The following is a 57671-nucleotide window of genomic DNA, read 5'->3' as shown; positions in this document are numbered from 1 at the left end:
TAGGACGCCGGTGCCGGTGGTTCGGCGACGGCGGACAGATACGCCCAGGCGCACAATCGCTCGGGGCTTACTGATCCGGCGGAGGCGCTCATGCGGTGGTCCTGTCACGGAACCGCAGCGCGGCGGCCACGTGATCCACCTCGGGGCGTTCCGCCCCGTCCAGATCACTCAGCGTCCAGGCGACACGCAGACACCGGTCGGCTCCCCTCGCCGTCAACGCACCCGTGTCGAGTCCTTTGTCCAACAGTCTCGTGGCACTGTCCGGCAACGGGAACTCACGTCGTAGTACGGGGCCGGGAACTTCGGAGTTCGAACGCCAGCCGTGCTTCTCCCACCGCAGGAGAGCGGTTCGGTGTGCCCGGGAGACCCGCTCGCGCACCGTGGCGGAGGATTCCGGGGGTTCGTCGTCGGGCAGTTCCATCGTGGACATCGGACGCATCCGCACCCACAGGTCGATACGGTCCAGCAACGGCCCGGAAAGCCTGCTGAAGTACTTTCGCCGAGCGTGCGGTGTGCACTGGCAGTCGATGTCCCTGGCGGGTGCGCAGGGACACGGATTGGTGGCCATGACCAGCTGGAACCGGGCCGGATAGCGCAGGGTGCCCTCACTCCTGGCCAACCGGATCTCCCCCTCCTCGAGGGCGGTCCGCATGGATTCCAGCCGTTTCGTCCCCCATTCGCAGGCTTCGTCCAGGAACAGCACCCCGTGGTGGGCGCGACTGACGGCACCCGGTCTGGCGAGTCCGGTTCCGCCGCCTATCAGGCCGGGAAGGGATATCGAGTGGTGCGGAGCCACGAACGGCGGGGTACGCAGCAGCGTGGCGTTCTCGGACAGTTCACCCGCGACGGAGTGCACCGCGGTGGTCTCCAGGGCCCGCGGTACCGACAGTTCCGGAAGCAAGCCGGGCAGTCGTCCCGCCAGCATCGTCTTGCCCGTCCCGGGCGGGCCGACCATCAGGAGATGATGGCCACCCGCCGCCGCTATCTCCAGTGCCCGCCGCGCCTCCGGTTGCCCGAGGACGTCGACCAGATCCGGTGCCGGAGACGACCGAGGCACACCCTCGTCCGCCGGGTCGGGACCGGACCACAGCTCTCCGGTGCCCCGTGTCCAGTCGATCACCTCCCGCAGGGTCTCGGCGCCGAGGATCTCGATCCGCTCGACGAGACCGGCTTCCCGCAGCCCTTCCAGCGGCACGACCGCGCGTCGCATGCCACCCGCGACGGCTGCCAACAGTCCGGGCACGAGTCCGCTCACCGGACGAATACGACCGTCCAGTGCCAGCTCCCCGAAAAAGACCGTTCCGTCGAGCCTGCCCGCGGGCACGCGTTCGGCCCCGGCGAGCACCGCCACGGCCAGGGCGGTGTCGAACGAGGTTCCGGTCTTCGGCATGGCGGCCGGTGACAACGCCAGGGTGACGCAGGACTGCGGCCAGTGCTCCCCGGAGTTCCTGATCGCGGCACGGACCCGATTCTTCGATTCCTGCAGTGCCGCGTCCGGCAGCCCCAGCAGCTGAACACTGGGGATACCACCACTGCGGACGTCGGACTCGATCTCGACCAGCACACCGTCCACACCGAACAAGGCCACCGCCCAGGTGGTGTGCAGCGCCAACTCAGCACACCTCCTCGTGGTGCTCGATGCGCACCGGCGAGTCGGGTGGCCACAGCACGGACAGCACGTCGAACCGAACCGGACAGTTGCGGACGTCGTGGGCCCGGAGCCAGGCGGCGGCGACCTCTCGCAGTTTGCGTACCTTGTGCGGGCTCACCGCCTCGACCGGGGAACCGTAATCGATCCCGGATCGCGTCTTGACCTCGCAGACGATCACGCGGCGCCCGTCGGTGCAGACGATGTCGAGCTCCCCCTGCGGGCAGCTCCAGTTACGGGAGAGCACCACCAGGCCCCGCTGCCGGAGATACTCCGCCGCCAGCCGCTCGCCCGCTCTCCCCAGGGCGTGTCTTCTGCCGTGCGTGTCGTCGTCCGAGACTGCTCCGATGATGGGTTTCGGTGTCATGGGCGCCTCCGGGATCGGTTGGATCGGACACTTCCAACCTGCCCGGAGCGCTACGCGCCCACCAAACTCGAATCATTCGGTTGTGTAGCACCGCGGAAGATGTGGACAACCACGTGCCCGTGGCTCACCGCCCCGTGACGGAGCTCGCCGACGTGGCCGGTGACGGCACGTGGGCCGGTGACCGGCCACGTCCGGGAAGTGACGAGGGCACGGGAGACGACGAGCGGGCACCCACGAGACTCCCCGGCACTTCCCGTGGCATTCGACTCGCGCACCGGACTCCTCGGGCCTCGGAGCGAGGCACGCGAACCATCAGCCGAACGGCGTCCCGCTCTCCGGCAGCCGGAGTTCCGGCTTGTCGAGTTCCTCGACGTTGACGTCCTTGAACGTGATCACTCGAACGTTCTTGACGAACCGGGCGGGGCGGTACATGTCCCAGACCCAGGCATCCGACATGACCACCTCGAAATACACCTCGGTATCCGAGTTGCGCACCTGAACGTCCACCCCGTTGGCCAGGTAGAAACGCCGTTCGGTCTCCACCACGTAGGTGAACTGACCGACGATGTCGCGGTACTCCTTGTAGAGTTGCAGCTCCATCTCGGTCTCGTACTTCTCGAGATCCTCGGCGCTCATGGCTGTGCGAGCCCTTTCCTGTCACTGATCGGTCCACGGATGCCCAATGGCGGCACTCCCATTGTCCATCACAGCTTGATCAAAAGCATCGAACAATCCGGATTCACTACTGTTGCCTCGTGGCGAACGCATACCGTGAGTGACCGCGGCCTCCACCACGTTCGAGTAACTCCAGCGATGCTCCGTGGTGGGACCGTGTAACCGGAGAGCGGAGGTGTGTCGCGCTGTCGAATACCCTTTGTGCACGTCGAAACCGTACTCCGGGCACGAGACGTGCAGCTCGTTCATCTTCCGGTCCCGGCTGACCTTCGCGAGCACGGAAGCCGCCGCCACGCAACCGGCCGCCCGGTCCCCCTTGCGCACTGCCACGCTGGGGGCGGTCAACCCCTCCACCCGGAAGCCGTCGGTGAGCACATAACCGGGATGAACCCCGAGACCGGCGACCGCACGGCGCATTCCTTCCAGGTTGGCGACGTGCACCCCCATCGCGTCGACCTCGGCCGGTTCGATCGAAACCACGCAGTATCCCACCGCCGAGGCACGGACGACCTCGAACCAGTGATCACGAGCACGGGCGGTGAGCAGCTTGGAGTCGGTCAAACCGTCGAACCGACGTCCCGAGCCCGCGCGCAGGACGCAGGCGGCGACCACCAACGGACCGGCGCAAGCGCCGCGCCCCGCCTCATCGACACCGGCCACGGGGCCGAGCCCCCGACGTTCCAGTGCGTTCTGCAGTGCCCAGCTACCGGAGTCCCTTCGCACGATGGTGCGCGGCAACCCCAGCTCAGCGGATTTGTTCCGCAAGCTCAGTGTCGCTCCCACGTACGCGAGCGTGCTGCAACCAGCGAACCGCGGCGAATCGACCACACGGCCGGTACGACCACCAGGTACCGCAGTCCTTCCCAGCCGGGGGATCCGGACCACGGATCCCCGCCGGGACCGAGCGCCACGGCCTGCGGGTTCGATTCCTCGATACCCTGCCACCGTCCGGGCGGCAGCAGAATCACCTGCGCCTTACCGACCACGTTGTCGACCGGGACGGCACCGGCGCGGCCACCACCACCCTGGTACCTGGAGTCCAGCGAGTTGTTCCGGTTGTCCCCCATGACCCAGAGGTGATCCTCCGGCACGGTCACCGGGCCGAACTCCTCCTGCTGCTGCGGAGATCCGGGAGCCCAGTAGATGTAGGGCTCGTCGAGCGGCTCGCCGTCCACCAGAACCCGGTTCTGCTCGTCACAGCACTCCACGGTCTGCCCGCCGGTGGCGATCACGCGCTTGACGAAGTCCTTCTCGACGGGCTCGACCAGGTGGAGCAGCGAACCGATGCGGTAGGAGAAACCGACCACCGGATTGGTGGGTTCGGACACACCGCCCTCGTCGGCCATCCAGCTCTTCGGTCCGCTGAACACGACCACGTCGCCCGGCTGGGGATCGCTGAACCGATAGGTGATCTTGTCGACGAGGATCCGGTCGTTGCTGCACCCGTCACAACCGTGCAGCGTCTGCTCCATCGAGCGCGAGGGGATCAGGAACACTCGCGCGACGAACAGCTGCAGCAGCACGGTCAGCACCAGCGCGGTGCTTATCAGGACGAACAGTTCCCACCAGAAGGAGCCCTTCCTGGACTTTCCGGACCGCTTCGAAGCGTTTCGCGCCGAGGAACGCGTCTCGTCCGCCTGTTCGGCGGCTGCCTGCTCGTCCGAGGAGCCCTCCGCAGGGTCCTCGTCGGGTCCTTGGGAACGCATGACGTCGGCCACGCGGCCAGGCTACTGGATACACGATGCCCGTCTCCCGCGACCCCGCGAGGGAACACGCGTAACAGCTGCCGGATTCATCACGGTTGCGGTGCACTTTTACCGATCTGTCACGATCATCCCGCCCGGTTGTCGAGCCAAGTGACCGACGATCGGGCACGATGCCCCGGAACCGACCGGGTCGGTTTCACCTGATCGAAGGAAACCAGCCTGACACGAATCACCGCTTCCGAAAGCACGTGGCCCGATCCCGCGGCCCCGTGGGGCGTCCCGGAGAAGCGGGGCCGGGGAACTTCGAGCACTCGGGAACGGGACGACAAAATGCACGGCCCCGAGCCTCGGGACCGTGCATCGTCGATGGCGTTCCGTCCGGTGGTAGATAGATGCCACCGGCGCGGCAGCGCGTCAGGAGGAGGACTTGGCCAGCTTCTTCTCCTTGACGCGCGCAGCCTTGCCGACCCGGTTACGCAGGTAGTACAGCTTCGCCCGCCGAACGTCGCCACGCGTTGCGACCTCGATCTTGGCGATGTTGGGGCTGTGCACCGGGAAGGTCCGCTCCACGCCGACACCGAAGGAGACCTTGCGAACGGTGAAGGTCTCCCGGATGCCACCGCCCTGCCGGCGGATGACCACACCCTGGAAGACCTGGACACGCTCGCGCGAACCCTCGATGACGCGGACGTGGACCTTCAGCGTGTCGCCGGGCCGGAAGTCTGGGATGTCGGAGCGCATCGACTGGGCGTCCAGCGCGTCCAGCTTGTTCATCGGTGGTCCGTCCTCATCCGTGTCGTTGAACGTTCACTCACGACAGTGAAATCTGTTCGGGCGAGCCGCGACTCGCGTCACGGCGACCGATCCGCCTCTCGACCCTGACGGGCCGCGCGGATTCCCCTGTGACCTACCCGACAACACCGATCGGGCCCCGGGTAGTCACCGAGTCGTTTTGCGTCACCTCGTACCACGAGGAAGACGTCCGCCGGAGCAGAAAAGCGATTACCGGTGGTACTGCCACCGCACCGGTCGCGTTGTCTCACCGGGCAGCTTATCAGCCGGGTTCGCCGCCTCCGAACGAGCCCCGACGTCACCGGAGGCGAGAGCGCCGAAGCGATCCTCCCCGGGCAAGTGAGCCCGGCGGACTCGCCGTTCCCCTACTCATCGCCGGACGAGGCACGCTCCCGTCGCAGCCGGTCCAGCAGTGCCCGGTCGTGCTCGTCCAGTTCCTCCGGGGGGAGGGTGTCGAGCAGCTCGGGGCGGCGGCGCAGCGTACGTTCCAAACCCTGCTCTCTGCGCCAGCGACGCACCGCCGCGTGGTCACCGGAGCGCAGCACATCGGGGACCGAGAGCCCCCGCCAGGTTTCCGGGCGCGTGTAGCTCGGCCCCTCCAGCAGTCCGTCCGAGAACGAGTCCTGCTCCGCGGAGGCCGGGTTGCCGAGCACCCCGGGCAACAACCGCGCCACGGCCTCGATCATGGTCAGCGCGGCCACCTCGCCACCGACGAGGACGTAATCGCCGATGGACACCTCCTCGACGGGCATCCTCCGGGCTGCGTCGTCGATGACTCGCTGGTCGATGCCTTCGTAACGGCCACAGGCGAAGATCAGGCGCTCTTCGCGGGCCCAGCGACGGGCAGTGCGCTGGTCGAACGGCACTCCGGCGGGCGTGGGGACGACCAGACGAGGGGTTTCCGCCGCCTCGGCGGCCACGCTGTCGAGCGCCTCACCCCACACGTCCGGTTTCATCACCATGCCGGGGCCGCCGCCGTAGGGACTGTCATCGACCGAGCGATGGACATCGTGGGTCCAGTCACGCAGGTCGTGCACCCCCACGGAGATCCTGCCCCGCTCGATCGCCTTTCCCAGCAGGGCCTCCCGTACCGGAGCCAGATAATCGGGAAAGATCGTCAACACGTCGATCCGCAACACAGCTCCCTTCCGGGGTCGGGCCGCCGACCAGTCGAACCGCATGGCCGCGAGCCGAGGACGTGGCGAGAAACACGCCGGACTCGGGGGGGGGGGGGGGGGGCGTGAACAGGACGTTCCCCGGTGGGGAACGGCGGTTCGTCATCGGCTCAGAAGAGTTCCAGGAGCCCCTCGGGAGGGTCGATGGTGACGGTGCCGTGGTCGGTGTCCACGTCGACGACGATGTCGGCGACGAACGGCACCAGGGCCTCCCGCCCGTCCGGGAGCGACAACCGCAACAACTCCCCCGCCGGGGCGTGCAGCACACCGAGCAGACTGCCCAGCTCGGCGCCGTCCGGACGGACCGCCCGCAGCCCTTCCAGCTCGTGGTCGTGGAACTCGTCCGGGTCCTCGAGTTGTTCCAGTTCGTCCGGCCGAACCCCGAGCAGCACGCCCCGAAGGCGCTCGGCGTCCTCACGCGTGGTCACTTCGACGGCTTTGACCAGCGGCCGTCCGGCGTGCCACCGGACGGCCGCCAGTTCGAGCGACTCGGGACGCGTTCCCCGGGACTTCCACAGCACTCCGAGTACGGCGCCCACGACGAAACGACGCTCCGGACTGTCCGTGCGGATCTCCACCACCAACTCGCCCTGGATTCCGTGCGGTTTGACCACACGACCAACCACGAGTGGAGCCGCCTGTTGCTCGGCCATCATGGGCTTCTCAGCGATCGGTATCGACCACGTCGACCCTGATGCCACGGCCGCCCACGCCGGAAACGACGGTGCGCAACGCGGTGGCGGTCCGACCGCCCCGGCCGATCACCTTGCCGAGGTCGTCGGGATTGACGTGAACTTCGAGAGTACGACCACGGCGAGTGGTCAACGACTCGACACGCACCTCGTCGGGATTGTCAACGATCCCCCGGACGAGGTGCTCCAACGCGTCGGCGAGGACAGTCACTCCTGGCCTTCCTCGGCCTGCTCCTTGTTCTCGTCCGCAGCCGCGGCGGACTCGGACTTCTTGCCGCCACCCTTCTTCTTCGGGGTGGTGGCGTCCGCGCCCGGCTCCTCGTCGGCGGCGGCCAGCGCTGCCTCGAAAAGCTCCTGCTTGGGGGTCTTGGCTTCCTTCACCTGCAACGAGCCCTCGGCTCCGGGAAGCCCCTTGAACTTCTGCCAGTCACCGGTGACCTTGAGCAGGTGCTGAACCCGCTCGGTGGGCTGGGCACCGACACCGAGCCAGTACTGCGCACGCTCGGAGTTCACCTGGATGTGACTCGGCTGCTGCTTGGGGTGGTACTGGCCGATGGTCTCGATGTCCCTGCCGTCACGGCGGGTCTTAGCGTCGGCCACGACAATACGGTAGTGCGGTTCACGGATCTTGCCCAACCGCATCAACTTGATCTTAACTGCCACGGGTGGTGGTGCTCCTCAAACTCTCGTTCGTGCTCCGGTGAGCATCACTGTGCACCAGCGCCGGACGCGCCGGGATGCTCATACTTCGACCAGCCACGAAGCGGTGAGAGAGCCCGCTCGTGGCGAACAGCTCCCTATTGTGCCAGACCCGTTTTCGGGCAGGAGCCCACGGTCTCCGGCTCGGGCAAACCGCCGGAGCGGAAGGCCCCGAGGAACGGATCCCCGATCGGTCTCTCAGGCAGGCAACATGCCCAGCGACATGAGCAACAGCCCCAGCGCGGGCAGGAAGTTGTTCACCTGGTGTGCCACGACGCTAGCAGTCAACCTTCCGGTGACCAGGCGGGCCAGCCCTATCGGGACCGCTATCACGATCAGCAGCAGCGTACGGGCGGGTTCGAAGTGCCCGATGGCGAATATCGCGGTGGTGAGCAGAAAAACGGTCAGCTGGCTGAACCTGAGCCGCTCCATCGCTCCCCAGAGCAGACCGCGGTAGAGCAGTTCCTCGCAGACCGGTGCGATCAGCCACACGTGCAGAAAAATGATCACTGCCAGCACCGGGGGGAGCCGGATGTCCTCGAGGAGACTTCCCACGGCCGAGTTGGCCTGATCCACACCGACCCAGCGGGTCCAGAGCGCCGAGGCGACGGTACTCAGCACCAACCCGCAGAAACCGATGAGCAGTCCCGTCCGCACATCGGAGCGCCGCCATCGCAGCCCGAAGTCCCGCACCGGCCCGTTCCCACGCACCATGGTCGCGACGACGGCCACCAGACCGGCCAGCACCGTGGGAGCCATCAGCACGAGCACGAACACGGGCCCCATCCAACCCTGCTCACCGAAGTCCCCGACCAGGGCCGCGAGTCCCACCGAGACCAGCACGAACACGGCCTCCGCGAGGAAGAAGGCCCCGAAGCCCCACCGCGGGGCCGCCACGGTCGACCTGCCGTCCGGACTCGGAGTGGCCGCGCCGGACTGTTCCGGATCAACGTCTCCGCCGGATCCGGATGACTGCGGTGCCGTCACGGGCGCCTCCGTGCGATCCAGGTGACTTCCGGAGCACGGAACGATCCGTGCCCGTCGGGTCGACAGACTACCGTCGACCTCGGGGGGTCGGCACCTGGATATACCACCGGGACGGGACGCGCGGATCCGAGGAACGACCACCGGAACGGTTCGTCACCGCAGCACACCGCCGCGCAACAGGATCAGCTCCGGGGAGCGCAGCGCGTCCAGATCCGCCCGCGGGTCCGAGGCGTAGCAGACCAGATCGGCCTCGGCACCGTGCTCCAAACCCGCGAAGCCGAGCCAGCGGCGGGCGGACCAGGTCGCGGCGCCCAGCGCCTGTTCCCGAGACATCCCCACCCGGTGCAACGCGACGATCTCGTCGACGAGCCTGCCGTGCTCGATACCACCACCGGCGTCGGTACCCGCGTAGACGGGAACTCCGGCCTCGACGGCCTTGCGCACGGTGCGGTCTCCGTCACGATGGAGTCGGTGCATGTGTGACGCGTAGTCCGGGTACTTGGTGGCGGCGGCCGCGAACGAGGGGAAGTTCTCGATATTGATCAGTGTGGGGACCAGTGCGATGCCGTCACGCGCCATCCGCTCGATCATCGCGTCGTCGAGCCCCGTACCGTGCTCGATGCAGTCGATCCCCGCGTCCAGCAGCCCGGCCAGTGCCTGTTCCCCGAAGACGTGCGCGGTGACCCGGGCCCCGTGTCGATGCGCGGTCTCGACGGCCTTGTGCAGCACGTCCGGGGTCCAGAGCGGAGCCAGGTCTCCGACCGAACGGTCTATCCAGTCACCGACCAGCTTGACCCAACCGTCGCCCTGGGCGGCCTGCCTCGCCACCGCTTCCGGGAGCTCCTCCGGCTCGTCGAGCTGTTCGGCGAGCTTCGGGATGTAGCGCTTCGGCCGAGCCAGGTGCCGTCCCGCGCGGATGATCCGGGGCAGGTCGGTTCGCTCCTGCAACGGGCTGGTGTCCACCGGAGCGCCGCAGTCCCGGATGAGCAGCGTCCCGGCCGCCCTGTCGGTCTCGGCCTGGTTCGCCGCCTCGTCGAGGTCCACCGGCCCGTCCGGGCCGATACCGACATGGCAGTGCGCGTCCACCGGGCCGGGTAGCACGTACCCGCCGTCGAAGATCGTGACGGCGTCCTCGACGGGTTCGGTGCTGATCAGCCCGTCCCTGATCCAGAGATCGCGCGATCGCCCCTCCGGAAGGAGCACACCACGCAGGTGCAGTGCCGTCACGAACGCTCCTCGGTAGTCGAACAGCATCCCCGTCCGGCCGTGCCACACCCTGTCCGGGCTTCCGGGACGGCACGACCGACGCGAGGGCGTCGCGGAGCGGCCGGCCCGCTCCGCGTTCCCTGCCGGGCCCGCTCACCGAACCGCTCGTTCGAGGTTCCGGGCCACCGGTGAGCGGCAGCCGGGCGGACGATCACTTCTTCTTCTTGCCGAAGTCCAGTTTCGAGGGGTCGAAACCGGGGGGAAGCTGGTTGAGCCCGCCCGTCAGCTGGGACGGGTCGGCACCCTGCTGTCCCCCGGGCATGCCGGGAAGACCACCGGGCATACCGCCACGTGCCGCCTTGGGCTGCGTCTGCCCCTTGTTCTTGCCCTTCTTGCCCTTCTTGCCCTTGTCCTTCTTGGTGGCCTTGCGGCCCCCACCGCCACCGCCGCCGAACTGGCCCGCCATCTGCTGCATCATCTTGCGGGCCTCGAAGAACCTGCTGACCAGGTCGTTGATGTCGCTGACCCGCACGCCGGAGCCATTGGCGATCCGCTGCCTGCGAGAGGCGTTGATGATCTTCGGGTCGGCACGTTCGGCCGGGGTCATGCCTCGGATGATGGCCTGCACCCTGTCGAGGTGCGCCTCGTCGAAGTTGGCGAGCTGGTCCTTCATCTGGTTGGCGCCGGGCAGCATGCCGACCAGGTTCTGCAGCGGCCCCATACGCCGGACCGCCTGCATCTGCTCCAGGAAGTCCTCCAGCGTGAGCTCACCGGTGCCGAGCTTCTCGGCGGCCTGCTCGGCACGATCCGCGTCGAAGGCCTGCTCGGCCTGCTCGATCAGCGTGAGCATGTCGCCCATGCCGAGGATGCGACTGGCCATCCGGTCGGGATGGAAGACGTCGAAGTCCTCGATCTTCTCGCCGTTGGAGGCGAACATGATGGGCTCACCGGTGACCTGGCGGACCGACAGCGCGGCACCGCCCCGCGCGTCACCGTCGAGCTTGGTCAGCACCACGCCGTTGAAGCCGACTCCGTCACGGAACGCCTCGGCGGTGCTCACGGCGTCCTGACCGATCATGGCGTCGACCACGAACAGGATCTCGTTCGGATTCACCGCATCGCGGATGTCCGATGCCTGCTGCATCATCTCCTCGTCGACACCGAGGCGTCCCGCGGTGTCGACGATGACGACGTCGTGCTGGGCACGTTCCGCCTCGGCGACACCGCGACGCGCGACGTCCACGGGGTCGCCGACACCGTTGCCCGGTTCGGGAGCGAAGACCGGCGAACCGGCACGCTCCCCCACCACCTGCAACTGCGTCACGGCGTTGGGGCGCTGCAGGTCGCAGGCCACGAGCATCGGGGTGTGTCCCTGCCCGGCGAGCCACTTGGCCAGCTTGCCCGCCAACGTGGTCTTACCGGAACCCTGCAACCCCGCGAGCAGGATCACCGTGGGTGGCTTCTTCGCGAGCGTGAGATCCCGCTTCTCGCCACCGAGGATGCCGACCAGCTCCTCGTTGACGATCTTGATCACTTGCTGGGCGGGATTGAGGGCCTGGGACACCTCGGTGCCCTTGGCCCGCTCCTTGACTCCCGAGATGAAGCCGCGCACCACCGGCAGTGCCACGTCGGCTTCCAGCAACGCGATACGGATCTCGCGCGCGGTGGCGTCGATGTCCGCCTCGGACAGGCGCCCTTTGCCGCGCAGGTTCTTCAGGACCGAAGTGAGCCGGTCGGAAAGAGTGTCGAACACGGGGTCACGGGCTCCAGAGTCGTCGATGTTCCTACGCCGAGGGTAACCGCCCACCTACGGTGCCCGAAGGCGGACAGGGACACGAACCGATCGTCAACCTCGATCGACCGCCGGACGCTTGTCACCGCCGGAACGAGGTCCACCCGCACCGGCACGCCCCTTGCGCCTGGAACTCGAGCGCTCCCTGCCGCCGGGCCTGCGGGACCAGCCGCCACCGGAACGACGAGGTGGTTCTCCCTCGGTGCGGCTGATCCGCAGTCCACGTCCGGCGACCTGCGTCTTGCGCAGCTTGCGCAGCATCTCCTCCGGGATCTCGGCGGGCAGCTCCACGAGCGTGTGCTCGTCACGGATGTCGATGTGCCCGATCCGCTTGCTGGAAAGACCGCCCTCGTTGGCCAGCGCCCCCACCAGGGCACTGGGGGTCACGCGATTACGACGACCGACCTCCACACGGAACATGGCCGTGTCGGAGTCCGAGGACTCGAACTCGGCGGAGCGCTGCGAGTTGCGACGGGACTTCGACTCGGGCTCGGGTTCCGGTTGCAGCAGCAGCGGACGGTCACCCTGGGTCATGCTCGCGAGTGCCGCTGCCACCCTGGCCGCGGGCACCTCGCTGTTCTGCTCGTAGTCGCGCACCAGCTGTTCGAAGATCTCCAGTTCGCCGTTCTGCAGCGTATCGGTGATCCGCTGGCGGAAACGTTCGAGCCGTCGCTCGTTGACCGCCTCGATCGTCGGAAGGTCCATCCGCTCGATGGACTGACCGGTGGCCTTCTCGATGGAACGCAGCAACTGCCGTTCCCGCGAGGTGACGAACAGGATCGCCTCACCGCTGCGCCCGGCGCGACCGGTACGACCGATCCGGTGTACGTAGGACTCGCTGTCGTGGGGGGCGTCGTAGTTGAGCACGTGCGAGACCCGGTCCACGTCCAGCCCGCGCGCGGCGACGTCGGTGGCCACGAGAATGTCGGTGCGGCCCTGCCGCAGCTGGTCGATGGTGCGCTCACGCTGCGCCTGGGCGATGTCACCGTTGATCGCGGCGGCGTTGAAGCCGCGCTGCCGCAGCTGCTCGGTCAGTTCCTCGGTGAGCTGCTTGGTGCGGGCGAACACGATGGCCGCGTCGACCGGTTCGACCTCGAGCAGCCGTGACAGCGCGTCGACCTTGCGAACACCGCGCACCTGCCAGTAGCGCTGACGGATGTTGGCCGCCGTGGTGGTGGAGCTGCGAACCGCCACCTCCACGGGGTTGTCCAGGTAGGACTGACTGATCTTGCGCACGGCGTTCGGCATGGTCGCCGAGAACAGCGCGACCTGCCGCTGGGACGGAACGGACTTCAGAATCCGCTCCACGTCCTCGATGAATCCCATGCGCAGCATCTCGTCCGCCTCGTCGAGCACCACGTGGCTCAGCTCGGACAGGTCCAGCGACCCCCGATCGAGGTGGTCGATGAGACGCCCCGGCGTACCGACGATCACGTGCGCGCCGTCACGCAGCCCGCCGAGCTGCGGACCGTAGCTCTGTCCACCGTAGATGGGCAGCACCCGGAGACCGGGCAGGTTGGCGGCATAGGTGCGGAACGCCTCCGCCACCTGGATGGCCAGCTCACGGGTGGGAGCCAGCACGAGAGCCTGCGGTTTCTTGCGCTTGTCGAGATCGATGCTGGAGAGAATGGGCAGCCCGAAGGCGGCGGTCTTGCCGGTGCCGGTCTGTGCCTGACCGGTCACGTCACGCCCCTGCAGCAGCGACGGAATGGTCTCCGACTGAATGGGCGAGGGGGTCTCGTAACCGAGTTCGGTCAGGGTTTGCAGTACGCGGCTGTCGAGCTCGAGCTCGTCGAATGTGGGCATGTAAGTCTGAGGTCTCCTCGTGTGGTCGGGGCGGCTGAAGCACTGCGGACGAACCCGTGGCGGCATCCACGACACGGATCACACGAATCGGGTTCGCTAACCGACGGCACCGTTCACGCACCGTCGCCTACGCATCTCGGGCCGCGCTCACCCGCAACGCACACTCTGTTGCCAGTCACTCGCAGCTCGATGAATCTCAGCCGGCAGCGCCGGGTGCGTCCGGCGCGTACCGTCCAGGGTAACGGTCGATCACGTCCGTCTCGGCCCCCCGTCGGTCATTCGGGGAACAACATGACACTACGGAACCAGTTGAACCCCGCCAGTAACCTCCGCGCGGGTGAGTAGATACACCCGGTGCCATCCTCGCAACCTACCGATGCGATACAGGTATTGCCTGGGGAGCCGGGCACGGCGTACGTGCCGAGCGAACGCACGTGCCGTTGTCATTCTGCCACGTGCCCGCTGCCCCGCCAGCGCGGCCTCGGGAGAGACCTCCAACCAGCACAGCACCGGACTCCGCCGCGTGATCGTGGCGAGCGCGACCAGCAGCCCCCGCGCGGTGCGGCGTGTGGCGGGGACGTGCACCACGACGACACCGGGAGCCAGCAGGCAGGCCACCACGATCCTGGCGTAGTGCAACGGATGGACGATCGCCCGGTAGAGCCGCCGAGGGACGCCGGCACCGAATCCCGCGAGCAGCACCCGGTACAACTGCGCGGAGTCCAGCACGAGGGTGGGCTCGGAGCAACGAAGCGAACCCAGCAGCGTGGTCTTGCCCGCCCCCGGCAGTCCCGCGACGACGAGCAGGTCCCTACGGCCGACCCGGATGCGCGAAGCGGAATCGTCGTGTTGTCCGTCACGGACGGGACACGTGGTGGTTCCGGCGACACCACGCGCGAGCAGAACAGCGCGCCGGAAGTCACTTCGTGTACTCACTTCGCGTTCACTGTACCCGAACCGCGGGCCACCCGTCGGCGTTCGCCGGAACCGGACCGACCGGATGGCCCGACCCCTCGACGGGCCATCCGACGGGTACCCCCTGGTACGCGGAACACTCCCCGACGGCTCCCGCCCGACCCCCAGCACGGGCGGGAAGCTCCACCCCTCATCGGGGAGTGTTCACGGCGTCACACCGGAATTCTGGCGTTCGGACGGACCTCTACGAGACCGTGATGACCCCTGAAACGGGCTACGTATTGCTACGCATATCCGGGTGTACCGCGCTGCCGGGTCCTACGCAGCACCGGTACCGCGCGGACGACCACAGCGCCCGGTCCACACGAAAACGACCGTTCCCGGAGTCGGCGTAACGACTCCGGGAACGGCCCTGGGTTGTCACTTCTCGGATCGGGGGTCCGGCCCCGTCGCGGCACGAGGGGCGTCTACCGCTCAGACCGCTTGTTCTCCGGTCTCACCCGTGCGCACCCGCACCACGGACTCGACAGGTGTGACCCACACCTTGCCGTCCCCGACCCTTCCGCTGCGGGCGGCGGAAACGACCGCCTGCAGCACGTCGTCGGCATCGGCGTCGTTGACCAGCACCTCCACCCTGGTCTTGTCCACCACGTCGACCTTGTACTCCGCGCCCCGGTAGATCTCGGTGTGCCCCTGCTGCCTGCCGTACCCCTGCACGTCGGCGATGGTCATTCCCCGAATCCCCAGGGCGGTGAGGGCGTCCCGCACCTCGTCCACTTTGGCCTGTTGGACGACGGCTGTGACGAGCTTCATCGCACACTTCCTTCCAGCGCCTCGATCGAGCCGTGCTCGGTGCTCCGCGATCCGCGCACCGTATTGCGCGCGTCCCCGAAGTGGTAGCCGGACTCGGCGTGTTCGGTTTCGTCGATGCCGGTGTCCTCGTCGGCGGGATCGAGGCGGAAACCGATCGTGCTACGAACGACCCAGGCGATGCCCAGGCTCAGCACCAGCGAGTACGCCAGCACCGCCACAGCCCCGACGGCCTGTCGCCACAGCTGGTCGAAACCGCCACCGTAGAACAGCCCCGCGACACCAGCGGGAGCGCTCTCGGAGGCGAAGAGCCCGACCAGCAGGGTGCCGACGAGTCCACCGACCAGGTGCACCCCGATGACGTCGAGCGAGTCGTCGTAGCGAAGCCGGTACTTGAGCTCCACCGCGAGCGCGCAGACGGCACCGGCGATGATCCCCACCGCGATGGCTCCCATCGGGGTGACCGCCGAGCAGGCCGGGGTGATCGCCACCAGTCCCGCGATGATCCCGGAGACCGCTCCCAGCGTGGTCGGTTTGCCGTGCCGGATCCGCTCGACCAGCATCCAGGCGAGCATGGCAGCACCCGCACCGACGAGCGTGTTCACGAAGACGATGGCGGCGGTGGTTCCGGCGGTCAGTGCGGAGCCGGCGTTGAATCCGAACCACCCGAACCACAGCAACCCCGCTCCCAGCACCACCAGCGGGAGATTGTGCGGTTTGCCCGTCTCCCTCGGCCAGCCGGTCCGGGGGCCCAGAACCAGCACCAGCGCGAGCGCGGCCGCTCCCGCGTTGATGTGCACGGCGGTACCGCCCGCGAAGTCGATCGCCGCGAGCCGGTTGGCGATCCAGCCACCGACCGCGGTCACCTCACCGGCCGCGTTGGTCTCGTCGAAGGCGAAGACCCAGTGGGCCACGGGGAAGTACACCAGGGTCGCCCACAACCCGGCGAACAACATCCAGGGGCCGAACCGGGCACGGTCAGCGATCGCGCCGGAGATCAGTGCCACGGTCAGGATCGCGAACATGGCCTGGAAGGCGGCGAACGCGAACGTGGGGATCGAGCCGGACAAGCTCTCCTGCCCGACGAACCGCGACATCCCGAAGAACTCCGCGGGAGAGCCGAGCAGCCCCACGCCACCGAGGTCGGAACCGAAGGCCCCGGAGTATCCGTAGATCACCCAGAGCACCCCGACGAGCCCCAGGCTGCCCAGGCTCATCATCAGCATGTTGAGCACGCCGCGGGAACGGACCATGCCGCCGTAGAACAGCGCCAAGCCGGGTGTCATGAGCATGACCAGCGCAGCACACACCAACACCCAGGCGGTGTCACCTGAATTCACGTCGCCTCCCGTACGATCCGGCGCTCCAACTTGAGTCCGAATACTCGGCAACGTGTGTTTCCCGATGACGTTCTCGTCGTGTCGCGTGGATGAAATCCACGCCGTTGACTGTTACGTCCCGGTTGGCGGAATCACCGGCGTGTTAACGGTCCGGAGAACCCCGGTCGCGAGACCACCGGTCAGCGAGACCACCGGTCAGCCGAGCAGCGCGTCGACGAACGCCTCCGGCTCGAACGGGGCGAGATCGTCGGCACCCTCCCCCAGTCCGACCAGTTTGACCGGCACGCCGAGCTCGCGCTGCACCTGGAAGACGATCCCACCCTTGGCGGTCCCGTCGAGTTTGGTGAGCACGATCCCCGTGACGTCGACGACATCGGCGAACACCCTCGCCTGGGCGAGCCCGTTCTGACCGGTCGTGGCGTCGAGCACCAGCAGCACCTCGTCGACCTGCGCACGCTTGCCGACCACGCGCTTGACCTTGCCGAGCTCGTCCATCAGGCCGGTCTTGGTGTGCAGCCTGCCCGCGGTGTCGACGAGGATGGCGTCGACACCGGAATCGGCACCGCGCTGCACCGACTCGAACGCCACGCTCGCCGGATCGGCTCCCTCATCACCCCGGACCACCTCGGCCCCGACGCGTTCCCCCCACGTTCCGAGCTGTTCCACGGCGGCGGCGCGGAAGGTGTCGGCGGCGCCGAGCAGCACCGTGCGCCCGTCCGCGACCAGCACGCGAGCGAGCTTCCCGGTTGTGGTCGTCTTACCGGTTCCGTTGACCCCGACGACCAGCGCCACCGCGGGCTTGCCGCCGTCCGCCGGATCCCCGTGCGGCAACGCCTGGACCGCGCGGGACTGCGTGGTGGCCAACGCGTCCACCAGCACCTCGCGCAACAACGCCCTGGCCTGCTCGGGAGTACGCACGCCGCGAGCAGCCACCTCGGTGCGCAGCCACTCGATTATCTCCGAGGCCGTAGTGGCACCGAGGTCGGCCATCAGCAGGGTGTCCTCGATCTCCTCCCAGGAGTCCTCGTCGAGGTCACCGGCACCGAGCAGTCCGAGCACGCTCTGCCCGAACATCGACCGCGAACGCGAGAGCCTGCCGCGCAACCGCTCCAACCTGCCGGTGGACGGTTCGATCGGTTCGACCTCGGTATCGGCGGCCGTGCCCGGCTCAGCACCGGCCTCCTCGACAACACCCTCGGTCCGTTCGGGGGTTTCGGGAGGCACCGTGCCGGTGGCTCCGCCGGAAGCGGTGGACTCGGAGTCCTCCTTCCGCCGGGACGACGTGTCGGTCTCCGCGACCGACTCCGACTCGGCGGGGGACGGCTGCTCCGGAACGGCGGGAGCCGTGGCGGAATCAGCGGCGGGGGGCTCTCCGGTGGTCGTCGCGGTGTCGTCGTCGGTTCCGACCGTGGTGTCATCGACCTCGGAGGAACTCGGCAGCGGCACATCGACCATGCCGCGCCGTTGGCTGTCCCTGGGAACCGCGGCGTCGTCACCGACACCCGGTTGCCCCTGCGTCTCGGTTCGTTCCTCGACGGGATGCTCGGGTGCGGTCGTCGTGCCGCCACTGGAGAGGCTGATTCCACTGCCCGCGCGATAACCACCCTGGCCCGCGGACGTATCCTCCCGCTCCTGTTGAGCGAGGCTGACCCGCCTGCGCCGAGCGAGCAGAATGCCCGTGCCGACGAGTACGGCCAGCACCACCAGTGCGGCAACGATGATCAGGATCACATTCGTGGTGGACACACGTCCATCGTCGCACCCGAGGAGCGCACCGCCGGACGCGACCCGCACGGCGGGTTCGCCCGGGAACCCGTGTCGCGCTTGCACTACCACCCGAAGTGACCTACACCACCAGGATGGAGCCGTGGCGGGTGATCGGGCTGCTTTCGGGAACCTCGATGGACGGGGTGGACGTCGCCGCTGTCGAATTTCGACTGCGGGCGGGGGTGATCGAGTCGCTTCCGCTGGGCTACAGCTCGTTTCCCTACCCCGAAGCGCTGCGTCGGGAGCTCGTGTCGCTGACTCGCTCGGAGGACAAGGGACCGTCCGCGTGGTGCCGGCTGGAGACCGAGACCGGCCGGGTGTTCGCCACGGCCGCGAGGTACGGCGTCGAACAGCTGGCCGGTGGACGCGCGGATCTGATCGGCTCGCTCGGGCAGACCGTCCGGCACGAGACGGCGCGGGGCCGAACGCTGGGAACGCTGCAGCTGGGCGGCTCCGCCCGGATCGCGGAAGCCACCGGGCTTCCCGTGCTCGCCGACCCGCGCAGCAGGGACGTGGCCGCGGGTGGGCAGGGTGCGCCGTTGGCACCGGTACTCGATGTGCTCTGGCTCGCGGGCCTCTTCACTCCCTTGGGGGACACCCCGGCACCGGGCCGCGTGCTGGCACTGAACCTGGGCGGTATCGCCAACATCACGGTGGTGGGCGAAGGAGATCCGCTCGCCTACGACACGGGGCCGGGAAACGCGCTGATCGACGCGGCCGCCGAACTGGTCGGCACCGAGGAGGAGCGCGACACCGACGGCACGTTGGCCGCGCGCGGCCGAATTCGGCCGGATCTGCTGCAAAGGCTGCTGACCGACGACTACTTTCACCTCCGCCCACCGAAGACGACCGGCAAGGAGCGCTTCGGGGTCGGATATCTGCGAACCGCGCTGGAAGCGGTACCGGAGGTCTCCGCGCCGGACCTGCTGCGCACCGTCACCGAGCTCACGGTCCGCACGGTGACCGAGGCGTGTGCCGCGCACGAAGCGGGCCTGGTGATCGCCTCGGGCGGTGGAGTGGCGAATCCGGTACTGATGTCCGGACTGCGACGCGAGCTCGGCAGGCACGGCGCCGAGCTGAACACCAGCGGGCAACACGGGATACCTCCCGACGGTAAGGAGGCGTTCCTGGCCGCGCTGCTCGGTTTTCTCGGGATGCACGGGATCGCGGGCAACATCGCGTCCTGCACCGGAGCCGAGGGACCCCGCGTGCTGGGCACCCTCACCCCGGGAAACCGGCCGTTGTCGCCACCCGACCCCGTCGGGACACCGGTGACCGCACTCCGGATATCGACGCCGAGCGCGTTCCACACCTCCGACCGGGAGAGCACATGCGCATCATCGACCTGGCAGTGATCGGCGTCTACCTGCTGGCGATGCCCGCCCTCGGGATTCTGCTGGCGGGCAGGCAGCGCGGCACCGGTGACTACTTCCTGGGCGGACGTGATCTGCCCTGGTGGGCGGTCTGCTTCTCGGTGGTGGCCACCGAGACCTCCACGCTGACCGTGATCAGCGTTCCCACCGTGGCCTATCTGGGCTCGTTCACCTACCTGCAGCTGGCCATCGGGTACCTGATCGGCAGGACGATCGTGGCTTTCGTGCTGCTGCCCCGCTACTACACCGGCGAACTGGTCAGCGCCTACGCGTTCCTGGGGCAACGCTTCGGACGCGGGATGCAGGGCACCGCCTCGGTGACCTTCTCGATCACCAGGTTGCTGGCGGACGGACTGCGGCTGTTCGCCACGGCCATCCCGGTGAAGGTGATGCTGGCCTCGTTCGGCGTCGCCGCGAGCTACTGGCAGATCGTCCTGGGCCTCTCGGCGCTGACGGTGATCTACACCTACTTCGGGGGCATCCGGGCCGTCGTCTGGGTCGACGTGGTGCAGTTGGGTGTCTACGTGGGCGGCTCGGTGCTCGCGGGGATCATCCTGCTGAGCAAGCTGCCCGGTGACTGGTTCGATCAGGCGCTGCGGGCGGGCAAGTTCGAGCTGTTCGACCTGAGCTCCCCGGTACTGACGAGTCAGTACTCCTTCGTCACGGCCCTGTTCGGCGGAGCGGTGTTCGCGATGGCCTCGCACGGTGCCGACCAGTTGATGGTGCAACGACTGCTGGCCTGCCGCACCCTCGCCGACAGTCAACGCGCGGTGATCACCAGTGGCCTGCTCGTGCTGCTGCAGTTCGCGCTGTTTCTGGGTATCGGTTCGATGCTGTGGGCGTTCTTCGCGGGTGCCAGTCCCGAGCGGTTGGGCCTGAGCAGCGGTGACGCCCTGTTCCCACGGTTCATCGTGAACCAGCTTCCGCCCGGCCTTTCGGGGCTGTTGATCGCGGGAATCATCGCGGCCGCCATGAGTACGCTGTCCTCCTCGTTGAACTCGCTGGCCACCTCGACCGTCAGCGACCTGTATCAGCGGCTGAGCGGCAAGGTCCACGACGAGCGGGCACTGCTGCGACTGGCTCGGGCGGTCACGGTCGGGTGGGCGCTGGTGTTCGTCGTGTTCGCCACACTGTTCACCAGTACCGACAACCCGGTGGTCGAGGTGGGACTCGGAATCGCGTCCTACACCTACGGGGCCCTGCTGGGGGCCTTTCTGCTGGGACTGCTGGTGCGGCGTGCGCGGCAACCGGACGCGGTGGTGGCGTTCTGCTGCACACTGCTCGGGGTGCTCTGGCTGGCGTTCGGCGCGGCCTTTCCGGACGGGCGGGGAGGTCACGCGCCGTTGGCGTTTCCCTGGTACGCACCGATCGGCGTGATGATCACGCTGCTCGTGGGTGGTGTGCTGTCGCTGCGGCACCGCCCGCGGCAGGAAGGAGCCGCACGCGAGTCCGAGCTGTCCGAGACGGGTTGAGTCCCCGGTAGCGGCCCCGGCGGCGCACCCGCACCGACGGCACCGTGCTCATGCCGCACGGTGTCACGTCCGGTGCGCGGGAGTGCTCCCGTCGAAACCCGCCGCGCCGTCAGGAACTCGCCTCTCCTCCGGCCGCCGTAGGAGCGTGCGCGGGTTCGGCCTTCTCCCCGGGCTCGGTCGTCTCGACGGGTTCGTCGTTGCCCGAGGCCAGTCGTTGCGAGATCACGGTGGTGATCCCGTCGCCGCGCATGCTCACCCCGTACAGGGCGTCGGCGATCTCCATGGTGGGTTTCTGGTGCGTGATGATTATCAACTGCGAGTTCGCCCGGAGTTGATCGAGCAGCCCGATCAGTCGCCGCAGGTTCGTCTCGTCCAGCGCGGCCTCCACCTCGTCGAGCACGTAGAACGGGGAGGGGCGAGCACGGAAGATCGCCACCAGCATCGCCACGGCGGTCAGCGACTTCTCCCCACCCGAGAGCAGGGACAGCCGCTTGACCTTCTTGCCCGGCGGCCTCGCCTCCACCTCGACGCCGGTGGTGAGCATGTCCTCGGGGTCGGTGAGCACGAGCTTGCCGGAACCACCCGGGAAAAGGACCGAGAAGACCTTCTCGAACTCGGCCGCGACGTCGTCGAACGCGGTCGAGAAGACCTCCAGGATCTTCTCGTCGACCTCCTTGACCACGTCGAGCAGGTCCTTGCGGGTGGCCTTGAGGTCCTCCAACTGCCCCGAGAGGTACTTGTAACGCTCCTCCAGGGCGGCGTACTCCTCCAGCGCCAGCGGATTGACCTTGCCCAACGCGGCCAGATCCTTCTCCGCGCGGTCCGCCCGACGCTGCTGGGTGTCCCGGTCGTAGGGCAGCGAGGGCGGCTTGCTGACCTGCTCACCGCGTTCCTTGGCCGCCTCGTACTCCGACATCTCCGTCGGGCTCGGTGGGACCGCGACGTCGGGCCCGTACTCCTGAACCAGATCGTCCAGCCCCACACCGAAGTCCTCGACGATCTTCGTTTCGAGCTGTTCGATCCGCAATCGCTGCTCGGCACGGGCCACCTCGTCGCGGTGCACCGCGTCGGTGAGCTTCTCCAGCTCCCCGGAGAGCTCGCGCACCTGGTTGCGCACAGTCTGCAACCGGCTCTCGTTCTCGGAGTGGCGCTGTTGCAGCTCGTCACGCTGCTCACCGGCCGACCGCAGTGACAGCTCGATGCGCTGCAACGCGGTGCGACAGCCCTCGATCACGGTCTCGGCGACCCGTGCACCACGCTGCCTGGCCAGTCGTGCCTGCTCGGCGCGCTCACGCTGCTGCCGCTCCTGCCTGGCGGAACGACGCAGCTGTTCGGCTTTGCCCTGCAGCGCGCGTGCGCGCTCCTCGGCGCTGCGCACGGCGAGCCTGGCGTCCATCTCCCGCTGCCGCAGATCGTCCAGTTCGGAAGCCAGCCGGTCCCGTTCCGTGGTGTCGGGCTCCTGCTCGTCGAGCTGTTCGGACTGCACCACCTCCAGTCGCTCCTGGAGCTCGGCGAGCTTGTCAACCGCCTCCTGCCGCGAACGCTCCACGTCACCGCGCTGGGTACGCAGCCGTTCCACCTCCGCGGCCGCGGACCGGGCGGCGTCGAGCAGACTTGCCACCCGCTCGGAACTGCGTGCGTGCCGCACCCGGAGTTCGTTGCGCTGTTCCCGCGCGGTGTTGACCTCGGCTTCGCGTGACTCCAGCTCGGAGCGCGCCCCTTCCAGAGCGGCGCCGTGCCGTTCCACCGCGCGCCGTGCCTCGGCTAGCTCGGACTCGGCCTCGTCCACGGCGGCCCGCACCTCGATGGGGCTCCGGTTGTCCGAGGCCGACGAGCCACCGGAGGACCAGCTGGTGCCGAGCAGGTCACCCTGCGAAGTGACCGCCCGCACCTCGGGGTGCCGCTCCAGCAGCCGTTCCGCGCTGTCCAGGTCCTCGACCACCGCGATCCGGTCGAGCAGCACCGTCAGGGCGGGCAGAAGCTCGTCGGGGGCCCGCAGCAGGTCCACCGCCCAACGCGCCGAACCGTCCAGTTGCGGCCAGGAGGTTCGGTCGGGTGGAGCGGCGGCACCGACGAGCAGGCCACTGCTGCCCGCCTCGTCCTCCTTGAGCACTCGCAGCGCGGTGGCAGCGTCGGTGACCCCGCGCACCGCCACCGCTTCGGCGGCCGTCCCCAGCGCCGCCGTCAGCGCGGACTCCGCACCGGGTTCCACGCTCAGCAGGGCGGAGATCGATCCGAGCAGTCCGGGAACGCGTTCGCCCGAGGCCAGCAACGCGGCCGCGCCGTCCTTGCGGTCCAGCCCCATCGACAGCGCCTCCACCCGGGCCTGCCAGGAAGCCGTCTCACGTTCGGCGGACCGCTCGGCCTCGACGAGTTCGTCCACCCGGCGCTTGGCCGCGTCCCTCGCCTCGGCGGCGTTGGCACACCGCTGTTCGACGCCGTCGTCGTCACCGTGCTCGGTGTCGTCGGCCGCGGCCGCCTCCTCGTAGGCCTGCTGTGCCTCGGCGGCGCGCCGCTCGGCCTCGGTGGTCGAGGCCGTCAACCGTTCGATCTCCTCATCGGTGGCGGCGACCTTGCTGCGCATCGACTCGACCTCGCCGGAGAGGCGCGCGGCTCCCTCTCGGCGGTCGGCTATGGCACGCACCGCGGCCATGTGGGCGTTCTCCGCCTCCCGCAGCGCCGACTCCGCTTCCGAACGGCTCGTGACCACCTCGGCGAGCGCCTCGCGGGTGCGCTCGGCCTCCTCGTTGGCGGTCTCCTCTCGCTCTGCCGCTTCGTCCGCCTCGGCCTCGAGTTCCTCTGGGTCGCGCTCCGAGTGGTGCTGCTCCGGTTCGGCACTGAGGTGCTTGTGCCGTTCCTGCGCCAACCGCAACGTGCCGCCGAGACGTTCCTGCAGCGCGGAGAGCCGGTGCCAGGTGTCCTGGATACGTGCCACCCGGGGAGCGTCGGCGCTGACCTGCTCCCCCAGCTGCTTCTCCTGCTCCTGGGCCTGCTGCAGCGCCTTCTCCGTCTCGGCCCGCTTGTCTCGCGCGGCCTGCTCGTTGGCTTCGTCACGTTCGAGCTCGGAACGAGCGGTGACCAGGTCGTCGGCGATCAGCCGCAACCGCGCGTCGCGTAGCTCGGCCTGGATGGTCTGGGCTCTTCGGGCGATCTCGGCCTGCTTGCCCAGCGGTTTGAGTTGCTTGCGGAGCTCGCCCGTCAGATCGGTCAACCGGGTCAGGTTGGCCTGCATCGCCTCCAGCTTGCGTAGCGCCTTCTCCTTGCGCTTGCGGTGTTTGAGCACGCCCGCGGCCTCCTCGATGAGCCTGCGGTGCTCCTCGGGCTTGGCCTGCAGGATGCTGGAGAGCTGCCCCTGGCCGACGATGACGTGCATCTCCCGGCCGATCCCGGAGTCGGACAGCAGCTCCTGCAGGTCGCGCAGCCTGCAGGCGTTGCCGTTGAGCTCGTACTCGCTGGCACCGTCGCGGAACATGCGGCGGGTGATCGACACCTCGGTGTAGTCGATCGGCAGCGCCCCGTCGGCGTTGTCGATGGTCAGATTGACCTCGGCACGCCCGAGCGGCGCCCGCCCCGACGTTCCGGCGAAGATGACGTCCTCCATCTTGCCGCCACGCAGCGCCTTGGCGCCCTGCTCCCCCATGACCCAGGTCAGCGCGTCGAGCACATTGGACTTGCCGGAGCCGTTCGGCCCCACCACGCACGTGATTCCCGGTTCGAACCGCAGAGTCGTGGTCGACACGAAGGACTTGAACCCCTTCAGCGTCAGGCTCTTCAGATGCACCGCTGCTCAACGACCTTCCCGCGAAATGACGGCTGTGCGCTACTGCCGGGGCGCTCGGGAGAAACCGCCGGTGCCGTGACAGACGGCACCGCTCCGGTCCGAGGACCGAGTCCCGCGGAACTCACCGTTCGACGAACCCGGAGAGTCCACCACGTGGTGGTGCCCACTGGTCGGCGACGTGCTCGACAACTCCCGGTGTATCACCCGATCGAAGGAGTTCCAGCAATCTTTCGCAGGCGTGTCGGGGTCCTTCGGCGACCACTTCGACACGGCCCCCCGGCAGATTCGTCGCGCTACCGGCCAGCCCCAGCTCCAGGGCACGCGACCGTGTCCACCACCGGAACCCTACTCCCTGTACGCGACCGTGCACCCAGGCGGTCAACCTGCTGGGTTCGGCTTCGGTTCCTTCCGACATGTCCGGGCAACCGCTCCTTGTCGTAGTCGTTCTCGTCGTGTGAAGTGGTACCGATGATGCCTTCCGCTGGTGCCGACGCGGGAATCGCGACTGCGCCGGACGGCGGCCCACCCCGGCATCGGCGGACGGGTGCCGGATAGCTACCGTAATCCGGACGAACGCGGCCACCCCGACGGCTCACGCGGTCACCGGGGAACCGTGGCACCCGCCCGCCGGGAAACCACCTACGGACGCGAGGACGAGTGAGCAACCCGATGGATCCACTCCACGAGGACCGGAACGCCCTGTCGAAACGCCTGGCGGTACTCGCCGGTTCGGGGGTGATGGTCGCGACCGCGTTCTCGACGATGGCGGCCGTCGCACTGGGCAACGTGGAACAGCGGGAAGCCTCGCTGCCCGAGTCGACCGGTGGCGCGGCGAACTCGACGAGCTACGAGAGCACCGGTTCGCGGGAGGGCACTACGAGCTCGCGGAAACCGAGCTCCAGCTCCCCCGAAACGCCCCACGGCGGGGTGCCCGCGGCGGGTGGCGAAACCGCGGACGAGTCGAGCGACATATCACGCGAGGACCGCCCGGGCAGTCGGGAAGATACCTCTGAACAGGATCCGAACACGGGGGCGACGGAGAATCACGACGACGATTCCGCGCCCTCGCCTACCGAGCCCAAGGATCCCACGGATACGCAGACCGAACCCACGAGCACGCAGCCATCAGATCCCACGGATACGCAGACCGACCCCACAACAGACCCCACCACGGAACCGACTGAGACCACCAGCTCCGAGACTGAGTCGGAAGGCAATCCCGACGAAGGCACCACGAACAGCGCCTCGGAAAGCACTCAGGAGACCACCGATACGACGGTGACGGCAAGTTCGCCGGAGAGCACATCGCCCGCGCCGTCCACCACGCCGCTCGAACCCTCGAGCACGAGGACGGTCTGAGCCGAGACCGCGAGACCGGGGAAGGGCTACCCGATGTCCCCCGGGATCACCAGGTCGGCGTTTCCCCTGCTCTCGGCGATCAGCGCCGCGTTGCGCTCGTCGCTGCGCATCACCCACTCCCGCGCGCGGCCGCGCGACATCCCGTTGCGGACGTGGCGCGCGATCAACCGTCCGATCCGCTTGCCGTCGTCCGGTTCCAGGTACCAGCACTCGTCGAGCAGGCCGCGCACCTCGGTCCAGGGCTCCCGGTCCAGCAGCAGGTAGTTGCCCTCGGTCAGCACCAACGGCACCTCGGCGGAGATCGGGATGGAACCGGCGTAGGACTCCTCGACGGAGCGGTGGAACTCCGGGGCGTAGACGACCTCGTCACTCCCTCCCACCGTCTGGGCACGCAGCCGACGCAGCAGCGACAGGTAGCCCGCCACGTCGAAGGTGTCCGGCGCCCCCTTACGGTTCTGCCTGCCCAGCCTGCGCAGTTCGGCACCGGCGAGGTGGAACCCGTCCATCGGGACGAGCGCCGCGCTGTCGCCCAGTCCCTGCAGCAGCTTGTCCGCGAGCCTGCCCTTTCCCGCCGCCGGCGGACCGGCTATCCCGAGAATCCGGCGCCTGCCGTCGCGGGCGAGTTCCCGGGCGCGTTCGAGTAGTTCGTCCAGCCCCTCGCGGTGGACGACGGGCGACCGTCGCGGTTCTCCCGTCACGAGTCCGTCCTTTCGAACACCGTCGAAACGCCCGAGGCCGAACACCCCGGACCCTGCCATGTGATCAGGCTACCGGCCCCGGCTAACCGGGTCGCGTCACTTCCGGAAACGGGAACCCGGTCGGACTTCACCGGTTCGTGCGAATCCTGCCGGACCGCAAGGACCGGATGAGCATGGCGGTGGGCCTGGAGGTCCGGGTACCGTTCTGCGATCACCGCCTGGTGGAGCACGTGTTCAACGCCCCCCGGTCGCTGAAAACCCACGACGGCGGGGAGAAGAGCCTGTTGCGCGGCGCGGTGGCCGACGTCCTGCCGCGTTCGGTACTCGACGGGGTTGTTGACTGTTCCCATCCCTGCGTAACTGTATGTAAAACAGTGTGCTACTTTCCGTATCGAAGGAGTTCGGGGTGGCGAAAACCAAGCCGTGTCGAGGTCTTTCGAGTGTCCGCTACGGCGGCGTCCGCGGAGAGTTGCGCCGGGACGGTAAACAAGCCCGCTGGAAACTCCGGTGAGACCAGCGCTGCTGGCATGGGCATCGCCACGGGAAGACCGCACCTACGGGTGCGGCCAAGGCCGCGTAGCAATACGACGGCTCAGGAACACTTTTACACGCTTCCTGAACGGTCAAAAGTCCCTATCCCTCGACCCAGGATCCGAACTACGCCTCCGAACCGCAGCGACAGGCGGGGGAACTGCTGCGCGCCGATGACCCGGCTCTCTCGCTGTTGCACGACCGACGGATCCGGGAAGCGGTGACGATTCCCGCCCGGGAGGTGGACAGCGGTACGCGCGACGTGTTGGAACGGTTCCTGGACATGTCGATGTGGTTGGAACGGCACGGGCCGGAGATCAAGGTCTGATCACCCGCGGGCTCGTTAAACCGAGTGAACGGCGCACGGGCCGACACGCGCGGTGGGGCGGTCTCCGCCGCCCCACCGCGCCGGAACGTCGGAAGGGTCTCCGTGGCACCGGGCGCGCATCACCAGTGGGGTTCGGACGGAACCGGCTGGCAGCCGGGACAGCTGTACGCGGAGCGATTGGTGAACGCCTCCCGCCGGACCGAGGCACCACAGCGTGGACACGGCGAACCGGCACGGCCGTAGACCGACAGGGAACGGCTGAAGTAACCGGACCGACCGTTGACATTGACGTACAGCGAGTCGAACGAGGTTCCACCCGCGACGAGCGCCTCGCCGAGGACCTCGACCACCGAGTCCAACAGGCGGTGGACCTGCTCGTCCCCCAGTGCGGCCGTGGGGTGCGCCCAGTGCAGCCGGGCGCGCCAGAGCGCCTCGTCGGCGTAGATGTTGCCGATGCCGGAGATCAGATTCTGGTCCAACAGGGCTCGTTTGATGCCCGTCCTGCGGGAGCGGATGAGCCGTACGACCGCCTCCCGGTCGAAGGCGGGCTCCAACGGGTCGGCCGCGATGTGTCCGATGGAGTCGGGTACGGCGAGATCCGCCGAGGGAATCAGCTCGGTGAGGCTCAACCCGCCGAAAGTCCGTTGATCGACGAATCGCAGCTCGGGTCCCTCGTCCTCGAAACGGAACCTCACGCGCAGGTGCTTCTCGTCGGCGGCCCGGCTCGGCTGTATCAACAGCTGACCGCTCATCCCGAGATGGGCGAGTACCGCCTGTCCCCCCGCTACCGCATGTCCCCCTGCCGGGGCTCCGCTGTCGGGAGCTCCCGAGGTCCCCAGCGACAACCAGAGGTACTTGCCACGTCTGCGAACGCTCTCGACGACTCGGCCGACCAGCACGGACGCGAAATCCTCCGGCCCCGGGAGATGTCTACGCACGGCACGCGGGTGCAGCACCTCGACACCGGCCAGTCTGCGGCCCGAGACGTGCTCGGCGACCCCGCTGCGGACGACTTCGACTTCGGGTAGTTCTGGCACGAAGCCATCCTCGAACACGATTCACGGCCGCCGTGCACCGGGGCGTCACCAGCCGGGTCGTCCCCGGCCGGGCCCCTCGAACGCACGCCGCCTACCGCTCGGGGGGACCGCTCGCGTCGGCCGCGCCGTTGAGCTGGTCCGACAGCGTGCGCCAGGCGGTCTGCGCCGCCTTCTGCTCCGCGTCCTTCTTGGTTCGACCGTCGCCCTGCCCCAGGACTTCACCGTTGACGACGGCGTAGGCGCTGAACTCCTTGCGGTGGTCCGGGCCCTGCTCGTCGATCCGGTAGTCCGGGACTCCCAGACCGGCCGATGCGGTCAGCTCCTGCAAACTGGTTTTCCAGTCCAGGCCGGCACCGAGCATGGGCGCCTCGGCCAGCAACGAGTCGAACAACCGGTGGATCACCGCACGGGAGGTCTCCAACCCGTGCTGCAGATAAACGGCCCCGAGAACCGCTTCCAGCGAGTCGGCCAGGATGCTGGCCTTGTCCCTGCCTCCGGTGAGCTCCTCGCCACGTCCCAGCAGCAGGTACTGCCCCAGACCACCCTCGCCCAGTTCACGGGCCACACCGGCGAGCGCGTGCATGTTGACCACGCTCGCCCGCAGCTTGGCGAGTTGCCCCTCGGGAAGATCGGGGTGGTCACGATACAGGTGATCGGTGATCACCAGTCCGAGTACGGCATCCCCCAGGAACTCCAACCGTTCGTTGGGCTCCAAGCCGCCGTTCTCGTAGGCGTAGGAACGGTGTGTCAGGGCAAGCGTGAGCATCTCGGCGTCGAAGTCGACGCCGAGAGCCGCTACCAACGCAGACCGGTCCGATTCACGGTCCCGGGACTGTTGCTTTCCCCCCACTATCGGCGCCTATCAGGCAGGGTTGCTGACCTGACGGCCCTTGTACTGACCGCAGGATGGGCAGGCGACGTGCGGGAGCTTCATCTCACGGCAGGCCCGGTTGGGGCACGCCCGCAGGGTCGGAGCGGAGGCCTTCCACTGCGAACGGCGCTTACGGGTGTTCGACCGGGAAACCTTGTGCTTGGGGACAGCCACGGCTACTTCTCCTCTTCGGTCCCACCGAACCGCTCACGCAATGCGGCCCAGCGAGGGTCAATCGTCTCATGATGGTGTTCCGGACCGAGATCGGCCCATTTGGCACCGCATCCGGAACACAGTCCCGGACAGTCGGGCGAGCACAGCGGGGCGGTGGGCATCGACGGCAACACCGTGTCCCGGACCACCGGCTCCAGATCGATCAGATCACCGGACATCCGGCTGACTTCGTCCTCATCGGTGCTGGTGTCGGTGGCGCTGTCCGGATAGGCGAACAGCTCCCGCAGCTCGACGTCGACATCCTCGGAGATCGCGTCGAGACACCGCGCGCACTCGCCGCTAGCGTTCGCCCTGACGGTACCGGATACCAACACGCCCTCGACCACTGCCTCCAGCAGCAGATCGAGCTCGATCGGCTCTCCCTCCGGCACCCGGACCATGTCGATACCGAAACCGGCCGGGGCCGGGGGTATGCGGGTGTAGTTGCGACTCGTACCGGGGCTGCGGCCGAACTCCCGGGTGTCTATCACCCAAGGACCGTCCGGTGCGGATCGCACGACTTCGTGATTCTGAGGCATCTGTGGTTTCGGCTAGGCTGTTTCGCGATTGCTGGACCCACTCGGAACCGAGCTCGGTCGGATCACCGGTCCACCGACGAGCACCTCACGTCGCCGGACCATTGAGCGCTCGCCCTCTTCGAGCGCAGAAACCGGCCGGGGCCGAGCGGAACCACCCCTCAGGCTACGCCACCGGGGACCGCCGACCGAAACCACACGGCTGGTGCGCACGATGAGCGACCACGCACCCGAAGCCCGACCGGGCCCGGGAGGCGACGGCGTGGGGCGCGACCGCAGCGGTGACGCGGACGGCCACCGGCCGGGGAGTCAGTGCTCGCTGACCGCGGTGCCGTGCTCGGAGGTCTGCCACTCCTCGTAGTCGAAGGGCGCGCTCATGGGACGTCGGAGCTGCTGCCTGCCCTTGCCGACCGTGCGCAGCGTACGTCCGAGAAGTTCCTCGAAGTCGGCCAGCCGGGAGTCTACGTAGGCGTCGCAGTCGCTGCGCAGCCGCTCGGCCTCCTCATGTGCCTCGTCGACCACGCGTTTGGCCTCGTGCTGCGACTGCTGGACCACCTCGGTCTCGGAAACCAGGCGGGCCTGCTCCGAACGCCCCTCGTGGATGGACTGGTCGTAAGCGGCGCGGCCGGCCTGCACCATCCGGTCGGACTCGGACTGCGCACGAGCGATGTAGTCCTCGTACTCGCGGCGCGCGTTGTTGATGGTCTGTTCGGCGTCGGCCCGGGCCTGGGCGACGATCTCGTCGGCCCGCTCCCTGGCGTCGGCGAGCATCTTCTCCGCCTCGGCCCTGGCCTCGGAGGACGTCTTCTCCGCTTCGGAACGTGCGGTACTGAGGCTGTCATCGGCCTCGGTCTTGGCCTTGTTCACCAGTTCGTCCCGGTGATCGAGCACGTCCTGCGCGTCGTCGAGTTCCGAAGGGTAGGAATCGCGAACCTCGTCGAGCAGCTCCAACACGTCGCCGCGCGGCACGACGCACCCGGAGGTCATCGGAACACTTCGCGCTTCCTCGACGATCGTGACGAGCTCGTCGAGCGCCTCGAACACCCGGTACACGTCGATCTCCCTGCAGTCGTATTCACCCGAAGGATACTTGCCAGGCCCGTTCAGGCTCTCAGAACGCACGGATCCGGGTATCGATCACCCCGCGATCCGGTGGTTTCGAACCGGTCACACGAGCCGACCATGTGTGATCCCAGTCTGCCCGGCCGTACCGGCGGGACGCGGGATATCCGGAGCCGCGTGTCCAACACGCGTCACCGGGACACCGGTCGGAAACCGGACCGACGGGTAATCGAGACTGGGCGAAGACCAGTGTCACGATCCGGCGGGAGGTCCCGTTGCCCACCGTACTGTTCCGTTTGCTGCAACGTCTGATCAGCATCCGGTCATGGACGACCCCTGCCCTGGTGATCACGTTCGTGTTCTTCACGAGCTGGCCGCTGATGGCGCTGTTCGAACGCGCCGACAGCGAACTGACTGCTCCGGAGAACTACTGGTGGTGGTTTCTGGTCACCACCTCCACGGTGGGTTACGGCGACTTCTACCCGGAGACCACCGGGGGCCACGTCGTCGGGGTTTACGTCATCGTCGGGGGGATCGCGACGTTGACCACCCTGTTCACCCACCTGGCGACCACCCTGGAAACGGCGAGAGGCAGAAGAATGAGCGGCTCGGGCAGCCTGCACATATCCGATCACATCGTGGTGCTGGGATACGGCGCCGGACGCAGTGAGCGCATAATCGACGAGCTGCTCGCCGACGGTAGGCATCCGGTCGTGCTCGGCGCCTGGGACGACGTGGACCACAACCCCGTCCCCGACCGGGGGATCGGCTTCGTGCGCGGCGACCTGACCGCGGAGGACGTGCTGCACAGGGCCGGGGTGCACCGCGCCCGTTCGGTGCTGATCGACGCGCGCGACGACAACGAGGCCCTCGCCGTGGCGGTGAGCGTGCACCACGTCAATCCGGCGCTGGAGCCGGTGATCGCGCTGCGGGACATGAGCAGGGCCGAGCACATGCGGTACGTGGACGAAACGATCCGCTGCGTCCAGTGGCACACCCCGCACATGATCACCGAGGAGCTGCTGGACCCCGGCATCACCCAGGTTTACAGCGAACTGGTGACACACGGCGGAGGGAACACCTACTCGTGTCGGCTCCCCGAGTCGCTGGGGCCGGTCTCCTACGGCGACTGCCAGTTCGCGCTGGGCAATCGGCACGACGCCACGGTGCTGGCCGCGCGGACGGACTCCGAGCTGCTCATCAGCCCGTCCTGGCGGACGAGACTGCCAGCGGGCAGCACGCTGTACTACATCTGCGCCCGGCGGATCTCGCAGGACCAGCTGGCGCGCGCGGTGCGTGAGGCGAGCGACTCGCGCCGCACGTGAGGCGGGTCGTTCACGGTCGTGGCGGATCCGCACCGCGAGCGTCGGCACGGCGCCCGGTGGTCCCGGACGCCGTGCCTGCGGTCACGGGACTCAGGAGTTGATATCGGTCAGCCGGAAGCTCTCGTAGTGGTCCGCGGTGTAGAAGTACTCCCCCTCGGAGCCGACGACGAACCGGCGGGCGCCGCGGTGGTCGATTCCCGGCGTCTCGACCGTGTACTCGTGGTAGTAGCCGTCCGGGCAGTCCGGCAGGATCCCCTCCCAGTTGTGGAAGACGCCGCCGTCCTCCGGATAGGGGTAGGGACCGCCCTGTTGAATCAGTCGCACGGTGTCGGTGGCTTCCGGCGGAAGGGACGAGAGCGCGACTCGTTCGAAGCCGGAGGTGTTCCCGCACGCGGCCGCGGCGGTCACGGTGGAGGAACGCTCGGCGACCGGTTCGGCCGAGACCGCCGCCACGGGGCCGAGCAGGCCCAGCACGGCGATCAGTCCTGTCAACATCAACCCGGAAAGTTTCACAGCGTGTTGGCGCATAACCAGCACGTTAACTCCGCTGCGTAACTGAGACCAGGCACATCCGTGAACGGCGGATGACGAACGGCGGCAGCGAACACGAACCCGCGACGCGCCGCACGACTAGACTGCTCACCCGATGGACGAACGATTCAGCTTCCGCCCCGCACGGGCCGAGGACGTGGCGGCCGTGGTCTCCCTGCTCAGCGATGACGAACTGGGCCGCCATCGGGAGCGTCCCGGGGACCCCGCCTACGACACCGCGTTCGCCGAGATCGCCTCGGACCCGAACCAGCTACTCGCGGTCGCCGAGCTCGACGGCGAGATCGTGGGAACCCTGCAACTGAGTTTCATAGCCGGACTGTCGCACGTGGGCACCAAGCGGGCCCAGTTGGAAGCGGTCCGGGTCGGGTCGGAGTACCGCGGCCTCGGGATCGGCGGGCGGATGTGCGAATGGGCGATCTCGGTGGCACGCGAGCGCGGCGCGGGGCAGGTACAGCTGACCTCCGACAGCGCTCGAACGGCCGCGCACCGGTTCTACGAACGGCTCGGCTTCAGCGCCACCCACGTCGGTATGAAACTCTCGCTGGACTGACGGATCACGGTGCCACGGGGGGCACCGCGCGACGTCCGTTCCCGGTTGCCGAGGCGACTGATCGGCCCCCGGTCACTCGGACGTTTCCGCCAACCGGTCGAGCAGCCGTCGTTCGATCTTCGGTGGCAACAGGTTGGACACGTCCCCGCCGTAGGTGGCCACCTCCTTGACCAGCGAACTGGCCAAGAAGCTGTAGAGCGGATTGGTCGACATGAACAACGTCTCGACCCCGGAGAGCCGCTGGTTCATCTGCGCCATCTGCAGCTCGTAGTCGAAGTCGCTGACCGCACGCAGCCCTTTGACGATCGCACCGATCCCGTTGGCCTTGCAGTAGTCCACGAGCAGACCGTGCCAGGAGTCGACGACCACGTTCGGCCACGGCTTGCTGACCTCGCGCACCATCTCTATCCGCTCGTCGACGTCGAACAGGCTCTTCTTGCTCTTGTTCACGAGCACGGCGACGGTTACCTCGTCGAACAGCCCCGCCGCTCGCTCGATGATGTCCAAATGGCCATTGGTGACCGGATCGTAAGAACCTGGACAGACGGCACGCCTCATGAGCGGCAACTTAGCAGTACCCGCCGGTAGTACTCAGGACGAGGTGGTGTGACTCACCACCGGACGCACGGGAGACCCTCGAACGAGGGGCCGGTGTCATTCCGGACGAACGCGTTCGGCCCAGTAGACGGCGGCGTCACCGTAGCGCTTGTGCCGCAGCTCCTCGATGCCCTCGGGCCACACCGGAGCGGGGCTGTTCCAGAAGCGCTCGACGATGACCAGACCGTCCCGGTTCAGCCAGTCGTTGCGGACCAACGCCTGCCAGCACTCGTCCAGCTCGGCGGAGTCCATCGCGAACGGGGGGTCGGCGAAAACCAGGTCGTAGGGTTCGCCCGGGGACCGGGCCAGCACCGAACGCACGGCGGACTGCTCGATACCGATGGATCGGAAGCCGAGCGTCTCGGCGTTGCGACGCAGCACTCCGGCGGCGCGCCGGTCCGACTCGACGAAGGTGGCGTGCTCGGCACCGCGCGAGAGCGCCTCGAAGCCGAAACCGCCCGAACCCGAGAACAGATCCAGCACTCTGGTCCCGGACAGTTCCGTCATGGCCTCCAGCGCGCTGAACAGTGCCTCGCGCACTCGTTCGGTGACTGGTCTGGTGCCACGTTGCGGCACCTCGATACGGCGCCCACCGGCGGTTCCCGCGACGATTCTGGTCACCGGACCATCCTCGCCCACCGGTTCCGCCCGGTCATCGCAGGGGTGGGCGCGTCGCGCGACGGCGCGCGAAGCGGAAAACCGCCGCCCGAGCGGGCTCTTCCGGAGGAGTGGCGGGCTCCTCCGGAAGAGCCCGCCTCCTCCGGAGGAGCCGAGCGGCGGAACCGTTCAGCCGATCTCGATGACCAGATCGCCGCCCTCGACCTGCTGTACCGCACCGATGGCCACACGCTTGACCGTGCCGCCCTGCTGGGCGGTGATCGCCGCCTCCATCTTCATGGCCTCGATGGTGGCGACCGTCTGGCCGGTCTCGACCGTCTCGCCCTCCGAGGCGGAAAGCGTGACCACCCCGGAGAACGGTGCCGCGACGTGCGCCGGGTTGGTGCGTTCGGCCTTCTCGGCGACGGGCAGTTCGGAGGCGACCGAACGGTCCCTGACCTGTATGGGGCGCATCTGGCCGTTGAGGATGGCCATGACGGTGCGCACACCGCGTTCGTCGGCCTCGCTGATCGCCTCCAGGCCGATCAGCAACCGCACACCCTGGTCCAGGTCCACGGCGTACTCCTCGCCCGCACGCAGCCCGTAGAAGAAGTCCTTGCTGCTCAGCAGCGAGGTGTCGCCGTAGGAGTGACGGTGCTCGTTGAACTCCCTGGTGGGTTTGGGGAACAGCAGCCGGTTCAGCGTCTCCCTCCGGTCGGTCGCCAGCCCCTTGCGGTCCTCCTCGGAGAGTTCGACCAGTTGACGTTCGGCGGGCCTGCTCTGCAGGGCACGGCTGCGGAAGGGTTCGGGCCAACCACCGGGGGGATCACCGAGCTCGCCCTGCAGGAACCCGATCACCGAATCCGGGATGTCGAACCTGTGCGGCTCGGCCTCGAACTCGGCCGGGTCCACCCCGGCTCCGACCAGGTGCAGCGCCAGGTCCCCCACGACCTTCGAGGACGGAGTGACCTTGACCAGCCGACCGAGCATGCGGTCGGCGGCGGCGTACATCGCCTCGATCTCCTCGAACTTGTCGCCGAGTCCGAGGGCCACGGCCTGCGTCCGCAGATTGGACAGCTGCCCGCCCGGGATCTCGTGCCGATAGACACGTCCCGTGGGAGCCGCCAGGCCCGCTTCGAAGGGCCGGTAGATCTTGCGGACCGACTCCCAGTAGGGCTCCAGATCGCACACCGCGTCCAGGTCCAGGCCGGTCTCCCGTTCGGTGTGATCGGTGGCGGCCACGATCGAGGAGAGGGCGGGCTGCGAGGTGGTCCCCGCCAGCGACGCGGACGCCCCGTCCACGGCGTCCACCCCGGCCTGCACGGCGGCCTGGTAGGTGGCCAGCTGCCCACCGGGGGTGTCGTGGGTGTGCAGGTGCACCGGCAGGTCGAACTCGCGCCGCAGCGCGGAGACCAGCGTGGCGGCGGCGGGCGGACGCAGCAGTCCGGCCATGTCCTTGATCGCCAGCACGTGCGCGCCCGCCTCGACGATCCGCTCCGCCAGCCGCAGGTAGTAGTCCAGGGTGTAGATCCGCTCGTCGGGATCGGAGAGGTCCCCCGTGTAGCAGAGCGCCACCTCCGCCACGGAACGCCCGGTGTCGCGCACCGCCCGAATGGCCGGGCGCATCTGCTCCACGTCGTTGAGCGCGTCGAAGATGCGGAAGATGTCGATACCGGTCTCGGTGGCCTCCGCCACGAAGTGCTCGGTCACCTCGGTGGGATAGGGCGTGTATCCGACCGTGTTGCGCCCGCGCAGCAGCATCTGCAGACAGATGTTGGGGACGGCTCGGCGCAGCGCGGCCAGCCTCTCCCACGGGTCCTCGGCCAGGAACCGCAACGAGACGTCGTAGGTGGCACCGCCCCAGCACTCCAGCGAGAGCAGCTCGGGAGTCGTGCGGGCCACGTGGGGAGCGACCGTGGTGAGGTCCTTGGTGCGGACCCGGGTGGCGAGCAGGGACTGGTGAGCGTCCCGGAACGTCGTCTCGGTGACCCCGACAGCGTCGGAGTCGCGCAGCCACCGCGCGAAGCCCTCCGGTCCCAGCCGGTCGAGCCGATCCTTCGATCCCGCGGGCGGCGGGGTGTCGAGATCGGCGGCGGGCAGTTTGTGCCTCGGCTCGGGAGCGGCGGGGCGTTCCCCGTAGGGACGGTTGACGGTCACGTCCGCGAGGTAGCTCAGCAGCCGGGTTCCCCGATCGGCCGAGTGGCGCGCGGTCAACAGCTTCGGGCGCTCGTCGATGAAGGACGTGGTGATTCTTCCGGCGCCGAAGTCCGGGTCGTCGAGCACCGCCTGCAGGAACGGAATGTTGGTGGACACACCGCGGATCCGGAACTCCGCGACGGCCCGTCGTGCCCGCGCCACGGCGGTGTCGAAGTCCCGACCACGACAGGTCAACTTGACCAGCATGGAGTCGAAGTGGGCGCTGACGCTGCTGCCGGAGAAGGCCGTGCCACCGTCCAGTCGGACACCGGCACCGCCCGGCGAGCGGTAGGCACTGATCATTCCGGTGTCGGGCCGGAAACCGTTGGCCGGGTCCTCGGTGGTGATCCGGCACTGCAGCGCCGCACCGCGCAGCCGGATGCCGTCCTGGGACATGCCGAGCTCCGGCAGTGTCTCCCCGGCGGCGACACGCACCTGGGACTGCACCAGGTCGGCGTCGGTGACCTCCTCGGTGACGGTGTGCTCCACCTGAATCCGGGGATTCATCTCGATGAACACGTGCCGTCCGTGCTCGTCGACGAGGAACTCCACCGTCCCCGCGTTGACATAGCCGATCTCCCGCGCGAACGCCACCGCGTCGGCACAGATCCGTTCCCGCAGCTGCGGGTCCAGGTTCGGGGCCGGGGCGATCTCCACGACCTTCTGGTGCCTGCGCTGCACCGAGCAGTCGCGTTCGTAGAGGTGGACCACGTTGCCCGCCGAATCGGCGAGGATCTGCACCTCGATGTGCCGTGGATTGACCACGGCCTGCTCGAGGAAGACGGTGGGGTCACCGAAAGCGGATTCGGCTTCGCGCATGGCGGCTTCCAACGCCTCACGCAGCGAATCGAGATCGTTGACCCTGCGCATGCCGCGGCCACCACCGCCCGCGACGGCCTTGACGAACACCGGGAACCGCATGTCCCCGGCGGAGTTCATCAGTTCCTCGACGTCGGCGGAGGGGGCGGAGGACTCGAGTACGGGCACCCCGGCCGCTTTGGCGGCCCGGACCGCACTGGCCTTGTTGCCCGTGAGCTGCAGAATCTCGTGTGACGGACCGATGAAGGTGATACCGGCCTGTTGGCAGGCCTCGGCCAGGTCGGGGTTCTCGGACAGGAAGCCGTAACCCGGATAGATCGCATCGGCGCCCGCTGTTCGGGCCGCCCGGATGATTTCCTCGACGGACAGGTAAGCCCGAACGGGGTGACCGACATCGCCGATCTCGTAGGACTCGTCCGCCTTCAGCCGGTGCAGTGAGTTGCGATCCTCGTGGGGAAACACGGCCACGGTTTTCGCGCCGAGCTCGTATCCGGCGCGGAACGCGCGGATGGCTATCTCGCCACGGTTGGCGACGAGGACCTTGCGGAACATGCCGGCTACCTCCTGGGGCAGGTGTCGGATCGCCTGCGAACAATACCCCGAAAATTCTCCCCTTCGGGAGCCGTTCTCGCGTGATGGAACTCATGATCCACAAGCGCCCCGTACGCGACCTGCAAAATCCGGAACCGACAAACAAGGATCAACCAATAGAAATAATCAACATATTCACAAAAACACGAATGTGACGAATGTTTTCAACGGAGCCGAGGTCGGAATCAGCGGAAGCGGACACCGTAGGTGCCGATGTTCGCGCGCTGCGCGCCGACGCGCCAGCCGGAGGAACGACCACACCAACGCCCGAGGAGACGTAAGTCACGAAATTTCGCGCTGAGCGGTTACCGCCCTCGATCGCGTGCTCTTCGGTGCTGCCGGTTCACGCCCGGCACAGCGGAAAACCGAATCGCCGGAGTCCTACTAGGACTTCTCCAGGAACTCGGCACGCTCCTCGGCGAGGAGTTCGGTGATCATTCCGGCCAGTCCCGGGTGGGCACGCAGTTCGGGGTCCTGCCGTACGACGGCCTCCGCCTCGCTGCCCGCCTCGGCGATGACCTCCTCGTCGTGCACCAGCGACAGCATCCGCAGCGCGGACTTGGTGCCGGACTGCGCCTCGCCGAGCACGTCACCCTCCCGACGTTGCAGCAGATCGAGCCTGGCGAGCTCGAACCCGTCGGTGGTCGAGGCGACGGCGTCCAGTCGGCCGCGGGCGGACGTCTGGGGCACCGCCTCGGTGACCAGCAGGCACAACCCGGGGGCGCTCCCCCGCCCCACCCGGCCACGCAACTGGTGGAGCTGACTCATCCCGAACCGGTCCGCGTCCATGATCACCATCGTGGACGCGTTCGGCACGTCGACACCGACCTCGATCACGGTGGTCGCCACGAGCACATCGAGCTCACCGGCGGCGAACCGGCGCATCACCGCGTCCTTGTCGTCCGCGGCGAGCCTGCCGTGCAGCACCCCGAGGCGGAGTTCCCGCAACGGGCCCTGGCGCAGTCGCTCGGCGAGTTCGACCACGGCGAGCGGAGAACGCCGCGAACCGCTACCTTCCGCTCCGCCCGACCGGTCGTCCTCGGCTTCCGGCACGACCTCCCCGTCGGCGGACTCGCCCCCGCTCCGGGAACTCCCCTCGGAGTCGACGACGGTCCCGTCCCCCACTCGGGGGCAGACCACGTAGACCTGCCGCCCGGCGGTCACCTCCTCGGTGACACGCTGCCACACCCGATCGAGCCAGGCCGGTTTCTCCGCGGCCGGAACCACGGTGGTGCTGATCGGGGAGCGACCTCGGGGCAGCTCACGCAGCGCGGAAGTGCGCAGGTCCCCGAAAACGGTCATCGCGACCGTACGCGGAATCGGTGTCGCGGTCATCACCAGCAGGTGCGGACAGGCCTGTTCGGCGGCGCGGCCCCGCAGCGCGTCCCGCTGCTCGACGCCGAACCGATGCTGCTCGTCGACCACCACCAGTCCGAGGTCGGCGAACGAGACCTGGTCCTGGATCAACGCGTGGGTGCCGACCACGATCCCCGCCGCGCCGGAAGCCGCGTCCAGCAACGCCTGCTTCCGCCGCGCCGCGGACAACGAGCCGGTCAGCAGGGTCACCCTGGTGGCGTGCTCCGGGGAGTCGAACTCACCCGCCCTGGCCAGTTCTCCCAGCAGCTCCCGGAGTGACCGGGCGTGCTGCGCCGCGAGAACCTCGGTCGGTGCCAGCATCGCGGCCTGCCTGCCGGAGTCGACCACCTGCAGCATGGCACGCAGCGCCACCACGGTCTTGCCCGAACCGACCTCGCCCTGCACCAGACGATTCATCGGATGCCGTTCGGACAGGTCCTCGGCGAGCTGTTCGCCGACCTCGACCTGCCCCTCGGTCAACGCGAACGGCAGACGCCGGTCGAAGTCCGCTCGCACACCTCCGTCGATCGGCGGGCAGGCCGGAGCGGGGCGCGCGTCCTGCCGCAGCCGCGACCTGGCCAGCGACAGCTGCACACCCAGCGCTTCGTCCCACTTCAGCCGGTGTCGTGCCTCATCGACCTGGCCCGTCCCGTCCGGCCGGTGGATCCAGTTCAACGCCTGATTCAACCCGAGCAGCCCGACCCGCTCGCGCAACGACTCCGGCAACGGGTCCTCGACGCCCTGCCAACCGTCGAGTACCTGGGCCACACAACGCGCCAACGACCAGGAGGGCAGCCCCTGCGCGGCGGGATACACCGGGATCAGGGCGGCCGCGAAATCACGCGCGGCGTCGTGCGCGTCGGCTTCCTCCTCCTCGGTGAACAACTGGTACTCGGGATGGGCGAGTTGCAGCTCGTTGCGGTAGGCCGTGACCTTGCCCGCGAACATCCCCCTTCTGCCGGGGAGGAGTTCGCGCTCGCGCCATGCCTGGTTGAAAAACGTGCAGGACATGGAGCGAGAGCCGTCGGTGATGCGTGCCTGCAGGATCGTGCCGCGGCGTGACCGCATCTTGCGCTTGCCGACTCGCTCGACCCTGGCGAGCACGGTGGCGTGTTCCCCGATCTCGAGCCCGCCGATAGCCGTGAGCTCACCACGCTCCGCGTAACGGCGGGGATAGTGCCGCAGCAGGTCGCCCACTGTGGACATGCCGAACGAGCTGTTGAGGGCCTTGGCGGTCTTGCCGCCCAACACCCGGTCGAGGTTGGTGTCCCACCCGGTCATCGCTTCACCAGTAATGACACGGCGCACTGAGCCGTGCTTTCGACGTCGTGGGCCGACCGAGCCGCTTCGGCCGATGCGGGGACGCCGGAGGACTCGTGTCGGTGTTCAACGATCAAATTATCCGAGACGGCCGACAAGGATCGCCCGCCCCTGGATTCGGGGCCGGCGCCAGGCACAACGTTCACTCGACTCCCAGCATCAGTTCGGTGGTCGACTCCCCGCAGGGGTAGCAGATCAGCTCGACCTCGGGATGGGTTCCGCGCAGGTGCTCGGCCAGCACCTCGGGCAGCGCGGTCGGAGCGTGGTCCGGAATCAGCGCGGTGACCAGTTCGCCCCCCGATGCGAGCATTCGGTCCAGCAGCAGACAGGCCGCCCGCGACCTGTCGTCACCGATGAGCACGACCTCGCCGTCCAGCATTCCCAGCAGGTCACCACTGCGGCAGTAGCCGACCCAGGTCAGTGCCTCCCCCGCCGCGACGCTCAGCTCACCGCGGCGGGTCGCCGCCGCCGCCTCCGCCAGCGCGACGGTGTCGTCGGCGGTCCTGCGGTTCGGGTCGTGCACCGCGAGCGCGGCCAGTCCCTGCACCGGTGAGGCCGTGGGGACCACCACGACTTCGATTCCCGCCCGCAGCGCGGCCTGGGCCGCGTCCTCGGCCGGACGTGCCAACGACTCCTCGTTGGGCAACAGCAGAACGTCCCCGTAACCGGTGTCGAGGATCGCCTCCAGGAGCTCTCGCGCCTCCGGCACCGCCTGCTCGTCGATGCGCAGCGTCAACGCTCCTTCCGCGCGGAAGAGGCTCTCCAGCCGCCCGCCGCGCGTGACCGCGAGTACGACGCGTCCCTCCGATAGGTCGCCGCTCGCGGCGTGAGCGCGCTGTCCCGAGCCACCGCGCGCGGCTTCCCCGACCTGGTCGGCGAACCTGGTGACGCGGATGCCGTGAACCCTGCCGAGTTCGATGCCCGACTCGATGGCCGCACCGATGTCGTCGCAGTGCACGTGCACCGCCCAGGTGGCGGGTGTGGTCGGGTCGGGAAGGGCTTGTCCCGTGTCGGCCACCGACACGCAGTCACCGAGCCCGGCGAGGCGACTTCGCAGGTCGGCGGCGACGGAGGCGGGTGCGTCGGAGAGCAGGTACATGACCTCGTAGGCGTAGTCCGAGTCGTGCCGGGGCATCTCGTCAACGGCGGGGTCCGAGTCCAGCACGGCGGGGCTGTCCGCCGCGAGTCGTTGTGCGTCGCAGACCACCGCGTACAGCGAGTCGAGCAGGATGACCAGTCCACGCCCCCCGGCGTCGACCACGCCCGCCGAGTTCAGCACCGGAAGTTGCGTGCGGGTGAGTCGCAACGCGTCGATCGAGGCCCTGGTCGCGGCTCCGACCACCTCGGGAAGTTCGTCGGCCGCGTCCCGGCAGGCGTCGACGGCCGCGCGCAGCACGGTCAGCAGGGTTCCCTCCACCGGCCGGGCCACCGACTGCCCTGCCAGCTGGAGACCACGCCGTAACGCTTCCCGGAACAGATCCGCCCCCATCGGGGCTCGCCCCTCGGCCTGTTGGGCGATGCCGCGCAGCACCTGGGAGAGCAACAGCCCGGAATTGCCGCGGGCACTGTGCAACGCACCGTCCGCCAGCGCTGCCAGCACCCGGTCGGATCGCTCCTCGGCCGCGGTGTTCGCCGCCGACTCCGCGGCCGCGCGCATCGTCTGCAGCAGATTGGTGCCGGTGTCGTTGTCGGCGACGGGATAGACGTTGATGTGGTCGATGGCCGCGCGGTTCGCGGTCAGCGCGAGCACTGCCAACTCGGCCCAACGCCGTACGGCGGGGCCGTCCAACGCCTGCAGCACCATTCCTCCAATGCGTGGACCACACTCGTCCCGGTCGCCGCTGAGAATAGTCGCCGCGACCGGGATGGAGGTGAGCGACGGCATGGTGAGTAACCACCACGCCGGTGGCGCCGGACCGCGAGGAGCGCGGGCGTCCCACGGGGCGCGGTTCGCCACCGGCGGCGGGCCTCCGAACGATGGGCATCCCGCCGTGTCCGACCGGGTCGACACGTGTTGCTAAACTCCCTCGCGATGGAACTCGACAAGGACCGGTGAGAACCGAGCCGGTTCGCCGGAGGACCTGAATCGGCGGCGAGTTGCGTCGTGACAGCCCGCTGGAAACCCAGGTAACTGGAAACCCAGGTAAGGCCAGTCACGCTGGCATCGGGTATCGCCACGGGAAGACCTCGCACCACAGCGGAGCGGGGCCAATGCCGCGCCGCGAGGCGACGGCTCGGGGAACGTGCGCGATTTCGCACGTTACTCGAACGGCGGTGTACGGGCGCGTAGTCACCCCTGGGTGGACAGCCTTCACCGGCGCGGGGGTAGCCGCGTTGCCCAACAACGCTGTCACCGCACGAGCATGACCCGCGTCGGGTGACGACGCGGGGACGGAGATTCGAGCGAAGTAAGGGGTGTCTGACGTGGCTGCCGTCTGCGACGTCTGCAACAAGGGACCGGGTTTCGGCATGGCGGTCTCGCACTCTCACCGGCGCACCAAGCGCAGGTGGAACCCGAACATTCAGACCGTGCGCGCCAAGGTCAGCCCGACGCAGCGCAAGCGGATGAACGTGTGCACTTCCTGCCTGAAGGCGGGTAAGGTCGTGCGCGGCTGAGACGACGAGACGTCGTCGCGATCACTCGTCGAGAACGCTCGGTCGGTACAACCGGCCGAGCGTTTTTCGGTCGGTGGGCGCCGGGTGAGCACACAGCGGGGGCCGTGCTTCCTCGTCCCCTCGTCGAGGTCCACCTCACCGACGCCCACTCGTGGTTCGGCTCCCGCGCACGGGGCGGAACCGACTCACGGGTCGGAACCCACTCACGGATCGGAGCGGAGCGTCGCGGTCACGGGAGTTTCCAGTCGATCGGCTCCGCCCCCAGTTCCCGCAACATCTCGTTCGCGCGACTGAAGGGCCGTGATCCGAAGAACCCCCGGTCAGCTGACATGGGGCTCGGGTGCGGCGACTCGACACACCCGACACCGGGCATCAACGTACGCAGGCTCCGCGCGTCACGTCCCCACAGAATCGCCACCAGCGGTTCGGAACGCTGCGCCAGCGCCTTGATGGCCTGATCGGTGACTTCTTCCCAGCCCTTGCCGCGATGCGAGGCCGACTTGCCCGGCTGCACGGTCAACGCGCGGTTGAGCAACAGCACACCCCGTTCGGTCCACGGCGTGAGATCACCGTTGGAGGGGTGCGGATGGCCGAGATCGTCACAGTACTCACGAAAGATGTTGGCCAGGCTGCGTGGCACGGGGTCGACGTCCGGAGCGACCGAGAAGCTCAAGCCGACGGGATGCCCCGGCGTCGGGTAGGGGTCCTGCCCCACGATGAGCACTCGCACATCCCGAAACGGCTGTTGGAAGGCGCGCAGTACGTTCTCCCCGGCGGGCAGGTACTCGCGTCCGGCGGCGACTTCCGAGCGCAGGAAATCGCCCATGGCGGCTATCCGGTCGGACACCGGCGCGAGCGCCTCGGCCCAGCCTGGTTCCACAATCTCGTTCAACGGGCTCCTGGTCACGGGCCATGACCCTAGCGACCTTTTGATCATCAACACCGCCCCCCTGGGTGCCCGCCACGTCACGGGATCGGGTATGAGAACCGACCGAGTCCCGGCCGGGCCGTTCAATGCCGCCAGCTCAATGTCGCCAGTGCTGCCACCCGGTCCGTTCGGTGTGCTCGACACCGTCCACGGTGACACCTCGGCCCTGTCGGACACGACCGATGGGACGCCACCCGTCGGGCAGCTCGCGGTCACCGGGGAAAGTCGCCACCAACGCCTGGTCCTCACCGCCGTTGAGCACCCAGTCGCCGGGATCGGCCCCCAGCGCCGAGGCCACCTCCAGCAGTCGCTGCGGCACTTCGAGCTGGTCGGTGCGGATGTCCACCGAAACCCCGGAGGCATCCGCGACGTGCGCCATGTCCGCGAGCAACCCGTCCGAGACGTCGATCATCGAAGTGGCTCCGGCCACCGCCGCGGCGGGCCCGGCCTCGTAGGGCGGTTGGGGAACCCGGTGAGCACCGACCACCGACAGCGGTGAGCGGAATCCACGAGCCAGCACCGCCAACCCCGCCGCCGACCACCCCAGTCCACCGGCCAACGCCACGACATCGCCCTGTCGAGCGCCCTCCCTGGTCACCGGTTTTTCGCCCCGCAGGTCACCCAGCGCGGTCACCGAGACGGTCAGTTGGTTCGAGGTGACCATGTCGCCGCCTATCAGGGCGGTGCCGGCACGCCGCGCCTCTTCCCACATGCCCGCCGCCAGCTCGTCGACGAACTCCGCGGTGACTTCCCCGGAGCACCCGAGCCCCACCAGCAGGCCGGTCGGCACGGCCCCCATCGCCGCGATGTCGGAGAGGTTCACGGCCACGGCCTTGCGGCCCACGTGCCGGGGACCGGACCAGTCCAACCGGAAGTGCACGTCCTGCACCAGCACGTCGGTGGTTGCCACGACTCTGCCGTCCGGAGCGGTGAGCACGGCGGCATCGTCACCGGGACCGAGAAGGGTGCTGCTCGGCTGGTTACGGTGCTCGGTCACTCTCCGGATGAGACCGAACTCACCCACCTGTGAGACGGTCCGTGCGTCCGGTCTCTCCTCGGGAGTCAACTGGATCTTCCTTTCGTTGCGCGTCCACGCGGCTCGATGCGGTAACTTGCCCGTTCGGGGACTGGATCCGCTCATCGGGACAGCACCGGCCTGGCCGGCCGCCGGGGCACCTGCCCGCTCGACCAAGTCGTAAACAGCTCCCAGTTTCCACCTCGAACGCTTCCGACGAGACGAAGGGGCACACCCGTGGTCCAGGCATACATCCTCATTCAGACCGAGGTAGGCAAAGCCGCAGCGGTGGCGTCCGAGATATCCGGGAACACCGGGATCATCAGCGCCGAGGACGTGACGGGGCCGTACGACGTCATCGTGCGCGCCGAGGCCGAGAACGTGGACAAACTCGGCAAGATGGTGGTGGCCAACATTCAGAACGTGGCGGGAATAACCCGCACGCTGACCTGTCCGGTCGTGCACCTGTAGAGCATCCGCACCACCTGACGGGGCCTGTCCGAGCCTCCCGGCTTCGCCCGCTGGGAGCGTTTCGGCCCGCTCGCGGTGGTGACTCGCCCGGCGGAGCCTCCCGCGCCTCTCATCGGGAACGGCACCGGTCCGCATCGCCCGCGACGCTCGTGCTGTAGTGGGTGACGTGCGGGAACAATCCGGATCCGGGCCACCCCGGGTCGTACTGATCATCGCGTTGTCGCTCGGCGTGCTGCTGGCGGCGGGCGTTGCCACGTTGGGAGTCCTGAGCGGCGGGACCGGGCAGCACGCCCGGCCCGACGAGGGGGCCGCCGCGAATACGACGGCCGACCGCGGCGGACCGCTGGCGTTGCCCCCGGTGAAAGCTCCGGAAGCGAACTCGGCGGACTGCGCGACGGTGCTGGACGCGCTGCCCGACGAGCTGCGTGTCGACGGTTCCGGGGTGCCACGGCGTGAACTGGCGACCCCGAAACCGGCGGGCACGGTGGCATGGGGTGACGCCGAGCACGACCCGATCAGTCTACGGTGCGGGCTGACCGCCCCGGCCGAGCTGAAACCCACCTCGAAGCTGATGGTGATCTCCGGAGTGAGCTGGCTGCCGATCAGCAGTGGTGAAACCACCACCTGGCTGGCGGTCGACCGGCCGGTCTACGTCGCGGTCACCGGATCGAACGACACCGGTATCGGCCCGATCCAGGACGTGTCACGGATCCTCGACGAGCACCTGCCCAAGCAGGACGTGTTCGACTGAGCCCCGCCTCATCGAGGTCTTCCGATCGGGTTGTCGAGCCGCTCGCTGGGCGGAACCTCCCGCCGGGCCTCGTTCCGGGAGGCCCGACATCGGGCAGGTAGTCAGGAGCGGTCACCGCAGACCGGTGCCGCGGGCCACAGCGGTGTCCAGCAGGGTGCTCAGCAGGCTCGAGTAGTCGACACCCGCGTGCGCCCACATGCGCGGGTACAGCGAGATCGGGGTGAATCCCGGCATGGTGTTCACCTCGTTGACCACCGGCCGACCTTCCTCGGTCAGGAAGAAGTCGACCCGGGCCAGCCCCTGGCAGTCCAGGGCGTGGAAAGCGCCGACCGCGGCCGTGCGCAACCGTTCGGTCTCCTCGTCGGAAAGCTTGGCCGGCACGTCGAACTCGGTGTCGTCGTCGAGATACTTCGAATCGTAGTCGTACCAGCCGGAACCACTGTCGACGCGCAGTTCGGCGGGGGCCGAAGCGGTCACCTCTCCGTCCGGGAACTCCAGAACACCGCACTCGATCTCGCGTCCGGACAGCGCGGACTCGACGATCACCTTGGGATCGACGCGTCGCGCCTCGGCGACGGCGGCGTCGAGCTCGGCGGGATCGGTGACCTTGGTGATCCCCACCGAGGACCCGGCACGGGCCGGTTTGACGAACACGGGCAGGCCCAGCCTGCTCCTGCGAGCTTCGTCCAATGTGGTCTCGTTGCGACGCAGCACCTCGTAGGTGCCGACCTCAAGCCCCTCGGCGGCGAGGAGCTTCTTGGCGAACTCCTTGTCCATGGCTGCCGCGCTGGCGAGCACGCCCGGCCCGGCGTACGGAATACCGGCCATCTCCAGCAGCCCCTGGATGGTGCCGTCCTCACCGAAAGCACCGTGCAGCATCGGCAGCACCACATCCACGCCGGACAGCGCCTGCCCCACAGTGCCCGACTCCAGCGAGACCAGCTGACGGCTGCTGGGATCCGCGGGCAGGGTCAACGCCTCGCCGTCGACGATCTCCGGTTCGACCCGGCCCTTGAGTCGTAGCTGCTCCTCGTCGTCCGGGCCGAGCACCCAGGAGCCGGCACGGGTGATTCCCACGGGAACGACCTCGAAACGCCGCCGATCCAGATGAGCCAGCACACTACCCGCGGAGAGGCAGGAAATACCGTGCTCGGTACTGCGTCCGCCGAAAACAACCGCCACCCGGATCTTGCGTTCAGCCATACGCGGCACCATACCTCGCGTACGGGGGCCACACCGTAAGCGGCGGATCAACCGCCGACGATCTCCGAGACCAGGATCGGCAAGGTCTCCCGCAGTTCCCGTCCGCCGCACGCGGCGTAGCCGAGGGCCAGGCCGTACCACTGCTGCTCGGCCTGATGGTGCCTGCGCAGACCGTCGACGAACACTCCCCGTCGGCGGAGGGCGGCCATGATGCGACGTTCGGCGTCACCGCCCGACATCGGAACCACGACGTGTGCCCCGGCACGATCACCGACCAGTTCGACACCCGCCCCTTCGAAGGCGTCGACGACCAGTTCCCTGCGTCCGGAGAGCTCGCGGCGCAACCGCCGCAGGTGCCTGCCCAGATCCCCGTTCGCGGCGAACTCGGTGAGCAACCACTGCCCCGCCGGGGCGGGACGGGTGCCGGTGCGTTCGCGATACTCCAGCACCGCGGTGGTCACCCACTCGGGAGCCAACAACCAGCCGACACCGAGCGTGGGAGTGAGGATCTTGCTGGTGGTCCCCAGATGCACGACCACGTCCGGTGCCAGGGCCGCCAGCACGGGCAGCGGAGCCACGTCGTAGCGCAACTCGCCGTCGTAGTCGTCCTCGACGATCAGCCAGTTCGCCGTGCGTGCCCGTTCGATCAGCGCGGTTCGCCGCTGGGCGGGCATTCTGCCGCCCAGCGGGTACTGGTGTGCGGGTGAGCAGTAGACGGCGTCGACGTGCTCGGGAATCCGCTCGACCAGCAGACCGGAGTGGTCCACGGGAACGGGAAACACCTCGATGCCGCTGGCGCGCAGTGCACCCACCGCTCGCTGATACCCGGGCTCCTCCATCGCCACGGTCGCACCGGACGGCAGCACGGCGGCGGCCAGTTCGGCGAGCGCGGCGGTGGTTCCGGCCGTTGCCAGCACCGAGTTCTCGGCCGGACCTTCGACCACCAGGCCGCGGTGGCGCAACAGGTGCTCCACGATGACCGCACGGTACTCCGGCACGCCGGCCCGATAGGGCATGGTGGACGGTGCCTTGTCCCCGGCCGCGCGCCAGGCGCGCCGCCAAGCGGCTCGGTCTATCCCCTGCGACCACGGCGCCCCCGGGGCGAGCAGCACTCCCCGCGTCGCGTCCGCGTCGCTCTCGACGACCGTTCCGGCCTGCGCCACTCCGTCCACTCCCGGCGGAGCGGCGGTGATGTAGGTGCCGGAACCGTGCCTGCCCGCGATCCAGCCCTCGGCGTGGAGTTGTTCGTAAGCGGCCGCCGTGACCGTACGGCTGACGTCGAGGTGCCGGGCGAGTGCGCGGGTGGACGGCAGCCGATCACCGCGTCGTAGCTGGCCCCTCGTGGCGGCGCCGCGCAATCCCTCGGCCAGCTGGACCGCCAACGGCCGGGCGCTGGTGCGGTCCAGCTCCACCGCCAGTTCCACCGGTGGCGCTCCGGACGCGGAAACCCTTGGTGGCATTTTCGAACACTCCTTGATTGGCCCTTCAATGATGCCACCGCTCGGGAGAAGCTGCGGAGACGACCCCACAGGGCACTGACACGGGAAAGGTGCTGCGTTGCTGATCAGGGAACTCGACCAGGCGGAGACGGGCGCTGCGTACCCGGTAATCCGGGAACTACGCCCCCGGTTGAGCACGATGGCCGACTTCCTGGCCGCGGTGGACAGGCAGCGGCAGCACGGGTATCGACTGATCGCGGCTCTCGACTCGGAACAGCGGGCGGTGGCAGCGGCGGGATTCCGCTCCGGTGAATGCCTGGCCTGGGGCAGCTACCTGTACATCGACGATCTGTGCACGCTGCCGCGAGCCAGGGGAAACGGGTACGCGAGCGAACTGCTGCGCTGGATCGCGCGTGAGGCGGCGGCGTCGGGGGTGGGCGAGATCCACCTCGATTCGGGAAACGGGCGTCACGCCGCGCACCGGTTGTACGCGAGCAGCGGGTTCACCGCCCCTTCCACACACTTCGTCCGAAAGCTCTCGACCGCGAACGCGGAGTCCTGATCAACCGGTCGGGTTGAGCGCCCTGCCCGGCCGGTACACGTGAATGCTGATCGCGGGGTCCGGCCCCTCGTTGTGCACCTGATGGGCGTAGTTGGGACCGAAGACCCGGGACTGGCCCGCGACGAGCGTGTGCAGCGCCTCGGCCTGGTGGTGTCCGGAGTCGGAGCGCACGGCGCGTTCGGTCAGCACACCGGAGACCACGGTGAAGGCACCGTCGGCACCTCCGTGATCGTGCAGCTCGGTGTGCTGGCCGGGCAACCAGCTCAGGATCCAGACCTCGTGGTCGTCGGTGCGCCGCAGCAGTGCGGACCAACGTTGTTCCCGGTCGTAGCGCACCAGGTGTGCCCAACCGCGACGATTGGTCGCGATATCGCGGGCTATCAGCGCCGGATGCGATCGAGTGCGTTCGGGCGCGTGGAGAACGGTATTCGGTGGAACGGCGAACACAGCGGAGGGTCCTTCGCGATAGTACGGGAGAAGAGCGGAAAGCGGGATCGGCGGATCAACGATCCGTGATCACGGGGAAATTCACCGCGAAGGACACAGCGCGCTCGCTACCAGGCGCAGCTCGACATGGCGGTACTGACCGGCCGGACGCCGGACCGCCGTCGGGTTCGCCTTCGTAGCGCGCCAAAACACGACGACCAGTGAACCAGGAACGAGACGCTACGGCAAGGAAATCCCCCGAGACTCGCAAGATCTCACACTGTCGTGCGACACCGACTCACGTCACGGCGAGAGCTCTCGCCGCGCGAACCGAGTGTTCCGACAGTCGCTGATCCGCGCGAACCGGGGCACCACGCCAGCCGGAGCAGGGCGCCACTACCGCCGCAGTGCGGCGAGGACGTCGGCCACGAGATCGGCGGGGTCCTCACAACCGGCCGAGAACCGCACGAAACCGTCCGGAACGGGATCGCCCCACTGGGCACGCCGGTCCACGGTGCTGTGCACCCCACCGAAACTGGTCGCTCCGGAAACGAGGTGACTACGGTTGACGAACCGTTCCACCGCCTCGGCGTCCCGCAGTTCGAAGCGCAGCACACCGCCCCAACGGCGCATCTGTCGACTCGCCACTTCGTGCGCGGGGTCGCTCGGCATGCCGGGCCAGCGAACTCCCGTGACGTCCGCGTGACCGGACAACGCCTCGGCGAGCGCCGCCGCGTTCTCGGCCTGCCGGGCGAGACGCAGGTCGAGCGTCGCCATGCTGCGATGCGCCAGCCAGGTCTCGAACGGCGCCGGGATCGCACCGGAGAGGGTGCGTACCCGGCCGAGGAGTCGCGCGAGCTCCTCGTCGCGCACACTGACGTGGCCGAGCAACAGGTCGCTGTGCCCGCACAGGGCCTTCGTGTCACTGGCGACCACCACGTCGGCGCCGAGTTCCAGCGGTCGCTGGCCCAACGGCGTGGCGGTCGTGTTGTCCACGGCCAGCAGCGCGCCCGCAGCGTGGGCACGCTCGGCCAGCGCCGCGATGTCGCAGACGTCGAGACCGGGATTGGAGGGAGTCTCCAGCAACACCAGACGGGCGCCGTCGAAAACGTCGTCCGGGAAGGGGCCCGCCGTCGGAACCTCCCTGACCCGCAGGTGCAGCTCGGCGAGTTCGGTCCGCACGAACTCCCTGGTGGCGTAGTAGCCGTCGGTGGGCAGCACCAGCACGTCACCGGCGTGCAGCACGGCCCGCAGCAGAGTGCCGATGGCCGCCATCCCGGAGGGCAGCAGCAGGCACGTTCCGCCGTCGAGATCCCCGACGGCGGTTTCCAGCGCCCGCCAGGTGGGATTCCCGCCCCGACCGTAGAAATCGGTGTCACCGAGGCGATCGGAGCCACCCAGGTGGTACGGGGCCGCGAACACCGGACCGGGCATGAACGACTCCCCGGCGGCCGGTTCGGTCTCTCCACCGTGTACGCAGCGCGTCCCGTCCCCGTACAACGGGTTCTCCTTCCTGTGCGACATCTCGATCGCTATTCCGGTTTACGGTCCCGTCCCAGCAGCTCGGCCGCGGCGGGCACCGGGTCCAACCCTTCGTGGCAGACCCGGTGGACCACTTCGGCTATCGGCATCTCCACGCCGTTGGCGGCCGCGAGTTCGCACAGCGACCGGCAGGACTTGACACCCTCCGCGACCTGCCCGTGCGCGGCACGCTGCGCCTCGGCGACGGAATCACCGTGCCCCAGCCGCTCCCCGAACGTGCGGTTGCGGGACAGCGGCGACACGCAGGTGGCCACCAGATCGCCCATTCCGGCCAGCCCGGCGAAGGTCATGGGCTCGGCGCCCAGCGCTGTTCCCAACCGGGTCGTCTCGGCGATGCCCCTGGTGATGAGAGTGGACATGGTGTTGGAGCCGTACCCCAGGCCGGAGGCCACCCCGCAGGCGAGCGCGATCACGTTCTTGCAGGCACCGGCCACCTCCACCCCGACGATATCGGTGTTGGTGTAGGGCCGGAAGTACCCCGTCGAACAGGCGCGCTGCAGCGCGACGGCGCGCTCGTGGTCCGGACAGGCGACCACTGTGGCGGTGGGCTGCTCGTCGGCGATCTCCTTGGCGAGGTTGGGGCCGGAAACGACGGCCACCCGAGCGGCGGGCACATCGGCCACCTCGGCTATCACCTGGCTCATACGCTTCAGAGTGCTCAACTCGACCCCTTTGGCCAGACTGACCAGCGTGGCCCCATCCGGGAGGAGTGGTTGCCACCCGGTCAGGTTCTCCCGCAGGGTCTGACTCGGCACCGCGAGCACCACCGCGTCGGCACCGTGCAGCGCCACCGCGGCGTCGTCGGTGGCACGCAGCCCGCCGGGAAGCGGGGTGCGCGGAAGGTACTCGGCGTTGACGCGGTCCCGCTCGATCGCCTCGGCCATGTGGCTCCTGCGGGCCCACAACCGCACCTCGGTGCCCGCGTCGGCGAGCACTTTGGCGAACGCGGTTCCCCAGGAACCGGCGCCCAGCACTGCCACACGCCGCAACGCACCACCCTCCGCCCCGGAAGCGGTGGTCTCAGACATGGTCGTCGTTCCGCTCCGCACGCCTCGAACCGGAGTAGAACGAGGACGGTGCGGGCTCCTCCCTGATCTCGGCCAGCTGATCGCGCACCCGACGCATGAGCAGCTCGGTGACCTCACGCAACACCCTGGTGTCGGCTTCCCGCTCGCGGTACTCGGACAGGTCCGCGGGGGCGCCGAATCGCATCGTGACCCGCTTGCGCGGGAAGGGGCGAAAACGCTTGTGATATCCGTCGAGGATTTCCCTGGTGCCCCATCTCGCCACCGGAATCACCGGGACGTCGTGCTCCAGGGCGAGCCTGGCCACTCCCACCTTCGGGGTCATGGGCCAGCCCTCGGGATCCTTGGTGATGGTGCCGTCGGGGTAGATCAGCACCACCTTGCCCTGTTCCAGAGCCCGGTGCGCGTCCCGAAGGCTCTGCTGGGCGTTCACGCTGCCGCGGTACACCGGGATCTGCTCGACGCCACGCAGCACACCGCGCAGCACCGGGTAGTTCCAGAGCGTGTGCTTGGCCAGGAAGCGGGGAAGCCTGCCCGCCCGGTGCACCGACACCGCGTCGTAGATCGGATCGAGGTGTGAGATGTGGTTGAGCACCAACAGCGCGCCACCCTGTGCGGGGACGTGCTCCAACCCGATCAGCCTGGTCCGCGCCAGCAAAGCCTTGAGCGGATAGAACACGACGATGGCGATCGCCAACCAGATTCTGCCGACCACACCGTTTCCACGCTCTTTGGTGGCGCCGCGGGAACGTCGCAAACTCCTCGGCTCGGCCACGCCAACTCCTTCCGTTTGAGCGGCTGCCAACATACCCGTTGGGGTGGGCACCGCCGATTGACCGGTCGCTGGACCTCTCCCCCGCGAGGCGCAGAATGGCGGGGTGACCGTGGGAGTCCAACTGCTCGTACCGATCAAACCACTGCACCTGGCCAAGACCCGGTTGCGTACCGAGCGAACCCTTCCCGATGAGCACGCCGAGCTCGTGACCGCACTCGCGATGGACACCGTCCTGGCGGCGGCAACGGCGGAACGAGTACGAGAAGTGCTCGTGGTCACCTCGGACCCGGGGCTGACGCACCGGTTCCGGGAACTCGGGGTCGAGGTGCTGCCCGATTCACCGCGGGCCGGACTCAACGCGGCACTGCGACACGGTGATCACCTCCTCGGCGAGCGGGGCACGAAGGTCCGGATCGGCGCGCTGCAGGCCGACCTCCCCGCGTTGCGCGGCACCGAGCTGGACGGTGCGATCGCGGAGGCGGACTCGGAACGCTCCTACTGCGCGGACCGCCAGGGCACCGGGACCACGCTGTTGCTGGCGTCCGTCGGTAAAGCGCTGCGCCCCGGCTTCGGCACGGACTCGGCAACGGCTCACCGCGCGAGCGGCGCGAAGGCACTCCTCGGCTCGTGGGCCTCGCTGCGCTGCGACGTGGACACCGAAACCGACCTGCGTGCGGCGGAGGAGCTGGGGCTCGGCTCCCACACTCGGAAGCTGCTGCGAGGAAACGAATCGAGACCAAACCGTTCCGAAATCGGCTGCCCGGGGGCGGTTTAGCACCACCGAAACCACTGCCGTTCGGGTGAGTCCGCACCCCCGAACGACTCGTGTAACCTCCGTCACCATCCGATCGGATGAGCGTATCCCCCACCTCATGCGTGACAATAGTGGTGTGAGTACGGACGGCGACGATCGGCTTTCCGAATCGATACGAGGGAACAGCCACGAGACGGCTCCCGAGAAGGTGACTCGGAACGCGCCCGAAGCCATCACGCCCGAGGCCGAAACGGCGCCGGACGAAACGGCCACGCGTGGCGGCGAATCGGACGGCGCGCGCGTACCGGCTGCTCCTCCCGCCGTCACCAGGGCCGTGGCCAGCACGGACCTGCCGGAGAATCGGTACCTCAACCGCGAGCTGTCCTGGTTGGATTTCAACGCCCGGGTACTGGCCGTGGCCGAGGACCGGTCCCAACCGCCGCTGGAACGGGTGAAGTTCCTGGGCATCTTCGCCTCGAACCTGGACGAGTTCTACATGGTGCGCGTGGCGGGGCTGAAACGGCGCGAGGAAACGGGGCTCTCGGTACGCAGCGCCGACGGCCTCTCTCCGCACGAACAGCTGACCCGCATCTCGGCACGGAACCAGGACCTGGTGGAACGGCTCGACCGCGTCTTCCTCGACGAGCTGCTGCCGGAGCTGGAGGCCAACGGCATCCGCATCCTGAGCTGGGCGCGACTCGAGAAACAGGACCGGGAGAACCTGACGCGCTACTTCGAGGACCACGTCTTTCCGGTCCTGACCCCGCTCGCCGTCGATCCGGCGCACCCGTTCCCCTACATCTCCGGGCTGTCGCTGAACCTCGCGGTGATGGTCACCGACACCGAGGCCGGGATCAAACGGTTCGCCAGGGTCAAGGTGCCCGACAACGTGGCGCGGCTGATCCGGGTGGAGGACGAGCGAGACCAGCTGCAGAGCACGTTCATCCCGCTCGAGGAGCTCATAGCCGCACATCTGGACAAACTCTTCCCCGGCATGGAGGTCACCGAGCACCACATCTTCCGCGTGACCCGCAACGCGGACCTGGAGGTCGAGGAGGACCGCGACGAGGACCTGCTGCAGGCCATGGAGCGTGAGCTGGCCCGCAGGCGGTTCGGCCCGCCCGTACGGCTGGAAATAGCCGACACGATGAGCCGGACAATGCTCGACCTGCTGTTGCGCGAGCTCGACGTGGACCCGCACGACGTCGTGGAGGTGCGTGGCCTGCTGGATCTGTCCTGCATGTTCCAGCTGGGCAAACTACAACGCCCGGACCTGAAGGGGTCGCCGGTCGTACCCGCCACTCATCCGGCCTTCGCGGAGGGCAACACGTCCAAGAGCATCTTCGCGACGTTACGCGAGGGCGACGTGCTGTTACACCATCCCTACCACGCGTTCTCCACATCGGTGCAGCGCTTCATAGAGCAAGCGGCCGTGGACCCGCGGGTGCTCGCGATCAAACAGACGTTGTACCGGACCTCGGGTGACTCGCCGATCGTCAACTCGCTGATCGACGCGGCCGAGGCGGGCAAGCAGGTGGTGGCGCTGGTCGAGCTCAAGGCGCGGTTCGACGAGCAGGCCAACATCCAGTGGGCACGTGCCCTGGAACGCTCCGGGGTGCACGTGGTCTACGGCCTGGTGGGGTTGAAAACCCACTGCAAAACGGCACTCGTGGTGCGTCAGGAGGGGGCGACGCTGCGGCGTTACTGCCACCTGGGAACCGGCAACTACAACCCGAAAACCGCTCGCACATATGAGGACCTGGGGCTGCTCACCGCCGACGACGACATCGGCGCGGATCTGACCGATCTGTTCAACGTGCTCACCGGATACGCGCGGCACGACACTTATCGCAGGATTCTGGTCTCACCCCAGGGCATCCGAAGCGGGATAGTCGAACGAATCGAGGGTGAAATAGCACTGGCGCGAACGGGAAAACCGGCAGGCATCCGGATGAAGGTCAATTCGCTGGTCGACGAACAGATCATCGACGCCCTCTACCGGGCATCGCTCGCCGGAGTTCCCGTTCGGATCGTGGTGCGCGGTATTTGTGCCTTGCAGGCGGGAGTCGACGGACTGAGCGAAAACATCGAGGTCCGCTCGATTCTCGGCAGGTTCCTGGAGCATTCCAGGGTGTTCCATTTCCAGGGCGCGGACGAGCACTGGATCGGGAGTGCCGACATGATGCACCGGAATCTGGATCGGCGGATCGAGGCACAGGTGCAGGTGACCGATCCCAGGCTGACCTCGGAACTGGACTCGCTGCTGGATTCGGCACTTCACCCGCAGACGCGTTGCTGGGTGCTCAACTCGAAGGGTGATTGGGAAGCATCACCGCGGCAGGACCAACAGGTGCGGGACCACCAGACGGAGATGCTGCGCCTGCACGGCGCTAAGGTATGAGCCGAGATGTCCGACACCGAACCCGCTTCCGAGATCGATCCACCCGCGACGTCGAAATCCGCGCCGATTCACGGCGATCCCGCAGTTCAACGGCCCACGATAATGGCTGCCGGAGCCGTGCTGTGGCGTCCGGGTTCGACCGAGGACATGGAGATCGCCGTGGTGCACCGCCCGCGCTACGGGGACTGGTCGCTTCCCAAGGGCAAGCTCGACCCCGGTGAG

General features: G+C 68.2%; 54 protein-coding genes and 1 pseudogene (2 of these 55 running past the window's edge). 14 read left to right on the top strand and 41 right to left on the bottom strand.

Annotation, left to right across the window (positions count from 1 at the left end):
• The 19 genes from dprA to ftsY all read right to left on the bottom strand — a co-directional run.
• Positions 1 to 92, bottom strand: the beginning of a protein-coding gene (gene dprA, locus BM150_RS20455; protein WP_092929038.1) for a DNA-processing protein DprA. 1060 nt of this gene lie to the left of the window's left edge; 92 of the gene's 1152 nt are visible here — the first part of the coding sequence; it begins with the start codon at positions 90 to 92; its stop codon lies beyond the left edge, outside the window.
• Complete coding sequence (locus BM150_RS20450) at positions 89 to 1612, bottom strand: YifB family Mg chelatase-like AAA ATPase (RefSeq protein ID WP_092929036.1); 1524 nt, start codon at positions 1610 to 1612, stop codon at positions 89 to 91. The genes dprA and BM150_RS20450 overlap by 4 nt, the downstream gene beginning before the upstream one ends.
• A gap of 1 nt (position 1613) precedes the next feature.
• The gene (locus tag BM150_RS20445; protein ID WP_092929034.1) at positions 1614 to 2015 is read right to left on the bottom strand and encodes a YraN family protein; all 402 of its coding nucleotides are present in this window, start codon (positions 2013 to 2015) and stop codon (positions 1614 to 1616) included.
• A 312-nt stretch (positions 2016 to 2327) separates the two neighbouring features.
• Positions 2328 to 2651 carry a DUF2469 domain-containing protein gene (locus BM150_RS20440; RefSeq protein WP_043572207.1) on the bottom strand — a complete coding sequence of 108 codons (324 nt, stop codon included), beginning with the start codon at positions 2649 to 2651 and terminating at the stop codon, positions 2328 to 2330.
• 21 nt (positions 2652 to 2672) lie between these two features.
• Positions 2673 to 3455 (bottom strand): ribonuclease HII, encoded by a 783-nt coding sequence (locus BM150_RS20435; RefSeq protein ID WP_217641789.1) that lies wholly within the window; start codon positions 3453 to 3455, stop codon positions 2673 to 2675.
• Positions 3456 to 3457: 2 nt separating this feature from the next.
• On the bottom strand, positions 3458 to 4408 hold the full coding sequence (gene lepB / locus BM150_RS20430) for a signal peptidase I (protein ID WP_175496943.1): 951 nt from the start codon (positions 4406 to 4408) through the stop codon (positions 3458 to 3460).
• A 402-nt stretch (positions 4409 to 4810) separates the two neighbouring features.
• Positions 4811 to 5170, bottom strand: a complete 360-nt coding sequence (gene rplS / locus BM150_RS20420) for a 50S ribosomal protein L19 (protein WP_043572209.1) — start codon at positions 5168 to 5170, stop codon at positions 4811 to 4813.
• A gap of 383 nt (positions 5171 to 5553) precedes the next feature.
• Positions 5554 to 6324 (bottom strand): tRNA (guanosine(37)-N1)-methyltransferase TrmD, encoded by a 771-nt coding sequence (gene trmD / locus BM150_RS20415; protein WP_175496942.1) that lies wholly within the window; start codon positions 6322 to 6324, stop codon positions 5554 to 5556.
• Between the two features lie 149 nt (positions 6325 to 6473).
• The gene (gene rimM / locus BM150_RS20410) at positions 6474 to 7016 is read right to left on the bottom strand and encodes a ribosome maturation factor RimM (protein ID WP_092929110.1); all 543 of its coding nucleotides are present in this window, start codon (positions 7014 to 7016) and stop codon (positions 6474 to 6476) included.
• A 10-nt stretch (positions 7017 to 7026) separates the two neighbouring features.
• On the bottom strand, positions 7027 to 7266 hold the full coding sequence (locus BM150_RS20405; RefSeq protein WP_092632068.1) for an RNA-binding protein: 240 nt from the start codon (positions 7264 to 7266) through the stop codon (positions 7027 to 7029).
• Positions 7263 to 7718: a 30S ribosomal protein S16 gene (rpsP, locus tag BM150_RS20400; protein ID WP_092929028.1), complete on the bottom strand. Its 456-nt coding sequence runs from the start codon at positions 7716 to 7718 to the stop codon at positions 7263 to 7265. Before rpsP ends, BM150_RS20405 begins: the two co-directional genes overlap by 4 nt.
• 234 nt (positions 7719 to 7952) lie before the next feature.
• Positions 7953 to 8741: a CPBP family intramembrane glutamic endopeptidase gene (locus BM150_RS20395; RefSeq protein WP_092929026.1), complete on the bottom strand. Its 789-nt coding sequence runs from the start codon at positions 8739 to 8741 to the stop codon at positions 7953 to 7955.
• Between the two features lie 153 nt (positions 8742 to 8894).
• Complete coding sequence (locus BM150_RS20390) at positions 8895 to 9968, bottom strand: metal-dependent hydrolase family protein (RefSeq protein ID WP_245755644.1); 1074 nt, start codon at positions 9966 to 9968, stop codon at positions 8895 to 8897.
• Positions 9969 to 10158: 190 nt separating this feature from the next.
• Positions 10159 to 11700, bottom strand: coding sequence for a signal recognition particle protein (gene ffh, locus BM150_RS20385; RefSeq protein ID WP_092929024.1), 1542 nt, complete (start codon positions 11698 to 11700; stop codon positions 10159 to 10161).
• A 93-nt stretch (positions 11701 to 11793) separates the two neighbouring features.
• Positions 11794 to 13545: a DEAD/DEAH box helicase gene (locus tag BM150_RS20380; RefSeq protein ID WP_092929022.1), complete on the bottom strand. Its 1752-nt coding sequence runs from the start codon at positions 13543 to 13545 to the stop codon at positions 11794 to 11796.
• Between the two features lie 297 nt (positions 13546 to 13842).
• Entirely contained in the window at positions 13843 to 14481 is a 639-nt protein-coding gene (locus BM150_RS20375; RefSeq protein WP_245755643.1) for an AAA family ATPase, read from the bottom strand.
• 453 nt (positions 14482 to 14934) lie between these two features.
• Positions 14935 to 15273: a P-II family nitrogen regulator gene (locus tag BM150_RS20370; protein ID WP_092929020.1), complete on the bottom strand. Its 339-nt coding sequence runs from the start codon at positions 15271 to 15273 to the stop codon at positions 14935 to 14937.
• Positions 15270 to 16610 carry an ammonium transporter gene (locus BM150_RS20365; RefSeq protein ID WP_092929018.1) on the bottom strand — a complete coding sequence of 447 codons (1341 nt, stop codon included), beginning with the start codon at positions 16608 to 16610 and terminating at the stop codon, positions 15270 to 15272. Before BM150_RS20365 ends, BM150_RS20370 begins: the two co-directional genes overlap by 4 nt.
• Before the next feature lie 195 nt (positions 16611 to 16805).
• On the bottom strand, positions 16806 to 18356 hold the full coding sequence (ftsY, locus tag BM150_RS20360) for a signal recognition particle-docking protein FtsY (protein WP_092929104.1): 1551 nt from the start codon (positions 18354 to 18356) through the stop codon (positions 16806 to 16808).
• A 95-nt stretch (positions 18357 to 18451) separates the two neighbouring features.
• On the opposite strand from ftsY, the gene BM150_RS20355 reads away from it, so the two are divergent.
• Together BM150_RS20355 and BM150_RS20350 are read left to right on the top strand one after the other, a co-directional pair.
• On the top strand, positions 18452 to 19732 hold the full coding sequence (locus tag BM150_RS20355; protein ID WP_245755642.1) for an anhydro-N-acetylmuramic acid kinase: 1281 nt from the start codon (positions 18452 to 18454) through the stop codon (positions 19730 to 19732).
• Complete coding sequence (locus tag BM150_RS20350; protein ID WP_092929017.1) at positions 19708 to 21222, top strand: sodium:solute symporter; 1515 nt, start codon at positions 19708 to 19710, stop codon at positions 21220 to 21222. The genes BM150_RS20355 and BM150_RS20350 overlap by 25 nt, the downstream gene beginning before the upstream one ends.
• A 109-nt stretch (positions 21223 to 21331) precedes the next feature.
• Here the strand turns inward: BM150_RS20350 and smc are convergent, their stop codons facing one another.
• Together smc and BM150_RS20340 are read right to left on the bottom strand one after the other, a co-directional pair.
• Positions 21332 to 25003 (bottom strand): chromosome segregation protein SMC, encoded by a 3672-nt coding sequence (gene smc / locus BM150_RS20345; protein ID WP_092929015.1) that lies wholly within the window; start codon positions 25001 to 25003, stop codon positions 21332 to 21334.
• A 121-nt stretch (positions 25004 to 25124) separates the two neighbouring features.
• Positions 25125 to 25418: an acylphosphatase gene (locus BM150_RS20340; RefSeq protein WP_092929013.1), complete on the bottom strand. Its 294-nt coding sequence runs from the start codon at positions 25416 to 25418 to the stop codon at positions 25125 to 25127.
• Positions 25419 to 25487: 69 nt separating this feature from the next.
• Between BM150_RS20340 and BM150_RS24265 the strand changes: the two genes are divergently transcribed.
• Both BM150_RS24265 and BM150_RS20335 read left to right on the top strand, forming a co-directional pair.
• A complete protein-coding gene (locus BM150_RS24265) occupies positions 25488 to 25664 on the top strand; it encodes a hypothetical protein (protein WP_175496940.1) in 177 nt (58 codons plus the stop codon).
• Positions 25661 to 26362 (top strand): hypothetical protein, encoded by a 702-nt coding sequence (locus BM150_RS20335; RefSeq protein WP_092929011.1) that lies wholly within the window; start codon positions 25661 to 25663, stop codon positions 26360 to 26362. Before BM150_RS24265 ends, BM150_RS20335 begins: the two co-directional genes overlap by 4 nt.
• A 26-nt stretch (positions 26363 to 26388) precedes the next feature.
• On the opposite strand, the gene BM150_RS20330 is transcribed toward BM150_RS20335, so the two are convergent.
• Positions 26389 to 27120 (bottom strand): nucleoside/nucleotide kinase family protein, encoded by a 732-nt coding sequence (locus BM150_RS20330; RefSeq protein ID WP_092929009.1) that lies wholly within the window; start codon positions 27118 to 27120, stop codon positions 26389 to 26391.
• A 65-nt stretch (positions 27121 to 27185) separates the two neighbouring features.
• Between BM150_RS20330 and BM150_RS25170 the strand changes: the two are divergent.
• Positions 27186 to 27395: pseudogene (locus tag BM150_RS25170) on the top strand (asparagine synthase-related protein); the annotation flags it as partial.
• 643 nt (positions 27396 to 28038) lie between these two features.
• Here the strand turns inward: BM150_RS25170 and mutM are convergent.
• The 5 genes from mutM to BM150_RS20300 form a co-directional block, all read right to left on the bottom strand.
• Entirely contained in the window at positions 28039 to 28956 is a 918-nt protein-coding gene (gene mutM / locus BM150_RS20320) for a bifunctional DNA-formamidopyrimidine glycosylase/DNA-(apurinic or apyrimidinic site) lyase (protein WP_092929100.1), read from the bottom strand.
• 91 nt (positions 28957 to 29047) lie between these two features.
• A complete protein-coding gene (gene rnc / locus BM150_RS20315) occupies positions 29048 to 29806 on the bottom strand; it encodes a ribonuclease III (protein ID WP_092929007.1) in 759 nt (252 codons plus the stop codon).
• A gap of 12 nt (positions 29807 to 29818) precedes the next feature.
• Positions 29819 to 30001 (bottom strand): 50S ribosomal protein L32, encoded by a 183-nt coding sequence (gene rpmF / locus BM150_RS20310; RefSeq protein WP_092929005.1) that lies wholly within the window; start codon positions 29999 to 30001, stop codon positions 29819 to 29821.
• A gap of 2 nt (positions 30002 to 30003) precedes the next feature.
• A complete protein-coding gene (locus BM150_RS20305; RefSeq protein WP_092929098.1) occupies positions 30004 to 30531 on the bottom strand; it encodes a YceD family protein in 528 nt (175 codons plus the stop codon).
• Between the two features lie 354 nt (positions 30532 to 30885).
• The gene (locus BM150_RS20300) at positions 30886 to 31629 is read right to left on the bottom strand and encodes a DivIVA domain-containing protein (RefSeq protein WP_092929096.1); all 744 of its coding nucleotides are present in this window, start codon (positions 31627 to 31629) and stop codon (positions 30886 to 30888) included.
• A gap of 284 nt (positions 31630 to 31913) precedes the next feature.
• Between BM150_RS20300 and BM150_RS20295 the strand changes: the two genes are divergently transcribed.
• Positions 31914 to 32963, top strand: coding sequence for a potassium channel family protein (locus tag BM150_RS20295; protein WP_092929003.1), 1050 nt, complete (start codon positions 31914 to 31916; stop codon positions 32961 to 32963).
• A gap of 90 nt (positions 32964 to 33053) precedes the next feature.
• Here the strand turns inward: BM150_RS20295 and BM150_RS20290 are convergent, their stop codons facing one another.
• The gene (locus BM150_RS20290) at positions 33054 to 33491 is read right to left on the bottom strand and encodes a guanyl-specific ribonuclease (protein WP_092929001.1); all 438 of its coding nucleotides are present in this window, start codon (positions 33489 to 33491) and stop codon (positions 33054 to 33056) included.
• A gap of 118 nt (positions 33492 to 33609) precedes the next feature.
• On the opposite strand from BM150_RS20290, the gene BM150_RS20285 reads away from it, so the two are divergent.
• Entirely contained in the window at positions 33610 to 34065 is a 456-nt protein-coding gene (locus BM150_RS20285) for a GNAT family N-acetyltransferase (RefSeq protein ID WP_092928999.1), read from the top strand.
• A 72-nt stretch (positions 34066 to 34137) separates the two neighbouring features.
• Here the strand turns inward: BM150_RS20285 and coaD are convergent, their stop codons facing one another.
• The 5 genes from coaD to BM150_RS20260 form a co-directional block, all read right to left on the bottom strand.
• Positions 34138 to 34623, bottom strand: coding sequence for a pantetheine-phosphate adenylyltransferase (gene coaD, locus BM150_RS20280; protein WP_092928997.1), 486 nt, complete (start codon positions 34621 to 34623; stop codon positions 34138 to 34140).
• 96 nt (positions 34624 to 34719) lie between these two features.
• Complete coding sequence (gene rsmD / locus BM150_RS20275; protein WP_092929094.1) at positions 34720 to 35283, bottom strand: 16S rRNA (guanine(966)-N(2))-methyltransferase RsmD; 564 nt, start codon at positions 35281 to 35283, stop codon at positions 34720 to 34722.
• 165 nt (positions 35284 to 35448) lie between these two features.
• A complete protein-coding gene (locus BM150_RS20270; RefSeq protein ID WP_092928995.1) occupies positions 35449 to 38826 on the bottom strand; it encodes a pyruvate carboxylase in 3378 nt (1125 codons plus the stop codon).
• Positions 38827 to 39249: 423 nt separating this feature from the next.
• The gene (gene recG / locus BM150_RS20265; protein WP_092928993.1) at positions 39250 to 41502 is read right to left on the bottom strand and encodes an ATP-dependent DNA helicase RecG; all 2253 of its coding nucleotides are present in this window, start codon (positions 41500 to 41502) and stop codon (positions 39250 to 39252) included.
• 181 nt (positions 41503 to 41683) lie between these two features.
• Entirely contained in the window at positions 41684 to 43345 is a 1662-nt protein-coding gene (locus BM150_RS20260; protein ID WP_245755638.1) for a DAK2 domain-containing protein, read from the bottom strand.
• Between the two features lie 620 nt (positions 43346 to 43965).
• Here BM150_RS20260 and rpmB point away from each other — a divergent pair.
• Positions 43966 to 44157 carry a 50S ribosomal protein L28 gene (gene rpmB, locus BM150_RS20255; RefSeq protein ID WP_092632132.1) on the top strand — a complete coding sequence of 64 codons (192 nt, stop codon included), beginning with the start codon at positions 43966 to 43968 and terminating at the stop codon, positions 44155 to 44157.
• 229 nt (positions 44158 to 44386) lie between these two features.
• Here rpmB and BM150_RS20250 read toward each other — a convergent pair whose 3' ends face one another.
• Both BM150_RS20250 and BM150_RS20245 read right to left on the bottom strand, forming a co-directional pair.
• Positions 44387 to 45064, bottom strand: a complete 678-nt coding sequence (locus BM150_RS20250) for a uracil-DNA glycosylase (RefSeq protein ID WP_092928991.1) — start codon at positions 45062 to 45064, stop codon at positions 44387 to 44389.
• Positions 45065 to 45182: 118 nt separating this feature from the next.
• Positions 45183 to 46151 carry a thiamine-phosphate kinase gene (locus BM150_RS20245; RefSeq protein WP_217641785.1) on the bottom strand — a complete coding sequence of 323 codons (969 nt, stop codon included), beginning with the start codon at positions 46149 to 46151 and terminating at the stop codon, positions 45183 to 45185.
• Between the two features lie 186 nt (positions 46152 to 46337).
• On the opposite strand from BM150_RS20245, the gene BM150_RS20240 reads away from it, so the two are divergent.
• Together BM150_RS20240 and BM150_RS20235 are read left to right on the top strand one after the other, a co-directional pair.
• Positions 46338 to 46571, top strand: a complete 234-nt coding sequence (locus tag BM150_RS20240; protein WP_092928989.1) for an Lrp/AsnC ligand binding domain-containing protein — start codon at positions 46338 to 46340, stop codon at positions 46569 to 46571.
• Between the two features lie 166 nt (positions 46572 to 46737).
• Entirely contained in the window at positions 46738 to 47322 is a 585-nt protein-coding gene (locus BM150_RS20235; protein ID WP_245755635.1) for a DUF3515 domain-containing protein, read from the top strand.
• A gap of 111 nt (positions 47323 to 47433) precedes the next feature.
• Here BM150_RS20235 and BM150_RS20230 read toward each other — a convergent pair whose 3' ends face one another.
• Positions 47434 to 48525 (bottom strand): D-alanine--D-alanine ligase family protein, encoded by a 1092-nt coding sequence (locus BM150_RS20230; RefSeq protein WP_092928987.1) that lies wholly within the window; start codon positions 48523 to 48525, stop codon positions 47434 to 47436.
• Between the two features lie 47 nt (positions 48526 to 48572).
• The gene (pdxR, locus tag BM150_RS20225; protein ID WP_092928985.1) at positions 48573 to 49985 is read right to left on the bottom strand and encodes a MocR-like pyridoxine biosynthesis transcription factor PdxR; all 1413 of its coding nucleotides are present in this window, start codon (positions 49983 to 49985) and stop codon (positions 48573 to 48575) included.
• 97 nt (positions 49986 to 50082) lie between these two features.
• On the opposite strand from pdxR, the gene BM150_RS20220 reads away from it, so the two are divergent.
• Positions 50083 to 50526 (top strand): GNAT family N-acetyltransferase, encoded by a 444-nt coding sequence (locus BM150_RS20220; RefSeq protein WP_217641784.1) that lies wholly within the window; start codon positions 50083 to 50085, stop codon positions 50524 to 50526.
• Here BM150_RS20220 and BM150_RS20215 read toward each other — a convergent pair whose 3' ends face one another.
• The 4 genes from BM150_RS20215 to BM150_RS20200 form a co-directional block, all read right to left on the bottom strand.
• On the bottom strand, positions 50527 to 50973 hold the full coding sequence (locus BM150_RS20215) for a cysteine dioxygenase (RefSeq protein ID WP_092928983.1): 447 nt from the start codon (positions 50971 to 50973) through the stop codon (positions 50527 to 50529).
• Positions 50974 to 51348: 375 nt separating this feature from the next.
• Complete coding sequence (locus tag BM150_RS20210; RefSeq protein WP_092928981.1) at positions 51349 to 52476, bottom strand: cystathionine gamma-lyase; 1128 nt, start codon at positions 52474 to 52476, stop codon at positions 51349 to 51351.
• Between the two features lie 8 nt (positions 52477 to 52484).
• On the bottom strand, positions 52485 to 53522 hold the full coding sequence (locus tag BM150_RS20205; RefSeq protein ID WP_092928979.1) for an NAD(P)H-dependent glycerol-3-phosphate dehydrogenase: 1038 nt from the start codon (positions 53520 to 53522) through the stop codon (positions 52485 to 52487).
• Positions 53515 to 54294 (bottom strand): lysophospholipid acyltransferase family protein, encoded by a 780-nt coding sequence (locus BM150_RS20200; RefSeq protein ID WP_092928977.1) that lies wholly within the window; start codon positions 54292 to 54294, stop codon positions 53515 to 53517. The genes BM150_RS20205 and BM150_RS20200 overlap by 8 nt, the downstream gene beginning before the upstream one ends.
• Positions 54295 to 54397: 103 nt before the next feature.
• Between BM150_RS20200 and cofC the strand changes: the two genes are divergently transcribed.
• The 3 genes from cofC to BM150_RS24970 form a co-directional block, all read left to right on the top strand.
• Positions 54398 to 55069, top strand: coding sequence for a 2-phospho-L-lactate guanylyltransferase (cofC, locus tag BM150_RS20195; RefSeq protein ID WP_092928975.1), 672 nt, complete (start codon positions 54398 to 54400; stop codon positions 55067 to 55069).
• A gap of 97 nt (positions 55070 to 55166) precedes the next feature.
• Positions 55167 to 57449, top strand: coding sequence for an RNA degradosome polyphosphate kinase (locus tag BM150_RS20190; RefSeq protein ID WP_425427436.1), 2283 nt, complete (start codon positions 55167 to 55169; stop codon positions 57447 to 57449).
• Between the two features lie 102 nt (positions 57450 to 57551).
• On the top strand, positions 57552 to 57671 hold the start of the coding sequence (locus BM150_RS24970; RefSeq protein WP_175496946.1) for an NUDIX hydrolase. It continues 822 nt past the right edge of the window; the window shows 120 of its 942 coding nt (coding positions 1-120); it begins with the start codon at positions 57552 to 57554; the stop codon falls past the right edge of the window.

It is taken from the genome of Actinopolyspora alba, assembly GCF_900112765.1.
Taxonomy (GTDB): domain Bacteria; phylum Actinomycetota; class Actinomycetes; order Mycobacteriales; family Pseudonocardiaceae; genus Actinopolyspora; species Actinopolyspora alba.
The sequence above is the reverse complement of the archived record's forward strand: the minus strand, read 5'-3'. Positions and strand labels throughout refer to the sequence as shown.

What these genes read in the sequence shown, in the direction of transcription:
- BM150_RS20440 (WP_043572207.1), bottom strand. Translation starts at nt 2,651, where the DNA reads ATGAGCGCCGAGGATCTCGAGAAGTACGAGACCGAGATGGAGCTGCAA.
- BM150_RS20340 (WP_092929013.1), bottom strand. Translation starts at nt 25,418, where the DNA reads ATGTCGGAAGGAACCGAAGCCGAACCCAGCAGGTTGACCGCCTGGGTG.
- rimM (WP_092929110.1), bottom strand. Translation starts at nt 7,016, where the DNA reads ATGGCCGAGCAACAGGCGGCTCCACTCGTGGTTGGTCGTGTGGTCAAA.
- BM150_RS20380 (WP_092929022.1), bottom strand. Translation starts at nt 13,545, where the DNA reads ATGCCCACATTCGACGAGCTCGAGCTCGACAGCCGCGTACTGCAAACC.
- rplS (WP_043572209.1), bottom strand. Translation starts at nt 5,170, where the DNA reads ATGAACAAGCTGGACGCGCTGGACGCCCAGTCGATGCGCTCCGACATC.
- BM150_RS20370 (WP_092929020.1), bottom strand. Translation starts at nt 15,273, where the DNA reads ATGAAGCTCGTCACAGCCGTCGTCCAACAGGCCAAAGTGGACGAGGTG.
- BM150_RS20260 (WP_245755638.1), bottom strand. Translation starts at nt 43,345, where the DNA reads ATGGTGCTGCAGGCGTTGGACGGCCCCGCCGTACGGCGTTGGGCCGAG.
- BM150_RS20330 (WP_092929009.1), bottom strand. Translation starts at nt 27,120, where the DNA reads ATGGCAGGGTCCGGGGTGTTCGGCCTCGGGCGTTTCGACGGTGTTCGA.
- pdxR (WP_092928985.1), bottom strand. Translation starts at nt 49,985, where the DNA reads ATGCCACCAAGGGTTTCCGCGTCCGGAGCGCCACCGGTGGAACTGGCG.
- BM150_RS20190 (WP_425427436.1), top strand. Translation starts at nt 55,167, where the DNA reads ATGCGTGACAATAGTGGTGTGAGTACGGACGGCGACGATCGGCTTTCC.
- BM150_RS20210 (WP_092928981.1), bottom strand. Translation starts at nt 52,476, where the DNA reads ATGTCGCACAGGAAGGAGAACCCGTTGTACGGGGACGGGACGCGCTGC.
- BM150_RS20230 (WP_092928987.1), bottom strand. Translation starts at nt 48,525, where the DNA reads ATGGCTGAACGCAAGATCCGGGTGGCGGTTGTTTTCGGCGGACGCAGT.
- BM150_RS20205 (WP_092928979.1), bottom strand. Translation starts at nt 53,522, where the DNA reads ATGTCTGAGACCACCGCTTCCGGGGCGGAGGGTGGTGCGTTGCGGCGT.
- BM150_RS20445 (WP_092929034.1), bottom strand. Translation starts at nt 2,015, where the DNA reads ATGACACCGAAACCCATCATCGGAGCAGTCTCGGACGACGACACGCAC.
- BM150_RS20285 (WP_092928999.1), top strand. Translation starts at nt 33,610, where the DNA reads ATGGACGAACGATTCAGCTTCCGCCCCGCACGGGCCGAGGACGTGGCG.
- coaD (WP_092928997.1), bottom strand. Translation starts at nt 34,623, where the DNA reads ATGAGGCGTGCCGTCTGTCCAGGTTCTTACGATCCGGTCACCAATGGC.
- BM150_RS20270 (WP_092928995.1), bottom strand. Translation starts at nt 38,826, where the DNA reads ATGTTCCGCAAGGTCCTCGTCGCCAACCGTGGCGAGATAGCCATCCGC.
- BM150_RS20350 (WP_092929017.1), top strand. Translation starts at nt 19,708, where the DNA reads ATGCGCATCATCGACCTGGCAGTGATCGGCGTCTACCTGCTGGCGATG.
- BM150_RS20290 (WP_092929001.1), bottom strand. Translation starts at nt 33,491, where the DNA reads ATGCGCCAACACGCTGTGAAACTTTCCGGGTTGATGTTGACAGGACTG.
- recG (WP_092928993.1), bottom strand. Translation starts at nt 41,502, where the DNA reads ATGACCGGGTGGGACACCAACCTCGACCGGGTGTTGGGCGGCAAGACC.